The organism is Aeromicrobium sp. Root344 (genome assembly GCF_001425755.1).
GTDB lineage: Bacteria > Actinomycetota > Actinomycetes > Propionibacteriales > Nocardioidaceae > Aeromicrobium.
The window spans coordinates 968,677-1,026,347 of sequence record NZ_LMDH01000001.1; the positions used below are offsets into that span (position 1 = coordinate 968,677).

General features: G+C 67.0%; 49 protein-coding genes and 1 tRNA gene (2 of these 50 only partly in view). 18 read left to right on the forward strand and 32 right to left on the reverse strand.

Annotation, left to right across the window (positions count from 1 at the left end; translation table 11 throughout):
• Positions 1–951 carry the 5' portion of an APC family permease gene (locus tag ASC61_RS04760; RefSeq protein WP_056210003.1) on the reverse strand. 441 nt of this gene lie to the left of the window's left edge, so 951 of the gene's 1,392 nt are visible here — the first part of the coding sequence; the start codon lies at positions 949–951; its stop codon lies beyond the left edge, outside the window.
• A 223-nt stretch (positions 952–1,174) separates the two neighbouring features.
• On the opposite strand from ASC61_RS04760, the gene ASC61_RS04765 reads away from it, so the two are divergent.
• The 3 genes from ASC61_RS04765 to ASC61_RS04775 all read left to right on the forward strand — a co-directional run bounded on the left by ASC61_RS04765 (position 1,175) and on the right by ASC61_RS04775 (position 4,886).
• Positions 1,175–1,531 carry a hypothetical protein gene (locus ASC61_RS04765; protein ID WP_157439378.1) on the forward strand — a complete coding sequence of 119 codons (357 nt, stop codon included), beginning with the start codon at positions 1,175–1,177 and terminating at the stop codon, positions 1,529–1,531.
• Complete coding sequence (locus ASC61_RS04770) at positions 1,521–3,821, forward strand: N,N-dimethylformamidase beta subunit family domain-containing protein (RefSeq protein ID WP_056210007.1); 2,301 nt, start codon at positions 1,521–1,523, stop codon at positions 3,819–3,821. The genes ASC61_RS04765 and ASC61_RS04770 overlap by 11 nt, the downstream gene beginning before the upstream one ends.
• Before the next feature lie 75 nt (positions 3,822–3,896).
• Positions 3,897–4,886: a helix-turn-helix transcriptional regulator gene (locus ASC61_RS04775; protein WP_056210009.1), complete on the forward strand. Its 990-nt coding sequence runs from the start codon at positions 3,897–3,899 to the stop codon at positions 4,884–4,886.
• Between the two features lie 272 nt (positions 4,887–5,158).
• Here the strand turns inward: ASC61_RS04775 and ASC61_RS19630 are convergent, their stop codons facing one another.
• From ASC61_RS19630 to ASC61_RS19640, 4 genes are all read right to left on the reverse strand, one after another.
• A complete protein-coding gene (locus ASC61_RS19630) occupies positions 5,159–8,392 on the reverse strand; it encodes an NACHT domain-containing protein (RefSeq protein WP_162243643.1) in 3,234 nt (1,077 codons plus the stop codon).
• A 403-nt stretch (positions 8,393–8,795) separates the two neighbouring features.
• Entirely contained in the window at positions 8,796–12,707 is a 3,912-nt protein-coding gene (locus ASC61_RS19635) for a hypothetical protein (protein ID WP_157439380.1), read from the reverse strand.
• 1,076 nt (positions 12,708–13,783) lie between these two features.
• Positions 13,784–14,263, reverse strand: coding sequence for a hypothetical protein (locus ASC61_RS04795; RefSeq protein ID WP_056210017.1), 480 nt, complete (start codon positions 14,261–14,263; stop codon positions 13,784–13,786).
• Positions 14,260–14,631: a hypothetical protein gene (locus ASC61_RS19640; RefSeq protein WP_157439381.1), complete on the reverse strand. Its 372-nt coding sequence runs from the start codon at positions 14,629–14,631 to the stop codon at positions 14,260–14,262. Before ASC61_RS19640 ends, ASC61_RS04795 begins: the two co-directional genes overlap by 4 nt.
• Positions 14,632–15,066: 435 nt before the next feature.
• Between ASC61_RS19640 and ASC61_RS19920 the strand changes: the two genes are divergently transcribed.
• A complete protein-coding gene (locus ASC61_RS19920; protein WP_056210020.1) occupies positions 15,067–15,246 on the forward strand; it encodes a helix-turn-helix transcriptional regulator in 180 nt (59 codons plus the stop codon).
• 194 nt (positions 15,247–15,440) lie between these two features.
• Positions 15,441–16,322 (forward strand): tyrosine-type recombinase/integrase, encoded by an 882-nt coding sequence (locus tag ASC61_RS04805; protein WP_235503488.1) that lies wholly within the window; start codon positions 15,441–15,443, stop codon positions 16,320–16,322.
• 7 nt (positions 16,323–16,329) lie between these two features.
• Here the strand turns inward: ASC61_RS04805 and ASC61_RS04810 are convergent.
• Positions 16,330–16,402 (reverse strand) — tRNA-Thr (locus ASC61_RS04810).
• Positions 16,403–16,498: 96 nt separating this feature from the next.
• Between ASC61_RS04810 and ASC61_RS04815 the strand changes: the two genes are divergently transcribed.
• Together ASC61_RS04815 and ASC61_RS04820 are read left to right on the forward strand one after the other, a co-directional pair.
• Positions 16,499–16,789 carry a chorismate mutase gene (locus ASC61_RS04815; protein ID WP_082530460.1) on the forward strand — a complete coding sequence of 97 codons (291 nt, stop codon included), beginning with the start codon at positions 16,499–16,501 and terminating at the stop codon, positions 16,787–16,789.
• A gap of 33 nt (positions 16,790–16,822) precedes the next feature.
• Positions 16,823–17,341: a DUF937 domain-containing protein gene (locus ASC61_RS04820; protein WP_056210023.1), complete on the forward strand. Its 519-nt coding sequence runs from the start codon at positions 16,823–16,825 to the stop codon at positions 17,339–17,341.
• A 3-nt stretch (positions 17,342–17,344) separates the two neighbouring features.
• Here the strand turns inward: ASC61_RS04820 and ASC61_RS04825 are convergent, their stop codons facing one another.
• The 7 genes from ASC61_RS04825 to topA are packed head-to-tail and all read right to left on the reverse strand — an operon-like array spanning position 17,345 to position 25,847.
• Positions 17,345–18,850, reverse strand: a complete 1,506-nt coding sequence (locus tag ASC61_RS04825; RefSeq protein ID WP_200935394.1) for an alpha/beta hydrolase — start codon at positions 18,848–18,850, stop codon at positions 17,345–17,347.
• A 32-nt stretch (positions 18,851–18,882) separates the two neighbouring features.
• Positions 18,883–20,025, reverse strand: coding sequence for a DNA polymerase III subunit delta' (locus ASC61_RS04830; protein WP_056210025.1), 1,143 nt, complete (start codon positions 20,023–20,025; stop codon positions 18,883–18,885).
• Positions 20,022–20,663: a dTMP kinase gene (gene tmk, locus ASC61_RS04835; protein ID WP_056210027.1), complete on the reverse strand. Its 642-nt coding sequence runs from the start codon at positions 20,661–20,663 to the stop codon at positions 20,022–20,024. Before tmk ends, ASC61_RS04830 begins: the two co-directional genes overlap by 4 nt.
• A gap of 9 nt (positions 20,664–20,672) precedes the next feature.
• The gene (locus tag ASC61_RS04840) at positions 20,673–21,530 is read right to left on the reverse strand and encodes a methyltransferase domain-containing protein (protein WP_056210028.1); all 858 of its coding nucleotides are present in this window, start codon (positions 21,528–21,530) and stop codon (positions 20,673–20,675) included.
• Between the two features lie 36 nt (positions 21,531–21,566).
• Positions 21,567–21,968 (reverse strand): MmcQ/YjbR family DNA-binding protein, encoded by a 402-nt coding sequence (locus ASC61_RS04845; protein ID WP_056210031.1) that lies wholly within the window; start codon positions 21,966–21,968, stop codon positions 21,567–21,569.
• 9 nt (positions 21,969–21,977) lie between these two features.
• The gene (locus tag ASC61_RS04850) at positions 21,978–23,150 is read right to left on the reverse strand and encodes a low temperature requirement protein A (protein WP_056210032.1); all 1,173 of its coding nucleotides are present in this window, start codon (positions 23,148–23,150) and stop codon (positions 21,978–21,980) included.
• A gap of 21 nt (positions 23,151–23,171) precedes the next feature.
• Positions 23,172–25,847, reverse strand: a complete 2,676-nt coding sequence (gene topA / locus ASC61_RS04855) for a type I DNA topoisomerase (protein ID WP_056210034.1) — start codon at positions 25,845–25,847, stop codon at positions 23,172–23,174.
• A 142-nt stretch (positions 25,848–25,989) separates the two neighbouring features.
• On the opposite strand from topA, the gene ASC61_RS04860 reads away from it, so the two are divergent.
• Positions 25,990–27,207, forward strand: a complete 1,218-nt coding sequence (locus ASC61_RS04860; RefSeq protein WP_056210036.1) for an MFS transporter — start codon at positions 25,990–25,992, stop codon at positions 27,205–27,207.
• Here ASC61_RS04860 and ASC61_RS04865 read toward each other — a convergent pair.
• Positions 27,168–27,740 carry a helix-turn-helix domain-containing protein gene (locus ASC61_RS04865; RefSeq protein WP_082530461.1) on the reverse strand — a complete coding sequence of 191 codons (573 nt, stop codon included), beginning with the start codon at positions 27,738–27,740 and terminating at the stop codon, positions 27,168–27,170. The genes ASC61_RS04860 and ASC61_RS04865 overlap by 40 nt on opposite strands.
• A 23-nt stretch (positions 27,741–27,763) precedes the next feature.
• On the opposite strand from ASC61_RS04865, the gene ASC61_RS04870 reads away from it, so the two are divergent.
• Positions 27,764–28,252: a GNAT family N-acetyltransferase gene (locus ASC61_RS04870; RefSeq protein WP_056210038.1), complete on the forward strand. Its 489-nt coding sequence runs from the start codon at positions 27,764–27,766 to the stop codon at positions 28,250–28,252.
• Here the strand turns inward: ASC61_RS04870 and ASC61_RS04875 are convergent.
• From ASC61_RS04875 to ASC61_RS04890, 4 genes are all read right to left on the reverse strand, one after another.
• Complete coding sequence (locus ASC61_RS04875) at positions 28,249–29,136, reverse strand: maleylpyruvate isomerase N-terminal domain-containing protein (RefSeq protein WP_056210040.1); 888 nt, start codon at positions 29,134–29,136, stop codon at positions 28,249–28,251. The two genes, ASC61_RS04870 and ASC61_RS04875, sit on opposite strands and share 4 nt — an antisense overlap.
• 43 nt (positions 29,137–29,179) lie before the next feature.
• Positions 29,180–30,646: a N5-glutamine methyltransferase family protein gene (locus ASC61_RS04880; RefSeq protein WP_056210042.1), complete on the reverse strand. Its 1,467-nt coding sequence runs from the start codon at positions 30,644–30,646 to the stop codon at positions 29,180–29,182.
• Between the two features lie 79 nt (positions 30,647–30,725).
• A complete protein-coding gene (locus ASC61_RS04885) occupies positions 30,726–33,131 on the reverse strand; it encodes a sodium-translocating pyrophosphatase (protein ID WP_056210044.1) in 2,406 nt (801 codons plus the stop codon).
• Between the two features lie 101 nt (positions 33,132–33,232).
• Entirely contained in the window at positions 33,233–33,577 is a 345-nt protein-coding gene (locus ASC61_RS04890) for an STAS domain-containing protein (protein WP_056210046.1), read from the reverse strand.
• 88 nt (positions 33,578–33,665) lie between these two features.
• Here ASC61_RS04890 and ASC61_RS04895 point away from each other — a divergent pair, with 88 nt between their 5' ends.
• Together ASC61_RS04895 and ASC61_RS19645 are read left to right on the forward strand one after the other, a co-directional pair.
• On the forward strand, positions 33,666–35,978 hold the full coding sequence (locus ASC61_RS04895) for a DEAD/DEAH box helicase (protein ID WP_056210048.1): 2,313 nt from the start codon (positions 33,666–33,668) through the stop codon (positions 35,976–35,978).
• A gap of 13 nt (positions 35,979–35,991) precedes the next feature.
• A complete protein-coding gene (locus tag ASC61_RS19645; RefSeq protein WP_157439382.1) occupies positions 35,992–36,168 on the forward strand; it encodes a hypothetical protein in 177 nt (58 codons plus the stop codon).
• Here the strand turns inward: ASC61_RS19645 and ASC61_RS04900 are convergent.
• From ASC61_RS04900 to ssd, 8 genes are all read right to left on the reverse strand, one after another.
• Positions 36,141–36,512, reverse strand: coding sequence for an Rv3654c family TadE-like protein (locus ASC61_RS04900; protein WP_056210049.1), 372 nt, complete (start codon positions 36,510–36,512; stop codon positions 36,141–36,143). The genes ASC61_RS19645 and ASC61_RS04900 overlap by 28 nt on opposite strands.
• Positions 36,509–36,859, reverse strand: coding sequence for a TadE family type IV pilus minor pilin (locus ASC61_RS04905; protein ID WP_157439383.1), 351 nt, complete (start codon positions 36,857–36,859; stop codon positions 36,509–36,511). The genes ASC61_RS04900 and ASC61_RS04905 overlap by 4 nt, the downstream gene beginning before the upstream one ends.
• Positions 36,859–37,071: a DUF4244 domain-containing protein gene (locus ASC61_RS04910; RefSeq protein ID WP_082530464.1), complete on the reverse strand. Its 213-nt coding sequence runs from the start codon at positions 37,069–37,071 to the stop codon at positions 36,859–36,861. The genes ASC61_RS04905 and ASC61_RS04910 overlap by 1 nt, the downstream gene beginning before the upstream one ends.
• Positions 37,072–37,130: 59 nt before the next feature.
• The gene (locus ASC61_RS19310; protein ID WP_082530465.1) at positions 37,131–37,304 is read right to left on the reverse strand and encodes a DUF4244 domain-containing protein; all 174 of its coding nucleotides are present in this window, start codon (positions 37,302–37,304) and stop codon (positions 37,131–37,133) included.
• A gap of 115 nt (positions 37,305–37,419) precedes the next feature.
• Positions 37,420–38,106 carry a type II secretion system F family protein gene (locus tag ASC61_RS04915; protein WP_162243644.1) on the reverse strand — a complete coding sequence of 229 codons (687 nt, stop codon included), beginning with the start codon at positions 38,104–38,106 and terminating at the stop codon, positions 37,420–37,422.
• 8 nt (positions 38,107–38,114) lie between these two features.
• Complete coding sequence (locus ASC61_RS04920; RefSeq protein WP_082530467.1) at positions 38,115–38,915, reverse strand: type II secretion system F family protein; 801 nt, start codon at positions 38,913–38,915, stop codon at positions 38,115–38,117.
• Positions 38,912–40,054, reverse strand: a complete 1,143-nt coding sequence (locus ASC61_RS04925; RefSeq protein WP_056210060.1) for a TadA family conjugal transfer-associated ATPase — start codon at positions 40,052–40,054, stop codon at positions 38,912–38,914. The genes ASC61_RS04920 and ASC61_RS04925 overlap by 4 nt, the downstream gene beginning before the upstream one ends.
• Before the next feature lie 21 nt (positions 40,055–40,075).
• Positions 40,076–41,116 carry a septum site-determining protein Ssd gene (gene ssd / locus ASC61_RS04930; protein WP_056210063.1) on the reverse strand — a complete coding sequence of 347 codons (1,041 nt, stop codon included), beginning with the start codon at positions 41,114–41,116 and terminating at the stop codon, positions 40,076–40,078.
• A gap of 105 nt (positions 41,117–41,221) precedes the next feature.
• On the opposite strand from ssd, the gene ASC61_RS04935 reads away from it, so the two are divergent.
• The gene (locus tag ASC61_RS04935; protein ID WP_056210065.1) at positions 41,222–42,031 is read left to right on the forward strand and encodes an HAD family hydrolase; all 810 of its coding nucleotides are present in this window, start codon (positions 41,222–41,224) and stop codon (positions 42,029–42,031) included.
• Positions 42,032–42,353: 322 nt separating this feature from the next.
• Entirely contained in the window at positions 42,354–43,370 is a 1,017-nt protein-coding gene (locus ASC61_RS04940) for an acyltransferase family protein (RefSeq protein ID WP_056210067.1), read from the forward strand.
• Between the two features lie 15 nt (positions 43,371–43,385).
• Here the strand turns inward: ASC61_RS04940 and ASC61_RS04945 are convergent, their stop codons facing one another.
• Positions 43,386–44,528 (reverse strand): acyltransferase family protein, encoded by a 1,143-nt coding sequence (locus ASC61_RS04945; protein ID WP_056210069.1) that lies wholly within the window; start codon positions 44,526–44,528, stop codon positions 43,386–43,388.
• 115 nt (positions 44,529–44,643) lie between these two features.
• Here ASC61_RS04945 and ASC61_RS04950 point away from each other — a divergent pair, with 115 nt between their 5' ends.
• Entirely contained in the window at positions 44,644–46,605 is a 1,962-nt protein-coding gene (locus ASC61_RS04950; RefSeq protein ID WP_056210071.1) for an LTA synthase family protein, read from the forward strand.
• Between the two features lie 9 nt (positions 46,606–46,614).
• On the opposite strand, the gene ASC61_RS04955 is transcribed toward ASC61_RS04950, so the two are convergent.
• Genes ASC61_RS04955 through ASC61_RS04965 form a run of 3 tightly spaced genes read right to left on the reverse strand, consistent with a single transcriptional unit; the run spans position 46,615 to position 50,617 of the window.
• A complete protein-coding gene (locus ASC61_RS04955) occupies positions 46,615–47,823 on the reverse strand; it encodes a glycosyltransferase family 61 protein (protein WP_056210075.1) in 1,209 nt (402 codons plus the stop codon).
• Complete coding sequence (locus ASC61_RS04960) at positions 47,820–49,187, reverse strand: O-antigen ligase family protein (RefSeq protein ID WP_056210078.1); 1,368 nt, start codon at positions 49,185–49,187, stop codon at positions 47,820–47,822. The genes ASC61_RS04955 and ASC61_RS04960 overlap by 4 nt, the downstream gene beginning before the upstream one ends.
• Positions 49,184–50,617, reverse strand: a complete 1,434-nt coding sequence (locus ASC61_RS04965; protein WP_056210080.1) for a polysaccharide biosynthesis tyrosine autokinase — start codon at positions 50,615–50,617, stop codon at positions 49,184–49,186. The genes ASC61_RS04960 and ASC61_RS04965 overlap by 4 nt, the downstream gene beginning before the upstream one ends.
• Before the next feature lie 223 nt (positions 50,618–50,840).
• On the opposite strand from ASC61_RS04965, the gene ASC61_RS04970 reads away from it, so the two are divergent.
• Both ASC61_RS04970 and ASC61_RS04975 read left to right on the forward strand, forming a co-directional pair.
• Complete coding sequence (locus ASC61_RS04970) at positions 50,841–51,806, forward strand: NAD-dependent epimerase/dehydratase family protein (protein WP_056210081.1); 966 nt, start codon at positions 50,841–50,843, stop codon at positions 51,804–51,806.
• A gap of 8 nt (positions 51,807–51,814) precedes the next feature.
• Complete coding sequence (locus ASC61_RS04975) at positions 51,815–53,056, forward strand: glycosyltransferase family 4 protein (RefSeq protein WP_056210083.1); 1,242 nt, start codon at positions 51,815–51,817, stop codon at positions 53,054–53,056.
• Here the strand turns inward: ASC61_RS04975 and ASC61_RS04980 are convergent.
• Entirely contained in the window at positions 53,044–54,045 is a 1,002-nt protein-coding gene (locus tag ASC61_RS04980; protein ID WP_056210085.1) for a GDP-mannose 4,6-dehydratase, read from the reverse strand. The genes ASC61_RS04975 and ASC61_RS04980 overlap by 13 nt on opposite strands.
• Positions 54,042–55,022: a GDP-mannose 4,6-dehydratase gene (gmd, locus tag ASC61_RS04985; protein ID WP_056210087.1), complete on the reverse strand. Its 981-nt coding sequence runs from the start codon at positions 55,020–55,022 to the stop codon at positions 54,042–54,044. The genes ASC61_RS04980 and gmd overlap by 4 nt, the downstream gene beginning before the upstream one ends.
• Positions 55,023–55,202: 180 nt before the next feature.
• Between gmd and ASC61_RS04990 the strand changes: the two genes are divergently transcribed.
• A complete protein-coding gene (locus tag ASC61_RS04990) occupies positions 55,203–56,123 on the forward strand; it encodes a class I SAM-dependent methyltransferase (protein ID WP_162243645.1) in 921 nt (306 codons plus the stop codon).
• A gap of 104 nt (positions 56,124–56,227) precedes the next feature.
• On the forward strand, positions 56,228–57,671 hold the 5' portion of the coding sequence (locus tag ASC61_RS04995; RefSeq protein ID WP_056210091.1) for an acyltransferase family protein. 653 nt of this gene lie beyond the right edge of the window; only the first 1,444 of its 2,097 coding nucleotides appear in the window; its start codon is at positions 56,228–56,230; its stop codon lies off the right edge, out of view.

Sequence of the window (57,671 nt, forward strand, 5' to 3'; positions counted from 1 at the left end):
GTTGGCGAACAGCGCGATCATGGCCGCGACCAACGTCACGACGACCTTGAACCAATGGGTCATGACATCACCGGTGATGTTGTAGAAGGCGTTGTTGACGGCATCGCCATCAGCGAACTCCGTGCCCTTGGGCACGAACGCGGCTGCGAAGTAGACCTGCACGATGAACATGGCTGTCACGGCCCAGAGCACGATCATCGTGGCGCGGGACGTCGTCCTGCCACCGTCGACCGCCTCCTCGTTGAGCGTGGAGATCGCGTCGAACCCGATGTAGCTGAGCGCGGCGATCGGGATCGCGCCGAACACCACGTTCCAGGAGAACTCGTCCGGGTTGAAGATCGGCGTGAACGAGAACGAGCCTTGTCCCTGTGCGATCGCGACGATCGACCAAGCGATGAATGCCGCAAGCGTCACCATCTGGATGTAGAGGAAGATCCGGTTCATCTTGGCGGTGACGTCGATGCCGCGGACGTTGATGATCACGGTCGCCACGACGAAGAACACGACCCACGCCTCACCGGGAATGCCGTCCACGAGGGAGGTCATCGCGCTCGCCGCGAACACACAGAGCAGGGCCGGCAGCAGCAGGTAGTCCAGCAGAATCGCCCAGCCGCTGATGAAACCGACGAAGTCGCCGATGCCGTTGCGGACATAGGAGTAGACGGAGCCGGCGATGGGGAACTCTGTCGCCATCTCCTTGTAGCTCACCGCGCTGAAGAACATCGCGATGGCTGCCACGACGTACACCAGCACGACGGCGCCCGACGAGAAGTTGTAGACGATGCCGAAGACTGCGACAGGTGCGAGCGGAACCATGTAGATGAGGCCGTAGATGACGACGTCGGCCAACGACATCGACCGCTTGAGCTCTTGCTCGTATCCAAGCGCGTGAAGGGTGTCCTCGGCCTCGTGGCCCGGCCCATCAGCTGCGCGTCCTAGCTCGGTGGACATAGTGTGCTCGATTCTGAGAAGCGGCCCACGAAGGAGCCGAAGTTCAGATCAACGTAGGTATCGACGCACTCGAATCCCATACGCAGATGTGCGTAATCGGGTCTTCGCCGCTCAGGAACTACGTATGTCGACCGATGGTGCACACCCCGTCGCATTCCTACTGTGACAGGAATCGGTCAAGACGAGGAGTCAGGCGATGGTGCAGCGCACAACGACGGAGCGGGTGGCCGAGCTGGACGCGGTGTTCGACCGCCGGTTCAACGCCCGGGTCAGGTCTGATCTGACAAGCGACGTCCTCGACGAGCTACTCCGCAATCCCCTTGGCCCGCACACCGACACGGCGTCGCGGGTCAGACGCGCTTTGGGCAGCATGACGATCACCGGCAAGCAGCTCATCTTGTCCCTGGGCCCCGACGGCCCGTGGGCGATCGGCGTCGTCACCGTGGGAGCCCCCGGAAACCTGGTCGTCGACACCGACGCCCATCACAGCTACGAGGACGCCATGCGCGTCATCTTCGCGAATCGCGCTGCACAGTTCGCCGGCCCGGTCGGCACGGAAGGAACGTCTCATGGGAACTGACACCGCTGGCCTGTTCGGGTACAGCAACACACTGTCCGGCCGCCCGGGCGAGACCCTCTCGTTCCACGTCAGCGCAGAGAACGTCGGAAGCTACCGCGCCGAGCTCGTACGACTGCGCCACGGCTTCACCGGCTCCGCGGGCCCGGGATTCCTCGAGGACTCGGTCCCGAGCTCGTTCGACGGAGAGTACGCAGGACAGGCTCAGACCTGCCAGCCCGGTTCGTACGTCGAGGTCAAGCATGACGGCAAGCTCGCCGACTGCGCGGAGACCTCGATCCGGGCGTACATCTATCCCACCCTGCCCCGCAGCGAACGATCCGGGGAGTTCGGCGCCTATCACGTCTCTCAGAACTCGATGGTCAGGGACAGTCAGCTCCAGACCGTGCTGAGCACCACGATCGCTGGTGAGATCGGTGGCTATTCGTTGGCTCTCGACGACGGGATCCCGACATTCTCCTGGTTCGCGGATGGGGCCATCCGGACCCTCACGCTGAATCAGCATCTGCAGGATCATCAGTGGTACCTGCTCGAGGTGACGGCCTCCGCAGCAGAAGGCGCCGTCACGCTGTCCGCCTCCCCGGTCGCGAACATCATGAACCGCAACGCAGAAGCGACGGCCGGACTCGACAGCGACTTCGCGAGATGCAGCGCGACGCAATTCGAACCGCGAGTCGGCGACCTCAGGATCGGCTCCTCTGCGCGCCGTGTTGGGAGCCGCCTCCTGGCGTACGAGACGTTCAACGGCAAGATCGGCGGAGTACGGATCGATCAGTTGGGCGACGAGCCGTCCGGTCAGAGGACACTGGGCGACTGGCACTTCGGTCTCAGTCCGCGATCCGACGGCCTCCTGCTCGACGTCGTGCTGGACAAGTCACCGCACGCCTTCCACGGGACATGCGTGAACACGCCCACACGAGGTGTGACGGGACCCCTGTTCCAAGGGTTCGTGACCGACTTCCGGCGAGTGCCGGACGAGTACGACGCGATCCATTTCCACGACGACGACATCACCGACGCAGACTGGCCGGCCTCGTTCTCCTTCGAGATCCCCGATGGCCTGCCCAGCGGTGTGTACGCAGCCAAGGTCAGCGCTCCGGGAGCGGAGCAGTACATGCCGTTCTTCGTCCTGCCGTCCGAGCGCAAGAACCGCGTGGCCGTGCTCTTCAGCACCGCCACCTACCTGGCGTACTCGAACGATCGCATTGCCTTCGAGGCCGACCAGGCCGAGATCATCGTGAGCCACACCCCGATCGTCGATGGTCTCGATCTGGCGCTCCAGGACCACCCCGAGTTCGGTCGGTCCTGCTACGAGATCCACAACGACGGCTCCGGTGTCGTGTTCGGAAGCTCGCGCCGGCCGATCCTCACGATGCAGCCGACCCACCGTGCGTGGTTCCAGCACGGCGGCGCGTGGGGCCTGCCTGCCGATCTCTGCATCTCGCACTGGCTGGAACACGAATCGATCCCCTTCGATGCCATCACGGATCACGACCTGGACCGCGAGGGCCACGAGCTGCTAGACGGCTATGACGTCGTCATCACCGGCGCGCACCCCGAGTACGTCACCAGAGCCGAGATCGAGTCGATCGACACGTACCTGTCGACTGGCGGGCGACTGATGTATCTCGGAGGCAATGGCTTCTTCGCCACCGCCTCCTTCGACCCCGAGCAGCCGCACGTCATGGAGCTGAGGCGCGCAGACGGCGGAACCCGTCCCCACCAGTCCCCCTTCGGCGACGCTCGGCACACGACGTCCGGCGAGCAGGCCGGCCTGTGGCGCAACAAGGGCCTGCCCCCGCAGAAGCTCGTCGGAGTCGGGTTTGCCGCGCAGGGATTCGACCGCTCCACCCACTATGAGCGCCTCGAGGACAGTCACGACCCGATGGCGGCCTTCGTGTTCGACGGGATCGCGTCCGACGAGCTCATCGGCGGCTTCGGGATCATGGGCGGCGGAGCCGCCGGCGCGGAGATCGACTGCTACGACCCGTCCTTGGGCACAGCACCCGGAGCGCTGCTCCTGGCGACCTCCGGACCGTTCTCCGACGGGTATCTGCTCGCTGCGGAAGAGGTGTACGAGACGTTGCCCGGACTCGGAGGGACCGAGAATCCGCGTGTTCGCGCCGACATCGTGCTGTGCCCGATCGAGGGCGGAGGCGCGTACTTCTCGGTCGGATCCATCGCCTTCTCCGGGTCGCTCTCGTACAACGCCTATGACAACAACGTGGCTCGCATGACCGGGAACGTCCTCCAGCGCTTCCTCCGCAAGGAACCGATCGACAGCGTGATGTGACCTTGATTTTACCTGGCAGCAGCGGGGCCGGGAGTAGAGTTGGCACTCTCCCTTCGCGACCCAGAGGTGGCTGTCATGGACACTCCGAACAGTCGCGTGTTGGTGGAGGCGGCGTTTGCCGCGGGCTCTGCTGACCCGGTCGACGCGGCGGAGTCCGTGCTCTCGATCCTTCGTCCGGTCACCGGCGATGAGGCCAGCAGCTTGATGATGTGGGACGAGTCGACCCACACCCACATCGCGATCGCCGCCAGCGGCTACGACGACGAGACCCTCAAGACGCTCGGCGACGCCTATGCCGGTTCCCTGGCCCACGCCTCCTTGCGCCGGAGTGGACGAGCCACCCGCATCAGCGACATGCCCAAGGACTACCTGGACTCCGAGATCTACTTCCGGGTCGCGGGGTCTGCCGGATTCGGAGATGGCATGTCCGTCTTCCTGTTCTCGGCTCACCACGAGTACGTGGGCATGTTGCACATGTCGGCCGCCGCACCCAACACGTTCGGCGACGAGTCGGCCGAGCTCATCAACAACCTCCGGCCGATCGTGTCCCACCTGTGCAACGCGGTGGCACCACGCCACGTGATCCTCGCGGCACCCTCCTCCATGCGCGCGAGTCTCATGGACGACGCCGGGCGCGTGTGGCAGATCGAGGACTGTGAACCGTCACGCGTCGCCGAGTCCGACGGCTTTGCCACCGTCCTTGAACGCTTCCTTCGCTCCCGGCTCTCAAGCACGCAGGGCGTCTGGCCGATCGGCAATGACTGGGTGAGTGTCGACCTGACCCGCGCACACCACCCGTTCGACCGGAGCAGATCTGCTGCGATGGTCCGTGAACGGCCCACGGATCAGCTTCTGGGGTTGTCGCCTCGGGAGCTGGACATCCTCCATGGGATGGCCATGGGCCACAGCAACCAGCAGATCGCCGAGGACCGTTGGATCTCGCCACGCACCGTGACCACGCACGTTGAGCACATCCTCGAAAAGATGGACCAGCGATCGCGCGCGGGGGCCGTTTCAGCAGCTTCGCGGCTGGGCCTGCTCCGGCTGGACGGCATCGAGGTGTGATTGACGATCGGGCGTCGATCGAGTGGGGCGCCGAGGGACGCGGGCCGAACCCTGAGGTCAAATTTTCGTTGAGCCGCTTGTCAGAATCGAACTGACGACCTTTTCATTACGAGAGGTTGCTCGATGCCTTCCTACCTGGGATTGCAGGCCCATCCATGCCGTGGATTACATCGATTCTTACGGTGGGGGCGCGCCGGGGGCGCGCACACTTGATCTAGACGGCCGGCGCACACGTACAGCCCTAGGGCTTCACGACACGGGATGCGTCGACGCTAGTGCTCGCCAGGCTTGGTCCCAGTCGCGCAACTGTCACAATCGAGTGAAGCCGACGAATTGACATTCCCACAATGCTCGCACGCCCAGTATGCCGCTTGAGCGATGCTACCTTGCCCTAAATTGAGGATTGACAGGACAGTCGCGTCATCGCTATTTGCAGCGATCGCCCACTCTTCTGGGTACAAGCTGGACCCGTTCCCGGAAATCCTTAGGAACGTGGCTGCAGCATGACGGACATCAGAAGCCTCATTCGTGACTGAGTTCTGCAGCAGGGCGTGGGGATCTTCAACGCAGCACAGTCGTACCAGCATCACGGCCCGCCGGCCTTCGTAGCTCGAAGCCTGGATTTTCGCCAGCAGTGAAGCAACTTCGGACGACCCCGCATTGCCCAACATCCACGTAGCCGAGGTACGAAGGTTCTCACTGTCTGAGCACAAGAACTCAATCAAGGTTGCCGCTTCATCTGGAGTGGGACGGTTCACGGTGAGGTCGTCCGCAACCAGAGGCGGCAGGTCAATTACATCTTTCGCGCTGAGGAACAAGTCGGAATCGTGGAACAGGAGGCTAGCTTGAGAGGCCACGACTTCGACGTCCAGCCCCAGAACTCGCGCCGACAAGCGTAGCCACGTCGAGACCTGACTCAAGGGGAGTTCACGCACATCTCGAATGTCGTCCGCGTACATGGCGGTGAGACCGAGACCAACCAGCAACCGATTGAGTTCTGAAAAGCTCCAGCGGTGCCGCTGGGAGAGAGTTTCGTGGGGATCGTCAGCGAAGGCCCGGAGCATCCATCCCCATCCATCGAGGTCGTCAATAAACTCACGCAGCCAACCCAAGTTGGGGAACCATTCGTGCGGGTTTGGGTCCGTCCAGCCTGCCGCCGCGAGGAAGCCGTGCACCTTCCCGTGATCGCCCATTGAGAGCCGGGATGAAACCTCATACAGCCTCTCGACGAAATCAGAGTCCACCTCCGCGATCAGTTGTGCCACTCCTACGCAAAGCCGTCCAAACCCCGAGGGAAGCGGAGTACCGGTGCGAATTTCCAGGTACCTCCGCGAACGACGTACAACGCCACCCTTCTCGGATACAAGCGGGGTGTAGAGAATCTCCCGCATCGCATCGATTGCGTCGGACGAAATCTGACCAGATACACCGGCGATCCTCTCGGATATCGCCATCAGGGTCCGCGCCATCTTGAGACGGTCATCATCCATGGACATTCGCTCAATCGCGATACGGCGCTGCTCGCAGTTCACGGCGCTAACATCGAGCGAAGCGAGTTCCATCGTGTAGTACGAGCTACCAGCTTTATCCTCCAGTTTTTCGGCGAGGGTCGCGGTGTTCGCGGACGGCGGCATCTCCTGCTCGGCCGCGCCCGCGAGAATCTCAATCAGTTGACCTTCCCAATCCAGCGATTCCGATCTCTGTTCGACTCGTATTTCGAGCAATGCATCAATCACCCGTGACCGAGCCGCGAACTGCTCGTCGACAGCAAGCGTGAGCAAACGATCCACAAACTTCGGCACTTCTAGAACCGCGAGCAGAAGGGCGTCCTTGAGGGCCGGGTCTCCCGCCGCATTTGCGATCCAAGCGTCAACATCGCTAGCGGACTGTTTGGAAGCCCAAATCGCGTCCCCGAGTTCACTGAATTGCCTCGAGCGCGCCGACACTAGACCGCCTTCCACCGTGAATACGCTCGCCCGTTCGTCCCAGAATCGGAGCGCCTCACGCGCCAGTACTTCTGAATGACCGGGAGCCTTTCCCCATCGTGCATTGAAGAGCGAAGCCAGCGCTCCCATCGCCGTTGTTCCATCCAGATCGGAGGTCGTGTTGAGAAGGTGTCCGATCTCTGCGAACGCCTCTGACAGCATCTCCGGATGCAGGTCTGGATTCCAATTTGTCGGACCGGCCGCCTTGGCCGCCTCCCATAGACTGATGTGCTCACGAACGACTTCTCTGAGCAGGGACAACCGACCGATTGGCGCGCCCCCGGGCGCGTTCGTCGCGATTCGTAAAGTCGCTAGAGTCGCCAGCAACGGAATTTCCCAGAGATCGCTGTTGCCTTGTCGCATCTCGTCGATCGTCTCGACTCTCTGCGCCAGCCAAGTATCGCGGGGGTCGTCATTCGTGCCGCGACATTGGGCTACGTGGGCCAGCAACCCACGACAAAACTCTGGCAGGTACTCCGGCGACTTGAGAGTGACCCTTGGCAGGGCGAGGCTTGAGGCATCGTTGAGGGCACTAGGGCGACCGGACAGAATCAGTCCGAGGTTCAGCGACGCTTCGCGAAGTACCCTGCCAACGGCGTCGACAATTCTCGAACGATCGCTCAGCGCTTCGTCCAAGCCGTCCAGAATCAGCGTGACGCGATCCGCAGGGATTCGCTCAAGGAGGGCATCGACGAGCAAGGATTCGTCCTCTTGACCGCGAACATTCCGAGCTAGCCGGATGAGAGAAGCGATCGTAATGTCGTCGGTTCCCTGGGTCTCGGAAGCTACGCGACGCAGGTCTATGACTATTGGAAGAGGCGCCAAGGGGTCGATGGCCCATTCCGCCGCTAGTTGAACTAGAGCTGTCGACTTCCCCATGCCCGGCAACCCTTCAATCATGAGGCGAGAGTGCCGTCGAGCCACTGCGGCGAGCGGAGCGCTATGAGGCCTACGGCCTTCGCCCCACTCGACCGTGAGCTCGGAAGTGGTGTGGGCGCTTTCGATGGGTGGAAGACCCGGACACAACCCAGCCAAGGACATCTCCGCAGCAGCGGCGACGAGGCGTTTGCGATATGAATCGACCGCGTCTAGGCGTGCCTTTGCGCGAGCCCCGGCTGAACCGGTTCGATCTGGAAACACGTCCAACTTCGCTGCAAGCAGATACTCCACCCAATCCTCGAGGCTGCTCGTGCCGCGCCGGGCAGCTTGCACTTGCATGGCTGCCCGCAAGGCAGCGAACGCGGCCAGCCCACTGCCACTAGGCACAACCGAGTCTTCCAAGAGTTTGGCGGCGTATGCGGCGTGAAGATCGCCGTCATCCCTCACGCGAACCTCGGCCACCCGTGCGTGCTTCACGATCTTCTGCTGTAGGTCGACAGAGAGTCGTGCGAGCCTCTTCTCGAAATCTGACATGGCCTTGAGCTCACCTTTTGGCGAGCTCGAACTCTCGCGCGCTTGCGATCGCTGTAATGCTCGATCCAAGAAATTGAGCGTGCCTCTCACCGTGCCCGCAGCGAGCATCAATGAGTCGCCGTCTTCGACATCTTGGTGTGCCCACTGCGCGACGGTGTCATCTAGAGGGCCCGACATTCCGCATTCCAGCTTCGCTTGAACAAAGAGGGTCGATCCATCCGCACATTCACATCGGATGTCGTCTGTCGCATCGCCAGTCTCGAGTCCGATTCGGACCGGCTCGCTCGTTGTCAGCGAGAGGCCAATGCCCCTGACAGCTACGCCGGCAAGCCCGTGGCACACCAAGTACGCCGCAACGCCTGCGCGATATTGGCTGCCCGCCTCATTTGCCTGCCCCCCAGCAGAGCCTCGCGAGTTCACCACCTGAGCATTCTGTATCAAGATCGCTGGACTTAGAGCGTGTAACCGCAATGTCGAGGCTCCGGTCTACGCCGACCGCCAGCTTTGCACCTCAGGAGAGCGAAGAGAGCATCAGCACATTCACGGCGTCGACAAGCCTTGCCGCAGATAGGTCGTTCTCCAGGCCCTGCAGGAAAAGCGAAGCCAGCACGACGTCATGGGACCCCTCTATCTCCGCAGCAACCTGCCTAAGCAGGAGGTCGAATGCTGATGTGACCTGCGGCGGGAAGGCGCTCAGAGTCGCTCGACCCTCTGCCTCGATGTCGGCCAAAGTTGGGAGCGAGTCAGCGATCAGTGGCGGCCAGGTGGGTGGGCGGGACCGGCGTCGACTGGCGTCGTGTGAGAGTTCTACGAGACTCTGGACAATTCGGGAAATGCGGGTCGTGGTTGCCCCGGCAAGCCGCGTCGCGATGCCCGCTGCTGCAGCGACTTCTTCAATGTCTTCAGGGAGTAGATCATGACTCCCCGGTTCCGACTCTGCGGACATGACCGCGGCAATCGGCAAAATGTACGTCTCGCCAGCCTCCGTTGTGGTGGCAGCACCGACCACCCGGCAACCCAGATCCTCGCGCTCCCCTTTGGACGCCGCCTCCATCGCAGCCTTTAGGACAGGCCAGTGTTCTGCGTCTGTGATGACCAGCCAACCTGCATTGTCCAGTGCCCACGAATGCGATCTAGGGTCTTCGAATCGATGGACGTGCGCTCCCGGGACCTCCCCAGTGATGCTGGCGATGATCTGAGCTTGACGCCCCTGCTTGACCTGTGAGACAGCGCTCACGATCTGGTTGCTTGACCCGAGCAGATCGCCTGCCCGAATATGCGACGCAGCAGACGGGTCGAAATGGATGGTCGCCAGCAGGGCCGCAATGTGCGCCAAGTTCTCGATCAACTCATCCGATATCGGTGCGCCAAGCGCCCCAAAGTGCGGGCTACTCTCGGCTCTAGCGTCTCCGAGCTCGACGACCGCGTCCCGGATTGACATTGCGGCGACGAGCAGTCTGGGGCCCAGCACTCCCCGCAACGCGTCCGTGGCCTTCAACAGAGCACGCGTCGTGTCGTCTTCCTTCCGGTCAAACGCGTCAGCACCGGCGTGTGTAACCCCCAATCCCACCCCAGTCGCAGCCGGCCGAGCAAGTTGGTTCGCGCATTCAACAGCCAGAGCATCCAACTTCGACTGCCAATTGGCCCGTCGATTTGCGTTGTCTCTCGGACTCAATCGCGCCACTGCGGATCCTGCCAACTCGGTCAACATTTCAGCCGTGGTGATCTGCGCCCGCACAAGCGACGTCCAAGACTGCGCCGCCGTGGACCTGCGCAGCGCCGCCTGAAATCCCACATTCCTGCGTACACCGACTCGGTCCGGGAACGCGTCGCGGGCCATTCGTTTATATCCCGGCTCGTGGCCGGCGATTTCGACACGCCTTTGGGAAGCGTCGAGGGTGATGACCTCCACGATCTCAGCTTCCGGGCAGGCCGCAGCGAGATTTCTTGCCGCAGCCACGGCGCTATCGTTGATGATGTCAGCAGAGCTACCTTCCATGGACGCGTCCCATGCCAACTCCAATGGGCTCGTCGGATTCGGCGGCAGAAGGCGGCGCAAACTGACCGTCGATGTCGCGGTTTCGTAGGACACGTAGATGGCATTCGGATCCATTTTGGCGACCTGGGTGGCGCGACTTGCTGGCGTGCCGAGAATCGCCTCGACCTGTCCTGCGGCAAGCGATGCGCTGAGCTGCTCGATGAGACGCGACCAAGGTTCCACGTCCTCAGGGCCCGCCGGCTCGGGGAATCGCTGAAGTATCCAGGCAACGGTTTCAGGCGAAAGGGGGGCGAAACCGTGCGCAGCTTCCAAGAATCGCGTGGCTTCAGCCACGTTCTCGGCAGAACCGCCCAAAGCTCGGACCGAGGTGTCGTTCAGCTTCGCGGCGACCTTCTGCGCAGTGGCTGCAGATCGGTCCGGGAGTTTCGCAGCAACCTTCTTGACCTCACGAAGGCCTTGGTCGAAAGACGGGTCACCAATGGGCTCGAAGGTGAGGCCTTGATTCCTCATGCCGTACGTGAAGTTTGCCAGGTGGTGGATCGAGAGACCGGCTGGCCGATTGGCGTCCAAGATCGGTATGCATCGTCTGGTGTAAAGCACGTTGTCCGCTCGTTCGGCACCTTCCAGCAACTCGGCTGCTTGGACAGCTGTTGTGGAGGGCTCCGACATTTTGGCTGCTGCCGCTTCCGCAAGAACTTCCAAACCTTGGGAGTCGTGCTCTGCCGCGCGCCGGAGCAGCCAACCCGCTTCGTCCGGAGCAAGAGCATCGATCGCTCTAGCGAGTGTCGCTGCCAAAGTTGGCGGCGGAGACTCGTGAAGGAGGTTCGAAAGGACACGCGAGCGGAGTTCGTGAAGCCCTCTCCAGTTTGCGCCGTCGTTGATGACGATGTGCTCGTCACGAAGTCTGCTAAGTGCATCTCCCACGGCACCGGGAGCGAATGCTTGCAGGACCATACCGAGTCGATCGGAGTTCATCGCGAGCCCGAGGCTGTGGACCGACGATAGAAGACGCGCTGCGTCCCGCTCCAATTCCCTTCCTGGCTCGCCGAGCTCTGCCACCTGTTCTGCTAGGACTTCGTTAAGACGTTGACCGGTAATAAGCATGGCTAAGAACTCCATGAGCAAACCCTCTGATCGGCCGTGCGCTTCGTCAGGATTCATCTCATGCTCGATCCCCGCAAGGCGGACCCGCTCACCAATGGCTCGCGCAGTCTGAACATCGATGAGAAGGTCGATGATTTGAGTCGCGCCCTTCGCAAGTGACGGATGGAAGTCCTCAGCGCGGCAGGCCCCAATGAGATACGTCTCGTTGAGCTCCCGCAAGTAGGTTGCGGCTTGCGGCCATTTCGCCATGCTCGGACGGCCTAAGTTGTCAGCTGCGACCAGCAGCGGCGAGCAAGATGACGGGCGAAGAAGTTGAGCGTGCCGGACAAGGAGTCGCACGTCGGAGTCCGTCTCCAAACGAGTAACTCGGAGAACCCTCGCAGCTGGCATTGCATCTCGAGCCGCGCGCCACATCATGACGGACTTTCCCGACCCGGAGGGTCCGAGCAGCAATGCCGCGCCGCGGTCATGCAAGCCTTCGACTACTTCACCGAACTCACGCGGCCGAAACACGTCGTGACCGGCAGCAACCAAGGCAGGACTGCCATCCATGCCCAGATAGAACTGACGAGCGGGAACATCGGCGGGGTGAATATAGTCCGCCGCGCTACAAATGCCGCTAGCGACGGCGATACTCAGGCCTTCGAGATCAACCGCCGATTGAACGCTTTGGACTAGCGCGTCAACATCCCGGACAGAATGACGAACCGCGTCTGGCAGTGAAGTCCCGCGCTGGGTCGCCGCGCTTTGATCGATGAGGTCATATAGTGCCCCGACAACGAACTGCGCAACCGTCGGATGGACGTCAAACGCGGATCCGAGCACCTTCTCTGTCTCTGCTCGAATCTGCCACGGCAGATGGATAAGTCGCGACCGCTGCAAGAGATTGGCTGCGGCGTCGTCATCCAGTCCACGACTTTTAAGCGCCTTCATCAGATTGTTGACGACATCATCACCCTGGTCGCCGATCACAGCCTCCCAACCGGAAAAGGTCAGGCCCGAGCCGAGACCTGCGTCGGTCACAACGGCAATGTAAGCGCTTCCCGCAACAACGTGAGCATGCGTGAGGGCCTCAGCCAGACCGGCTGCCGCAAGTGTCCCCTGTCCCCCAGCGATCTCCTTCATCTGGACAAAAGTCTTGGACCCATCGACATGCTCGCAGTCAACGTCTTCCATTCCCTCCGGCGTGATCCTCGCGAACGGTAGATCGCCAGCTCGTGCGCTTATCAGCAGATGCGCGGTTGTCGCGGCCTGCCAAGTAACACCCGCGAAGTTTCGGGCCCCTTGACGAAGGTCCGCCCAAAGTTCGTCCGGTGTCATCTCAGATCGTGGCTTGCGCTCGACGGATGGGACAGCGGCCCCATCGAGGTCGGAATGGACCGCGATCGTCGGCCTTGTTCTAACGCGGCGACGGTCGGTCGCCTGATTGTTCTTCTTTCCACGTGCCATTTTGACTCTCGATCAGCGGTCCAACAGTGGGCTCTCGTCGACGCTACGGGGTCGACCGACCCCGCGCTGCGATCAAGAGTTGAATCTGACATAGCTCGGATTCTCTTCAAACTTGGCAAGCTGAAAGGCTCTCACCCGCCGCAACATCGACACACCTCTTGCATTCTCGATGTCCCCTTGCGTCCGTACGAAAGGCCTTAAGGGTCATGAGTGCAGACAAAGATCGCGAATGGCGCGAGGAGAACAGGCGAGAAGCCGCAGGAGGAACATGCCCTCGATGCGGTAAAGATGTGCAGCGGAAGGCGACCGGTAGACCGCCAATCTGGTGCTCGCAGGCATGCCGAAGAGCCGCGTACGAGGAACGCCGCGCGGCCGCTCAAGGTGCTATCGCCATCGAAGTGGTCGACCGCATGGAGACTCGCGAGCACCCCATCGGAACCTGCGTCGACCGAACGTTGGCCTCTCCAGCTGGGTGCCGACGCGTGGTCTATGAACTGGCCAGACTAGGCCGCGAGCGCACCTTGCAGTCAGACCCGCGTTGGGAGTCGACTTACAACGCGATACGCAACGGACTGATGGACGCCATATACAGGCCGTTTGATCGAGGTCGATAGGTCTCCTGATCGACGCGCCGGGCATGGAGCACTTCGCCCAGGATGGGCCGCGCCAAAGATTGGGTTGGTCGCTTCAATCAGCACGACAATTGGAATTGTCATGGCGTCTGTGCAGTCTGGCGACTCTCCGCAGTTCCAAAGTTCCGACGAAGCTTGTCCCGGAGGGTTGGTGTTCGCGGGGTCCATACAGAAAGGTCAGCCGCAGAGCTCAAGCAGTAGTCGGCCAAATTTACGAACTGAACTGTTCGGCTGATGACTACCTCGCCGGGAGTTGTTCCTCAGACGTTCAGCGAGGTAGCAGAGGCGATTCAGTACGGAACCTCTTGACTTCGTCTACTGAAAGGTGAGTTCGTCTTCGTCGGCGCGAGAGTGACGCGCCATCACGTCGAGATCATTCTGCATCCGCTGCAGGTCCGCTTTGAGCCGCAGGATGTAGCGTTTCATGAGCGACATATAGCCCTCGCTTCCGGCATCGAAGCGATCGAAGGTTTGCACTTTGAAGTCATCGGCGTACGCCAGAGTCACCCAGCGGTGCTTGAAGGCGGACTGGACCTCAGCCAGAAGAGCAGTACCTGTCGCGCTGGCGAGTCGCTCGGCTTCCTCCGAGTCGATGGTCGCGTAGATCCAAAGATTCTGTTTATCCTCTTCGCCGGCGATGCAGTCAAAAAGGACAAGTAGATCGTTTCCGAGATCCCGTTGGCGGAGAATGCCAGTCCGGGGAAAGTTATATCGGTCTAGTTCAAACACTAATTCAGAGGTCGCTGAGGGATCCCATGGCGAAGCGTCGCGGTCGATGAATACAAGATCACTCATGGTGCCTCCTCTCGGTGCCATTCACGTTCAGTGAAGCATGACACAAATAGTTCTTCTGCGATGTGGTCCCACTCGCCGAAGTAGGTGATCGTCACATGGTTTGGATTGAAGTTGTTGGGGGTGTGTTCCACGGTGAATCCGGATTCCCGAAGCTCGCCGGCGGTGGTCCGTCGCACGCCGTCCTCATGGGTCAGTGGGTGCTTTCCGCGGGTCACTATCAATTGTGCCTCACCTGGAGAAATCCTCCCTCGAAGCGCTGACAGTTTGTTCTGATCCTTGGGTCGAGGCGCATTGATGTCAGCTCGCCCCACTGAGATCCGTTGAGAGATGACTTCTTCGTCCGCAATTTCTTCGGGCTCAACCGCCATCTCGGTAGAGTATCGCCGGACGAGATCCGTCGCTGGAGCGTCGAGGACGAGGCCTACCGCTCCAAGACAGATGGCCTTCAGATGTTCTGATGAACGGGCCGCACCGTCATCGAACCCACGCGTTCGATCCGTCGGCCAGCTGTCGTCCTGCGAAATCGCGCGAGGAGCATAGGCCGTCCTGGACACCGGTCAAATCAATCACCGTCGAGCCAGGGGACGCTTCCTTCCAACGTTCCCCCGAAAGTTGGCCGATTCCTGGCCACTCAACCCTGGAACGTGGCCTTGGGGTTTAGCGCCATATCCGCAGGGCGCATGCATGCACCGGGTTCTCCACAGATCGCGATCGAGCAGGTTCGTTCCCACCGCGACCGCTCGAAACTGGAGGGTCGAGCAGGCTGTCGCGCTCACCAGCGGTGGGAGGAAGGAACGATCGCCATGACAGAACTCAAACTGCTGTCGCCCACCGAGGTTTCGAAGATCCTCGGCGTCGCGACGTCGACGTTGTGCCGGATGCGGCAGAACGGGACGGGACCACGATGCGTATGGGTCACCGACCACGCGCCTCGCTATCGCGAGGACGACTTGCTCGCCTACGTCGAATCACGAGCGTCCTGATGGGGATCCGACAGGACCGGTCTGGCCGGTGGCGTGCTGAGCTCAAGTCTGGGCGTGAGTACGTCGCCGGTCGGACGTTCGACACCAAGCGGGAGGCCGAAGCCTGGCTGTCGCGTGAGCGCGCGTCGCTGGCGGGTGGTGTCGATCCGCGGGCCGGCAAAATCTTGGTCAGGAAGGCGTTCGCGACGTGGCTGGTGGATCGCGAGGGCACCGTTGCGATCAAGACGACGAAGGCGGATCGATCAGTTCTCAAGGCGCTGCCGCCCGGCGTGGCCAATCTTCACGTCAACCGGGTGACCGACCGCGAGGTCCAGCGGTGCATCAACGACTGGTCGCGGCGTTATGCCGAATCCACGGTCAAGCGCTACCGAGCGACGCTGATGGCGTTCTTCGCGTCCTGCATCCACGACCGGCTGATCACGGTCAACCCGGTGTCGCGGACCCGGGTGCCGGCGCAGCTGACGCCGGCTGCCGAGATGATGCCCTTCTCGCGTCAGGAGCTGGAGTCAGTTCGCGACGAGATCGCCGTTCTTAATCCAGCCCTGGCCGATGCCGTCTGGCTCGCCGGGTGGACAGGCTTGCGGTGGTCAGAATTGCGCGAGGTGCGGGTGGCCGACTTTATCGAGGTCCCAGTCCCGCGGTTCGTGATCCGACGTGCCCAGCCAGAAGGCATCGGCACCAAGCGGCCCAAGTCCGGGCGCACCCGCCACGTACCCCTCGTCGACGCCGTCCTGCCACTCGTGAAGTCGATGACCGCAGGCAAAGGACCGAACGATCTGTTGGTCACGACCGAGAACGGTGCGCGGCTCTACGCCACCGCGTTCAAGAACTCGACCCACTGGGCCGAGACCGGACGAGGTCGGCGACTCCACGACCTGCGGCACACCGCCGCATGTCTGTGGCTCGAGGCCGGGGTCTCCCCCACCACCGTCCAGGCTTGGATGGGACACGCGGATCTGACGACGACCCAGCGATATCTTCACTACCTCGGGACAAGTGCCGACGAGACCGGATTGAGCCGGTTGAACCAGTGGGGGCGCGCCGGGGGCGCGCGGCCTGCGGGGGAACATCAATAATTCGTTGAGCCGCTTGTCAGAATCGAACTGACGACCTTTTCATTACGAGTGAAACGCTCTACCGACTGAGCTAAAGCGGCCGAGGTTCGCCGGGGATCGCCCGCCGAACCGATCACTGATACTACCGGGTGATCGCGACGACATCACATCGGCCTCTCCCCCGTAGAATCGCACTCGTGACCGACACCACGCAGGCCGAGCTCGAGGAGATCCGCGCGAGCATCGACAACATCGATGCCGCGCTGATCCATGTCCTGGCCGAGCGCTTCAAGTACACCAAGCGCGTCGGCAAGCTCAAGGCCGAGCACGACCTGCCGCCGGCCGATCCCGAGCGTGAGGCGCGCCAGATCACCCGCCTGCGCGCCCTGGCGGTCGAGGCCGACCTGGACCCGGCATTCGCGGAGAAGTTCCTCAACTTCATCATCGACGAGGTCATCCACCACCACGAAGCAGTCCGGCAGCCCTAGCCTCTGGCTGAACGGCGGGTCTAGGGTGCGGGCATGGCTCTCGCAGACGACATCCTCGCCGACATCGACTCCAGCACGCTGAACGACATCGCTCAGCAGGTCGGGGTCGAGCCCGACAAGGTCCAGAGCATCATCAGGGACAGTCTCCCGGCGCTGCTCGGCGGCATGGAGAAGAACGTCCAGAGCGGCGAAGGCGCGGCCTCGCTCGCCAACGCGCTGGGACAGCACGCCGATGCCAACCCGCTCGGCGACATGGGCGCCTTGATCACCGGGGCGCTCGGCAGCGGGATCATCGAGAAGGTGCTGGGTGGTGCCGCACCGGACGTCTCGGAGGCCATCGGCAGCAAGGCCGGCGCCTCGGGCGTGGACGTCGACAAGATCCTCAAGATCCTCGCTCCGATCGTCATGGCCTATCTCGCCAAGCGACTGACGAGCGGCGGCAAGGCCGATCCCGCCGTCGTCCAGAAGGAGGTCCAGGACGCAAGCACCGAGGCCAAGGCCCAGTCGCCGGACCTCGGCTCGATCCTGGGCTCGATCTTCGGCAGCCGCTAGGACCTACTTGCAGGTCAGGCCCGCCTTGGGCACGGTGCCCTTGGTGAAGAATCCGTCGACTGCGTCGGTGATGCACTCGTTGCCGGAGGTGTAGGCCGTATGGCCGTCGCCCTCGCGGGTCACCAGCACACCTGACGACAGCTGCGACGCCAGCGACTTGGCCCACTCGTATGGCGTTGCGGGGTCGCGGGTCGTGCCGAGCACGAGGATCGGCGGCGCCCCCTTGGCCTCGATCTTGGGCAACGGGTTGGTGACCTTGATCGGCCAGTCGGCGCAGCCGAGCGCGCCCCAGCCGAGGGCGCGGCCGAAGACCGGTGAGACCTTCTCGAACCGCGGCAGCGCCGCCTCGGTCTCCTGCACGGTCAGCCGGTCGGGTGCGTCGAGGCAGTTGACGGCATAGATGACCTGGCCGAGGTTGCCGGTGTAGGAACCGTCCTGGTTGCGGTTGAAGTAGACGTCGGAGAGCTGCACGAGGATGCTGCCGTTGCCCTTGAAAGCCGCGTCGAGTGCCTGGGTGAGGTAGGACCACGTGGTCTTGTCGTAGAGCGTGACGGCGATGCCGTAGAACGCCTGGCCCTCAGTCAGGTCGCGGCCGGGCAAAGCCGACATCGGCTTGCCGTCGAGCTGCTTCATGAGGTCGGCGATCTTGGCCAGACCGGTCTGGACATCGTCACCGAGCGGGCACTTCGACTGCTTGACGCAGTCCTTGGCGTACGCGTCGAGTGCACGCTGGAAGCCCGTCGTCTGGCCGAGGCTCGAGTCGATGGGACCCAGGGCGGGATCGACGGCGCCGTCGAGCACCATGCGGCCGACCTTGGTGGGGAACAGCTGGGCATAGACCGCGCCGAGCTCGGTGCCGTAGGAGGCGCCGAACCAGTCGAGCTTGGGCCTGCCGAGCAGAGCGCGTACGACGTCCATGTCCTTGGCGACCTCGACGGTCGACACGTGCGCCGCGAGCTCGCCGGAGTTCTTCTCGCACGCCTGCCCGAGATCGGTGATGCTCTGGCGCAGCGCGGTGATCTCGGCAGGGTCGTCAGGGTCGGGATCGGTCTCCGTGAACGCGTCGAACGCCTTGTCGGGCAGGCACTTCAGCGGTGAGCTCTCGGCCACGCCGCGGGGGTCGACGCCGACGATGTCGTACATCTTGCGGACGTCGTCGCCGAAGCTCGACGCCATGGTCTTGGCGAAGTCGATGGCTGACCCGCCGGGTCCCCCGGGGTTGACCAGGATGCTGCTCCTGGCCTTGCCGCCGGTGGCCGGGTGGACGGCCGCACGCAGCCGGGTCGTCGCACCGTCGGGCTTGGCGTAGTCGATCGGCACCTTGATCCACGCGCACCGCGTGGAGTCGCCGCAGTCGGACCACGAGACCTTCTGGCTGTAGAACTTCTGAAGGCCGTTCGGGGCCGCGGACGTCGAGGTCGGCTCGGGTGCGGTCCAATCGTCCCCGTCGTCACGCGTGAGGGCGACGGCGACGAGCACGGCACCGGCGATCAGAGCGATGGCAGCCACGACCGTGACCACGAAGGATGTCCTGGAGCGAGTCACCGGCGAAGTCCCATCATCATGCGTTCGAGTGCGAGCAGTGGTGCGGCGTTGGCCGTCAAGGCGGCGCGACACTCGACGATGGCATCGATCGTGTGGATCGTCGACTCGGGCGTCCACACCCGGGCCAGCTCGTTGACGTCGTCGGCCACATCGGCGTTGACGAGGTCGACACCGGTCGCGCACTGCACCGCGAGCACGTCCCGGCAGAACGACAGCAGGTCGAGCAGGACCCCGTCGATCGAGTCACGGGCCATGCGCTTGCGGCGCCGGTCCTGGTCTTTCTGCAACGTCGAGAGCGCGCCGGCGTAGCCCGGTGGGCGGCGGCCGCGCTCCTCGACGCCCCACGTCGTCCGGAGGTCGTCGAGCTCGCGCTCGTCGGCGGGATCGCAGTAGTCCTTGGCCCGTGCCGTCGCCTCCTCGTTGACCTGGTGCGCGGCGCGGAGGCAGTCGCCGAGGTCGTGCAGCGACACCGGGATCGCCAGGATCGCCCGACGTCGTTCACGCGCCCCGGCGTCTCGCGCCAGGCCGCGGGCGCGGCCGATGTGCCCCTGCGACGCGGAGGCCACGGCGTGGGCCAGCTCCGGCTCGACGCCGTCTCGCGTGACGAGGAGGCCTGTGATGGCTTCGGTCGACGGTGTCCTCAGCAGGACGCTGCGGGCGCGCGACCGGATCGTCACCGACACGTCGTCGACAGCGGGCGCGCACAGCATCCACACGGTCTGGCGCGACGGCTCCTCGATGGCCTTGAGCAGCGCGTTGGCTGCTTCGTCGGTGAGCCGGTCGGCGTCCTCGATGATGAGGATCTGCCAGCGGCCGAGGGCCGGCCGGAGCGCGGACGAGCGGACGTATTGGCGGATGTCCTTGACGCCGATCGAGAGACCGTCTGTGGAGATGAGGGTGATGTCGGGATGGCTGCCGGCTCGCGCGGTCGTGCACGAGTGGCACTCACCGCAGCCGCCGAGCTCACACTGCAACCCCGCCGCGAACGCGCGCGCCGCGTTGGAGCGGCCCGAGCCGGGCGGGCCGGTGAAGAGCCACGCATGCGTCATGGAGCGGCCGTCGCCGCCGGCCGAGGCGACGGCCGCCTGCAGGGTCTCGACGACCGGCTCCTGCCCGACCAGGTCCGACCACACGGTCATGCCGTGACCTGGCCCAGCCATGGCTCGACGGCCGCCCGGATCTCGGCGTGGATCTCGGCGGGCGTGCCACCACCACCGACCACGAGATAGTGCTGCGGGTCGGCAGCGGCCAGGTCGAGAAAGTGCTGGCGTACGCGCTGGTGGAACTCGAGCGGCTCTGACTCGATGCGGTCGGCGCCTTCGAACCGAAGATGGCCGACCGCTGGATCGATGTCGAGCACGATCGTGAGGTGCGGCCGCAGCGACGAGGTGGCCCAGCGCGCGAGGTGCTCGACCTCGGCGGAGTCGAGGTGGCGGCCGGCGCCCTGATAGGCCAGCAGCGAGTCGACGTAGCGGTCGGTCAGCACGATCGTGCCCTCGGCGAGCGCGGGCAGGACGACCTGGTCGACGTGCTCGGCCTTGTCGGCGGCATAGAGCAGGACCTCGGTGCGCGGCGACAGCTCGCCGGTGTCGTTGTCGAGCACGATGTGGCGCAGGATCTTGCCGACCTCGGTGGCGCCCGGCTCGCGGGTGAGCAGGACTCCGTGGCCGAGGCTCTCGAGCCACTCGACGAGCATGACGGCCTGCGTCGACTTGCCGGCGCCCTCCCCACCCTCCAAGGCGAGGAACACCCCGGTTTCGGTGAAGAGCGGATCCATGGGGCGAGCCTACTCAGTGGGGCCGACGTCCTCCGAGGGCGCGTAGGCGTGGTCGCCGAAGTAGTCGACGATGCGACGCAGGTTGCCCCGCGACTTGGTGAAGAGGACGTAGCGCTTGCGGGGACCCGCCGACCCCGTGGCGATCTTCGGCAGCCGGAAGTCGTAGCGCATCCGACTGCGTCGGGCGATCACGCCGATGGCCTTGGGGCTGTAGTAGGAGGTGTGGCCCCGGGAGTAGAGGTAGCGGTGGTTGGCCACGTTGCGGCCGTCGTAGATGTTGGTCGAGCAGACCAGCAGACCCTTGCGGGTGAGCAGGCGGAACAGCCTCGGGAACTCGGAGCGCGGATCCGTGAAGTGCTCGACGACCTCGCAGGCGATGATCAGGTCGAACCGCTCCGAGGTGCCCTCGGTGATGTTGATGAAGTCGGCGTCGACGCCGAGGTCGACGACATCGCTCATGACGACCCGGTCGACCGCGGGGAGCTTGGCGATGTGCTGGTAGTCGAGGCTGCGCCCGGCGCCGAAGACCATGACCGTGAGGCCGTCGCGCTGGAGGATGTCGGCGCCCATCGCCGCCATGTGGAACTCGCGACCCTGGTGCTCCGCGGTGCCCACGCGCGGCGAGAGCCGGAAGCTCTCGACGGACTCGAACGCCGTGTAGTCGACGGTGTTGGTGAAGTTGGAGACGTAGTGGCAGCGCTGGCAGATGCGGATCTCGTAGGACCGCTTCTTGCGGTCGACGACCTGGGTGCGTTGGCGCCGCGAGCCGCACACCAGGCACGGCGTGGCCTTGAGCCGTCGGGCGACGACGCGCGCTCCTTCCTTGGGATCGCGTACGAGCTGGGACACACGCTGGACGTCGACCATCGGTCCACCGTAACCGGACAGCCCCTCACAACCGAGCTAGGCGGGGGGAATGACGCGGTCGACGAGCTTTTGCGGCGCCATCACGCAGAAGCTGTCGGTGAGCATCTCGGCGAGCTCGTCCCAGTCGGTGTCGTCCCGCAGCTCGAGCCCGACGACGTCGCGGCCCCAACGGGCGACGAAGAACGGCGGACCGGCCTGGCGGAGCGCCTCGAGCTCGTCACCGGGCGCGCGGAAGGTCACCACCGTCACAGGCCCCTCGTCGGCGATGAAGCGCGCGTAGGCCTCGGGCCGGCCGTCGTCGATCACGAGCGCGTGGGCGAACGTCTTGCGCCGGACGCACCAGCGCAGTCCGGTCCAGGCGGTCTCCTCGTAGGCGTCGGGCAACGAGAGGCAGATCGCACGGAGGCGTTCGACGACCTCGAGCGACACGTCAGGCATACCGACAACCTAGGACTCGGCGCCGACACTCTCGTCGCGGTCCGTCGTCAGCCGGATCTCGGTGACCAGCACCGCGAGGGCGATGAGGCCGGCCCAGAGCTCGGAGTAGGGCACGAACGTCACGATGATCATGGCGATGGCGCCTGCGGCGAACGGCCCGGCGGTCCGCATCGACGCGTCGTGCAGCCGGATGCTGACGAGCCAGAGGGCCACGAGGAACGCCGCGCCGGGACCTGTGACGAACGCGCTGCTGACCAGGTCGGACACCTCGGAGTGGTGCGAGGAGTAGAAGTCGACGCGCGCCGCCAGGCCCGCGCCCAGCGCGGCCGCCGTGCCGAAGATGACGTAGTGACCGAAGCCCCAGACGTACCCGACGGAGTTGTCCGTGAGGATGTCGGCGTTGTCGCGCGCGAAGTAGAGCCACCAGCCGCTGAACGTGCTGAGCACCCCGCCGGCCACGACCAGCCAGAGCTCGGCCGGCGGGTGCGCCTTGTCGAACGCGATCTGCAGGGCGATCGTCACCGACAGGATCGTCTCGCCGAGCACGATGATGAAGAACAGTCCGTAGCGCTCGGCGATGTGGTGCGGGTGCCACGGGGTGGTGCCGGCCAGCTCGGCGTAGAACGGGACGGCGAAGTCGAGGCTGACCATGATGACGAACAGCCAGATCGGGATGTGGCTGTCGGTGACGAGCAACGCCACGACCCAGCCGATCTGCACGAGGATCAACCCGTACGCGTACCGGAGCGCGGTCGTGCGCCGCTCGGGATGGCCGGCGGCGGCGCGCAGCCACATCAGCACCAGGCCGACGCGCATGATGACATAGCCCACGACGCCCAGCGTGAAGTCCTCGTGGAACATCCGCGGCACGCCGGCGGCCAGCACCAGCGAACCGAACACCTGGAGGAGCGTCAAGATCCGGTTGACGGTGTCATCGGGGTCGTACGCGGAGTTGAACCAGACGAAGTTGAGCCAGGCCCAGAAGATCGCGAAGAACGAGACGGCGAACCACACGAGACCGTGCCCGGCGTGCCCCTCAGAGATCTCGTGGTGCAGCGACAGCGCCGCTTGCGCAATCGCGACGACGTAGCAGAGGTCCGTGAAGAGCTCCAGCGGCGACGCGACGCGGTGCGCCTCGTGCGGGTCCCGCGGTGACAACGGCCTGACGATGGGGCGCAGCATGGCCCCGATTGTGGCAGGTCGTCAGGCCTTCTTGGCGACCGACTTCTTGGCCGGCGACTTCTTGGTCGTCTTCTTGGCTGCCTTCTTGGCGGTCTTCTTGCCGCCCTTCTTGGCCGGCCCCTTGGCGCGACGCTCGGCGAGCAGCTCGAACGCCCGCTCCGGCGTCAAGGTCTCGAGCGAGTCGTCCTTGCGCAGTGTCGCGTTGTACTCCCCGTCGGTGACGTACATGCCGAAGCGACCGTCCTTGGCCACGACGGGCGAGCCGCTGACCGGGTCGTTGCCGAACTCCTTGAGCGGAGCCGCGGCGGCACGTCGCCCGTACGTCTTGGGCTGCGCGTAGATCGCCCGGACCTCGTCCTCGGTGATCGTGAGGAGCTGGTCCTCGCGCTCGAGCGACCGCGAGTCGGTGCCCTTCTTGAGATAGGGACCGTAGCGACCGTTCTGGGCGGTGACCTCGGTGCCGTCCTCCTCGACGTAGACGACTCGCGGGAGCTTGAGCAGCTCGACGGCCTGCTCCAGCGTGATCGTGTCGAGGTCCATGCTCGCGAACAGGCTCGCCGTGCGCGGCTTGTCGGCCTTCTTGGCGTCGTCGGGCAGCGCCTCGGTGACGTAGGGACCGAATCGGCCGCTCTTGGCGGTGATCATGAGGCCGGTCTCGGGGTGCGGGCCAAGCTCCTTCTCGACGCCGGACGGGCTCGCGAGGAGCTCCTTGGCGCGGTCGAGCGTGAGCTCATCGGGCGGCAGGTCGTCCGGCACGTTGGCGCGGGTCGGCACCCGCTTGCCCTCGGCGTCCTCGGTGAACGGCGGACCTTCGACGTACGGGCCGTAGCGGCCGACCCGCAGGTCGATGTCCTCGCCGAGCGGGAACGTCGCGAGACCGCGCGCATCGATGTCCGGGAGGTTCTCGACGAGGCGCTTGAGGCCGGTGTCGCCCTCGCCGGTGCCGGTCCAGAAGCCCGTGAGGACGTTGAGCCGGTCCTCGCGCCCGTTGGCCACCTCGTCGAGGACGTCCTCGAGCTCGGCGGTGAAGTTGTAGTCGATGAGCCGCGGGAAGTGCTGCTCCATGAGCCGGATGACCGAGAAGGCGATCCACGCCGGCACCAGCGCGGTGCCCTTCTTGTAGACGTAGCCGCGGTTCTGGATCGTGCCGACGATCGAGGCGTACGTCGAGGGCCGGCCGATCTCGCGGGTCTCGAGCTCGCTGATCAGGCTGGCCTCGGTGTAGCGCGACGGCGGCTTGGTCTCGTGCCCCGCCTTGCCGAGCTCGGCGGCCGTGACGGTCTGCCCCTCGGACAGGTTGGGCAGCTTGGTCTGCTGGTCGTCGCCCTCGGCGTCGGAGTCGTCGTGCGACTCGACGTACGCCTTGAGGAATCCGTAGAACGTGATCGTGCGGCCCGACGCGCCGAACACGACGTCCTCACCGCTCGTGGCCGTCGCACCGATGCGGATCGACACCGAGTCGCCCTTGGCGTCGTTCATCTGCGAGGCGATCGTGCGCTTCCAGATCAGCTCGTAGAGGCGGAGCTCGTCGCCGCCGAGGCCGGTCTGCTGCGGGGTCTTGAAGCGTTCGCCGGCGGGGCGGATCGCCTCGTGGGCCTCCTGCGCGTTCTTGACCTTGCTGGCGTAGACGCGCGGCGAGGCGGGCAGGTAGGCGGCGCCGTAGAGCTCGGTGACCTGGGCGCGGGCCGCGTTGAGCGCGGTCTGAGACAGGGTCGTCGAGTCGGTACGCATATAGGTGATGTGCCCGCCCTCGTAGAGCCGCTGGGCGACCTGCATCGTGCGGGCGGCGCCGAAGCCGAACTTGCGGGACGCCTCCTGCTGCATCGTCGTGGTGCGGAACGGTGCGTAGGGGCGGCGCGTGTAGGGCTTGGACTCGACCGAACGCACGGTGAACGGGCGATCGTCGAGCGCCGCGGCCAGGGCGCCGGCCTGCTGCTCGTCGAGGTGCGCGACCTTGTCGGAGGTCAGCTGCCCGGCGTTGTCGAAGTTGTTGCCCGACGCGATGCGCTTGCCGTCGACGCTGAAGAGCTTGGCCGGGAACTGGCGCGGGTCGAAGCCCTCGCCGGCGTCGAACGTCGCCTCGAGGTCCCAGTAGGACGCGACGTGGAACGCCATGCGCTCGCGCTCACGCTCGACCACGAGCCGCGTCGCGACGGACTGCACGCGTCCGGCCGACAGGCCGCTCATGACCTTCTTCCAGAGCACCGGGCTGACCTCGTAGCCGTACAGGCGGTCGAGGATGCGGCGAGTCTCCTGGGCGTCGACGAGGTCCATGTCGACGTCGCGCGGGTTGGCGATGGCGTACTGGATCGCGTCGCGCGTGATCTCGTTGAAGACGATGCGCTTGACCGGCACCTTGGGCTTGAGCTCGTCGAGCAGGTGCCACGCGATGGCCTCGCCCTCGCGGTCCTCATCCGTCGCCAGGACGAGCTCGTCGGCATCCTTGAGGAGCTTCTTGAGCTTGGTCATCTGCGACTTCTTGTCGGCCGAGACGACGTAGATCGGCTCGAACTCGCTGTCGATGTTGACGCCGAGGCGGGCCCAGGTCTCGCCCTTGAACGCGGCCGGCACCTCGTCGGCGCCGCGCGGCAGGTCGCGGATGTGGCCGACCGAGGAGTCCACGACATAGCCGTCCCCCAGGTAGCCCGCGATGCTGCGGACCTTGTTGGGCGACTCGACGATGACGAGACTGGTCACTGGTGAACTCCTGATTGGTCAGACGCAGCACACCGTAGCGTGTGTCGTCAAGACTTCATGCATCCGCATCTGTGAGCGGCTGTGGCGCGTCGATCGGTGACAGTCGGTCCTGACGTGTCTGAGGTGAGTGAAATACTTTCCTGTGGCCTTCTCCGGATATGCGCAGCTGTGGGCGGACAAGTCCGTCCGCACGCTGTTCATTGCGGCGTTCTTCGCCCGGATCCCGATGATGGCGGCACCGCTGGTCTTCACGCTCTACGTCGTCGACGACCTCGACGGCACCTATGCGCAAGCTGGTGTCGTCGCGGCCGCCACGACCCTCGGTGCGGCGATCGGGTCGCCGTGGCGCGGTCGCCTGATCGACCGGCTAGGCATGCGGCGCGCGATCCTGCCCTCGATCGTCGCGGTGGGCCTGCTCTATCCCTTGGCGACGATCGCGACGTACGTGTGGCTCATCCCGATCTCGCTGCTCATGGGGCTGTTCCTCATTCCCGTCTTCTCCATCGTGCGGCTCTCGTTGAGCGTCATGGTCGAGGAGCGCCAGCGCCGCACGGCGTTCTCCGCCGACTCGGTCATCTCCGAGGCGAGCTTCATCATCGGCCCGGCGGCCGGGGTGCTCCTGGTGACCCAGGCCGGCGGTGACGCGGCCCTCTGTGCGGTCGGCGCGTGCGAGGTCCTCGCCGGGCTGATCTTCCTGCGGCTCAACCCGCCGACCCGGTCGGCGGCGCCGGTCGATGACGCGACTCCCGACGAGGCGACCGGCAAGGCCTCGATCCTGTCGGTGCCCGTCGTGTTCCTCTTCCTCATCTCCGGCGGCACGATGGCCACCCTGGTCGGCACCGACCTCGGCATCATCGCGGAGCTCCGCGAGCTCGACAAGGTCGGCGCGATCGGCTTCACCTACGGACTGTGGGGCTTGTCCTCCTTGTTGGGCGGACTGATCTACGGGTCGCTCAACCGCTCGATCCGGCCGACCTACCTGCTGCTGGCCCTCGGTCTTACGACGATCCCGGTCGGTCTCGGCGGGCAGGTCTGGTCGCTGTCGCTGTGGGTCATCCCGACCGGCTTCCTGTGCGCGCCGACCATGACGGCCGCTGCCGAGTGGATCGCCAAGCTCGTGCCCGAGGAGCGGCGCGGCGAGGCGATGGGCTGGCAGGGCACGGCCTTCACGATCGGCGGCGCCGCGAGCTCGCCGGTCATCGGCGCGGCGATCGACGAGGTCGGCGCCTGGGGTGGCTTCGTGGTCGGCGGCGCGATCGCCACGGTCATCGCCCTCGTCTGCTGGGGCGGTCAGCTGATCCCGGCGTTCCGGCCGGCCAACTACGTGTCCGTGGACGACGCGAACACCGTCACGACATAGCGCACGTCGTCCGTCGACGCGTTCCGATAGACGACCGGTGCGGGGTCGCCCATCCGCAGCCGGTCCCCCGCCGCGAGCTCGTGGGTCGTCTCGCCCACGACGAACGTCAGGACTCCCTCGACGACCCACACGACGTGCATCCCGAAGTCGTACGACTCGGCGGGCACCGCGACCTCCTTGCCCGGCGGCATGACGATCTCGGTGATGTCGCCGGCCGGTGTCGTGATGACCTGCCGGCGGCGATAGCCGGTGTCCGGATCGACCCACAGCTCCTGGTCGTCGCGAGCCAGGACCCGGGTGCCTCGAGGCTCGCCCCGGGCGATCAGCGTCGACACCGTCAGGCCGAACGCGCCCGAGAGCTTCCCGAGCAGCGTCGCGGTCGGGCTGCTCTCGCCGCGTTCGACCTTGTGGATCATGGCCCGAGACACCCCGGAGCGCTCCGCCAGCTCGCTGAGCGACCAGCCGCGCTGCTCCCGCTCGAGGGCGACCCGCTTGCCGATCCGTGCGCTGATGTCGTCTACTATGATGGACACATCGCCACTATAGGGGAGGTCCGATGATCATCCGCGACGCCGGGCTCGACGACCTCCCGGCGATCCTCGAGATCCACAACGACGCGATCCGTACGACCACCGCGATCTGGGACGAGACCGAGGTCGGCCTCGACGACCGCCGCGCTTGGTTCGACGGACGACGTGCTGCGGGGCTGCCGGTGCTGGTCGCCGAGCGCGACGGCATCGTCGCCGGCTTCGCGACGTACGGCCCGTGGCGCCCCAAGACCGGCTACCGGTTCACCGTCGAGAACTCGGTCTACGTGCATCCCGATCACCGCCGTCGCGGGGTCGCGAACGCGCTGATGCCCGAGCTGATCGATCGTGCGCGATCGGGCGACGTGCACACGATCGTCGCCGGCATCGAGGCCACCAACACGAGCTCGATCGCCCTGCACGAGCGGTTCGGCTTCCGCCAGGTCGCGCTGCTTCCCGAGGTCGGGTTCAAGTTCGACCGATGGCTCGACCTGGCCTACCTGCAGCTGTCGCTCTAGCGACGGAACAGCGCGCCGATGCCGCCGAGCCCCTTGGCGGCGAGCGCCAGGCCCTTGCCGCCCGGCAGCCCCGGCACCTCGTCGAGGATCGGGGCGAGCGCCGTGAGCCCGGCCGCGTGCGAGATCTTGAGGCGCCGCGTCGCCAGCAGGCGTACGGGCTCGGCCCGCCCCGCCGCGGCCTCCAGCAGGTCCTTGGCGCGACCTGTGATGCGCGGTCCGTGCGGCTTGCCCTCGACCGGAGCCGTGGTCCAGCCGCCGTCCGCGCGCGCCGTGAAGCTCCACGCCGCCTCGTCCGCGATGATCCCGATCGTCGCGTCGGCACCCGCCCTCGCGGCGAGCGCTCCAGTGGAGTCGGTCAGCGCGGCGATGCCGTGGCGGAGGAGCACCGGCGGACAGTCCTGGTCAGCGTCGGCGGCGATGTCGAGGGCATGGATCGCCAGCTCGTAGCACTCGGCGTGCACCACGGTCAGCAACGGCAGCGGACCGGTGACGCTCGCCACTGGGTCACGGCCGCGGTCACGTGCGAGGTCCGATGCCAGCAGCGCCGCGACGTCGTCGCGCGACTGGCGGAGTGCAGCGCGTACGTCCTCATCGGTGGCTGCGGCGTGGGCCGCCACCAGCTCGGCGTTGAACCCGTCGGCGTCGAGCGGCTGCTGCGCGGCATCGGCGCCGAGAGTCTGCAGCACCTGGTTCAGCGCCGAGCGCCCGTCCCAGGTCCCGAGGTGCAGGGCGATCTCGCGGACGGTCCACCCGGGCAAGCGCGTGGGTGTCGACAGGTCCACCCGGCCGACGAGGTCGATGAAGGCGTCCCAGCTGTCCGGGACCGTCGAGGCGAGGTCGTGGCCGGACAGGTCGATGACCCCCTGCGGCGAGGCTGACGTCATGCCTCGAGCATCTCGTGAGTGGCGACTCGACGCATGCCGAGCCTCACTCCAAGAAGCCCTCGGCCACGAGCTCGCGCACCGAACCGGCATACGTACGCCTGAGGTCGGCGGCGTCCCGGTCGAGCAGCGACGCGAGGGCGTCGAGGATCTGCCCGGCCGACAGGTCACCCTCGCTCGCGCTGACCAGCCCGGCCTCGACCGTGTCGACCTGCCGCGCACGGCGTACGCCCTGTTGGAGGCGCAGCACGATCGACTCCGGGTGCTCGGCGCCGGCCGGCCCGCGGGTCTCCTCGACCAGGTCGGGGGCGTGGCGGAAGGCGCGGCCGAGCAGCGACTGGTCGTCGAGCCCGCGCAGCAGCTCGGTGCGGCGACCCCACGCCGCGACTGCCGGACCCACCGGTGGAGCAACCTCCCCGCTCCACTCCTCGAGCCGGTGCACCGGTGTCGCCGACGTCTTGCGCATGCTGAGCCAGCCGAAGCCGACCGCCTCGATGCCGACGTCAGCGAACCAGTCGAGCCACGCGTCGTAGCGACGTACGTAGTCGGGCGCCGAGGCGAGACCGGCATCGGCGAGCCACATCTCGACGTACTCCGAGGGGTCGACGAGCTCGCGCTGCACGACCCAGGCGTCGAGGGGCTGACCGGCGAACCACTCCTCGAGCCCGTCCTGCCACGCGGTGTCCGTGCGGTGCGCCCAGTTGGCGAGGATCTGGCACCAGCCACCGTCGTCGAGGTGGGCTGCGGCGTTCTCGACGAGGTGGCGCACGACGCTGTCGCCGGGCATGCCCGAGTCGCGGTAGACCAGGACCTCACTGCCCGGTGGGGAGATGACGAACGGCGGATTCGTCGCGATGAGGCCGAACGTCTCCCCGGCGACCGGGTCGAACAGGCTCCCGTCGCGGACGTCGATGTCGAGCTCGTTGAGCTCGGCCGTGAGGCGGGCCATCGCCAGCGCCCGCGGGTTGACGTCGGTCGCCACGACCTCGCTGGAGTGCTGGGCAAGGTGCAGGGCCTGCACGCCGCAGCCCGTCCCGAGGTCGAGCGCCCGGCCCACCGGCTCGCGGATCGTCAGCTGTGCCAACGACGACGACGCCTCGCTGATGCCGAGGACGTACTCAGGGCTCATCGGCGTCTGGCCGACGTCGAGACCCGGCGTCGGGTCGCACACGATCCACCAGTCGTGGTCCTCGTCGCCGTACGGTCGTACGTCGACCAGCGCGCGCACCTCACCGCCGGAAGCCCGGAGCATCCCCGCGGCGACGAGCGGCTCGACGAGTCCCGGCAGTGCGGCGTCCGCGCGCTCGCGGTCGACGGCGACCTGCAGGGCAAAGAGTCGCACCAGTGTGGCGAGGTCACCCGCGCCTGCCGTGGCTCGTCGGGCCGGCACCGTCTGGTTGCGGCCGAGGGCGCGATGGGCGTCCTCACCCAGCAAGGCGAACACCGCGTCGACCGTGAAGTCGGCCCGGGTCAGTGCCCGGCGGAGGTCCTGGACGTACGCGCCTTCGATCATCCGCCCAGCCTGTCAGACGCCCCGGGACGCACGAACGGCGCAGACCCGGAGGTCTGCGCCGTTCGTGGTGATCGTGCGACTAGGCGACCGGAGCGGTCTCCGGCTCGGGCTCGTCGATGATCCCGGCCTCGAGCGCGATCGGGCGACGCTTCGAGATGTAGACCGCGACCGCGATGATCACCGCAGCAACGCCGGCGATCGAGTAGCGGATCCACTCGCTCTCGTCGTTGCCGTACGTGAACTTGATGACCAGCGGCACGATCAGCAGCGCCACGAGGTTCATGACCTTGAGGAGCGGGTTGATCGCCGGTCCGGCGGTGTCCTTGAACGGGTCGCCGACGGTGTCACCGATGATCGTCGCCTCGTGGGCGGGCGATCCCTTGCCACCGTGGTTGCCGTCCTCGACCAGTTTCTTGGCGTTGTCCCACGCACCACCGGAGTTGGCGAGGAACACCGCCATCAGCGTGCCGGTCGCGATCGCACCGGCGAGGTAGGCGCCGAGCGGGCCGACACCGAGGCCGAAGCCGACGGCGATCGGCGCGAAGATCGCGAGGATGCCCGGCGTCGCCAGCTCACGCAGCGAGTCACGCGTGCAGATGTCGACGACCTTGCCGTACTCGGGACGACCGGTGCCCTCCATGATGCCCGGGATCTCCTTGAACTGGCGGCGCACTTCGTACACCACGGCGCCGGCCGCACGACCGACGGCGTTGATCGCCAGACCGGAGAACAGGAACACCACGGCGGAACCGATGAGCAGGCCCACGAGGTTCTGCGGGTTGGCGACGTTGAGCACGCCCTGCAGGACCTGCGAGTCACTGAGCGACAGGTTCTGGAGGAACTCCCCCTTGCTGGCGTTGCCCGAGATGTCGTTCAGGACCACGACGAGCTGATCCCTGATGTTGTCGGTGAAGGCACCGAACAGCGCGGTGGCAGCCAGGACGGCCGTGGCGATCGCGATGCCCTTGGTGATGGCCTTCGTGGTGTTGCCGACAGCGTCGAGCTCCGTGAGGATCTTGGCGCCTTCCTCGTCGACGTCGCCCGACATCTCGGCGATGCCCTGCGCGTTGTCGCTGACCGGACCGAACGTGTCCATCGCGACGATGACGCCGACGGTCGTGAGCAGGCCACAACCGGCGAGCGACACGGCGAACAGCGACACGATGATCGAGCCGCTGCCGAGCAGGAACGCGCCGAAGACAGCGGCACCGATGACCAGCGCGGTGTAGACCGCCGACTCGAACCCGACCGACAGGCCGGACAGGATCACCGTGGCGGCACCGGTCAGCGACGTCTTGCCGACGTCCTTGACCGGCCGCGTCTCGGTGCCGGTGAAGTAGCCCGTGAGGGCCAGGATCAAGGCGGCGAGCACGATGCCGATGAGGACCGCGACCCAGGCAATGGTGCGCGGGCCCCAGCCGTCGTAGCCGGCGAGCGGGTTGCCGAACAGCTGGCCGGCAAGACCGGTCGCCTTGGGGATGTGCAGCTCGCCGAACGTCTTCGGCAGGTAGATGTAGGACACCGCGACGGACGCGACCGCCGAGATGACCGCCGAGATGTAGAACGAGCGGTTGATCGCCGCGAGTCCGTTCTCGCCGACGCGGGCCCGGGTGATGTAGACACCGAGGATCGCGGTGACGGCGCCGATGGCGGGGATGATGAGCGGGAAGACGAGGCCTTCCTGACCGAACGCCACCGATCCGAGGATCAGGGCGGCGACCAGCGTCACGGCGTACGACTCGAAGAGGTCGGCTGCCATGCCGGCGCAGTCGCCGACGTTGTCGCCGACGTTGTCCGCGATCGTCGCAGCGTTGCGCGGGTCGTCCTCGGGGATGTTCTGCTCGACCTTGCCGACGAGGTCGGCGCCGACGTCAGCGGCCTTGGTGAAGATGCCGCCACCGACTCGCATGAACATGGCGAGAAGGGCAGCGCCGAAGCCGAAGCCCTCGAGCACGTCGGGGGCGTCACCCTGGTAGATCAGGACGACGCTCGACGCGCCGACGAGGCCGAGGCCCACCGTCAGCATGCCGACCGTGCCGCCGGTGCGGAACGCGATGCGCATGGCCTTCTCGCGACCCTCGTTCTGCGCGGCTGCGGCGACCCGGATGTTGGCGCGCGTCGCGAGCCACATGCCGAGGTAGCCGATCAGCGCGGAGAATCCGGCGCCGATCAGGAAGAACAGCGAGCGGCCGATCCTGATCTCGGCGTCACCGGGCAGCAGGAACAGGAGCCCGAAGGCCAGGACCGCGAAGACCGCGAGAGTCTTGAACATGCGGCCGAGGTATGCCGCGGCACCCTCCTGGACCGCGAGCCCGATCTCCTGCATCTTCTCGGTGCCTTCTGAGGCCTTGAGTACTTCGGCGCGGAATACCGCCGCCATGATCAGCGCAATGACGCCGATGGCTGCAACGATCGACACGATGATCGTGTTGTCGTTGGAGAGATCGAGGTCACTGGCTGCCGCAACGAGTGTCGCGTTCGCCATGAAATTCCTCCAGATGTAAGGCAGGACGTAAAACGGGTCTGGTGAGACCAGACCGCGTGACGCAGGTTACATGGAGGGCCTGTGAAGCGGTGCGACCGGGATCACAGTGGCTGGGTCGTGCGGGCCTCGTCGATCGAGGTGTGCAGACCGAAGACCTTGTCGAGGCCCGTGATCTCGAAGATCTTGAGGATGCGCTCCTGGGTGCACACGATGTCGAGCGAGCCACCGTCGGCGCGTACGCGCTTGAGCGCGCCCACGAGGACGCCGAGGCCCGTGGAGTCGAGGAAATCGACCTTCTGCACGTCGATGATGAGCTGCGTGTGACCGGCATCGACGGCAGCCACGATCGCCTCCCGGAGCTTGGGCGCGGTGTAGACGTCGATCTCTCCGCCGACCTCGATGATCTCGAAGTCGCCGTCAGTCCGCGACGTCAGTGACAGCTCCATGGGCACCCTCTCCGCCTGCATTCAATCACGATCCGGGGCGGCCCGCCGATGGGCGAGACGCTGCGGACCCGTCTGGGAGAATCACGAGGTGGACCCCGCCGACCTCGTGCTGCGCTACGGCGACCGGGTGACCCACGTCGAGCGGGTCGCCGCACGCGAAGCGGTCGTCGAGCCGTGGCCCGACTGGGTCGACCCGGCCGTACGCGCGATGTACGAGGCCGAGGGCATCACCGCGCTCTGGGGGCATCAGGCCGAAGCGCTGCACCACGTGCACGAGGGGCGGCACGTCGTGATCGCCACCGGCACGGCGTCGGGCAAGTCGCTTGCCTTCCAGGCGCCGGCGTTGACCGGTCTCGCCGAGGGCCGGAGCGGCAGCGCCCTGCGAGGCAACCGGCTGCCGACAGTGCTCTATCTCGCGCCGACCAAGGCGCTCGCCGCCGACCAGCTGCGCCGGCTGTCCGGCGCACGGGAGTTCGCCCGGCCCGCGACGGTCGACGGTGACAACTCGCGCGAGGAGCGGGTCTGGGCCCGCGACCACGCCAACTATCTGCTGACCAACCCCGACACGCTGCACCACTCGATCCTCCCGGCGCACGCTCGTTGGGCCAGGGTCCTCGGCGGGTTGAGCCATGTCGTGGTCGACGAGTGTCACCACTACCGAGGCGTGTTCGGCGCGCACGTCGCGCACGTCCTGCGGCGCCTGCGGCGGGTCTGTGCCTACTACGGCGCCGACCCCACGTTCGTCCTGTCGTCGGCGACCGTCGCCGAGCCCGAGGTGTTCGCAGGCCGGCTCACGGGGCTCGACGTCGTACCCGTCACCGATGACGCCTCGCCGCACGCCGCCCGCACGATCGCGCTCTGGGAGCCGCCGCTCCTGCCCGGCCGTGACCCGATCTCGGGCGATGCGACCGAAGGAGTCGTACGTCGTGCTGCCACCACCGAGGCCGGTGAGCTGCTCACGGACCTCGTGATCGGCAAGGTCCGCACGCTGGCGTTCGTACGCTCGCGGCGCGGCGCGGAGTCCGTCGCCGCGACCGCGCAGCGCCGGCTCGCAGAGGTGGACCCCGCGCTCGCCGCCCGGGTCGCGACGTACCGCGGCGGCTACCTGCCTGAGGAGCGCCGCGAGCTCGAGCAACGGCTGCGCAGCGGCGACCTGCTGGGTCTGGCCAGCACGAACGCCCTCGAGCTCGGCATCGACGTCGCCGGGCTCGACGCCGTCATCAGCGTCGGCTTTCCCGGCACACGTGCGGCCCTGCAGCAGCAGTTCGGGCGGGCCGGGAGGTCAGGCCGCGACTCGATCGGCATCCTCGTCGCTCGAGACGATCCGCTCGACACCTTTCTCGTCCATCATCCAGAGGCGCTGCTGGGCGCACCGGTGGAGGCATCGGTGTTCGACCCCGACAACCCGTACGTCCTGGGGCCGCACCTGGCCGCGGCGGCGCAGGAGCTCCCGCTGACCGAGGACGACTTCGCGCTGTTCGGCCCGCGTACGGCCGAGGGCGTGCAGGCGCTCGAGGCGGCCGGCTGGCTGCGCAAGCGCCCGGCCGGCTGGTTCTGGACCAAGCGCGAGCGCGCCAGCGACCTCGCCGACATCCGGTCGAGCGGCGGCGCCCCGGTGCAGATCGTCGATGCCGTGACGGGTCGCCTGATCGGCACGGTCGACGCCGGCTCGGCCGACTCCGCCGTCCACGAAGGTGCCGTGTACGTCCATCAGGGCGACGTGCACATCGTCGACGACTACGACGTCGAGCACGGTGTGGCCGTCGTGCATCGCGACGACCCGGACTACTCGACGATGGCGCGATCGGTCACCGAGATCACGGTGACCGAGACCGAGCGCACGACGCCGTGGGGCAAGGCGGCGATGTCGTTCGGCTCGGTCGACGTCGTCAACCAGGTCGTGTCCTACATGAAGCGCAGCACGACGGGCGGCGGCATCCTCGGCGAGGAGCTGCTCGACCTGCCCGCTCGGACGCTCCAGACCAAGGCCGTGTGGTGGACCCTCGAGCCGGACGCCGTGGCAGCAACGTTCGAGAGCGGTGACGTGCCCGGCGCGGCACATGCCGCCGAGCACGCGGCGATCGGCCTGCTGCCGCTGCTGGCGACCTGTGACCGCTGGGACATCGGCGGCGTGTCGACGGCACTGCACGCCGACACCGGGACCATGACGGTGTTCGTCTACGACGGCTATCCCGGCGGCGCGGGCTTCGCGGAGCGCGGCTACGAGCTCGCGGCGCGCTGGCTGCGGGTCACCCGGGACGCGATCGTGGCGTGCGAGTGCTCGGCCGGCTGCCCGTCCTGCGTCTACTCGCCCAAGTGCGGCAACGGCAACGAGCCGCTCGACAAGGCCGGCGCCGTACGCCTGCTCGAGGCACTGCTGACCGACGCGCCGGAGTCCTGACCACTTCGGCACGATGCCGGTCGCCGCTGCCAAGGCGGGCATCCTCGGCGAGCAGATCGGCCTGCGATCGACCATCGCCGTGATGGCCGCGATCCACCTGATCTCGACCCTCGCGGTGCTGCTCACTCCGCTGGCCCGCGTGCGTGACCTGCCCAGCCATGCTCACTCACCCACTGAGCCTCCCAAGTAGAAGTCGGGGGCGGCGCGCGCTTTCTGCTCGACCGCCCACCGGTGCCCCCACCACGTCCCACTGGTTGCTCTCGTCGTGATCGTCGCGACGTCGAAGTCCATGCGGCAGTGCAGCACCTCGGCGTCGTTGCGACCTGCGATGCGTCGAGCAGCCGCGCACCCGTCCTCGCCCGCGACACTGGCCTGTGTCGCGGCCAATGCCGCGAGGTCGGCCGCACCAGCGACCCGGTGACGAAGCCTGACCAGTCCGGCCATCTCCGTGATGATCAGCGCCGCCACCAGGAGCATGACGGCAACGACGGCGGCGTGGACGGTCACCGCTCCGCGCTCGGAGCCTCGGATCACGGTGACTCCACGGCGGCCACCGACGCGGAGTCCATCGTCTGCGAGCCGATCTTGGAGAAGTAGGGCAACGGCATCCGGGACCTGGCCGTGACGGTCACCGTGACGACGCCCGACTCGGTGTCGACCGACACCTTGGCGCCGTCCGGGGCATGGGCGCGAGCCACCTTGCTCGCGGCCCCGACTCCCTCGCCGCGGGCGATCATGCGGGCGGCCTCCCGGGAGGCATCGGCGATCCGGATCTGGGTCAGACCCAACGAGATGACCCACAGCAGCAGGAACGCGAACGCGACCCCGAACGGGACGATCGTCGCCAGCTCGGCGGTGACCATCCCGCGTTCACGCCTCATCAGAACCTGACGCCGAATCGCGGGACACCGTCGAACACGTCGCGCAACGTCCCCCAGCCCAGCGCCCGCTCGATGATGTCCCTGAAGGTCTGCATCCACGGGTTGTCGTCGAGGACGCCGAACTTGTAGAGCGTGAAGGCGAGGCAGACGGCACCCAAAGTGCCGACGGTGTATTCCGCGGTCGCCATGCCGCGGTCATCGTGGTGAGACATGTGAAGCCTTTCGGTGGACGGGGCCCGGGGCGGAGTCACACCGCCCCGGGCCGAACGGATCAGAACGGGAGCAGGTCGGGAATCTTCCCGATCAGGTCCTTGACGAGGTCGCCGAACCACGGGGACTGCCCGATCTTGACGAGCACGCCGCCGATCGTGCAGGCACCGAGAGTGCCGACGGTGTACTCAGCGGTCGTCATGCCTCGCTCGGCACGGCGCAGGAGCTGCTTCATGTGGAGTCCTTTCGATGAATGGATGAATCGAAAGGAAGATGTGGTCGGTGGACGCTGCGCTGCTGGGCCGGGTTGCTGGCTGGGGACAGGAGCCGTGGAGCCGGTCGGCTGTGGATCACAGGGTGAACGAGCGGAAGGTGGCGATGATCGTCGGCACGATCCCGATGAGGAAGAAGGCCGGCAGGAAGCAGGCACCCAGCGGAGCGGCCGTGCGGACGGCGACCTTGCGGCTCCGCTCTCGCCGGGCCGCACGGCGTTCACGACGCAGGTCGTCGGCCACACCCGAGATCACCTGTGCCACCGGCATGCCGGACGCCGCCGCCCGACGGAACGCCCGACCCACGGGCGCGAGCGTCGGGTCGAGGGCGAGCGAACGCCACACGGCTTCGGAGTCGCCCGCGACAGCCAACCTGCCCGCCACAAGGCTCAGGTCGGCGCCCAGCGGAGCAGCCGTCGCCGCGGCCGCCAACTCGAACGCCGTCACTGGCGGGCGCCCGACCTCGAGCGCGGCGACCATGAGGTCGAGAGCTGTGGGGAGCTGGGCGGTCAGCTGAGCGCTCCTGCGTCGGGCCGCCGCCGTCTCGAGCCGGCTCATGGACCGGTGGACGACCGGGACGAGGGCGACGCCGAGCAGCGGCCCCAGCGGGAGACCCAGCACCACGCACGCGGCCACGGGAGTCAGCGCGGCGGCGATGATTGCCGGATCGATCCGGCCGCCCCTGCGCGGCTGGCCGAACAGCTCCTGCGTCCGAGCCGTCGTCGAGGCCGGAACCAGGCACCAGACGGCGAGTACGGCAAGCATCGCCGAGATCATGCCTCCGCCTCGGCGCTCGACGCGATGCGCTCGACCCAGGCGACTCCGACGCAGGCGAGCGCGCATCCTGCGGCAAGACACAGCACGCCGGGATAGGTCCCCGTGAGGACGGCGACCGGATCGCCACCCATGCCTGAGCCCAGCGCGAGGCCGAAGACCGGCAGCACCGCCATCAGCCGACCCGTGGCGCGAGCCGGCGCGAGCCCGGACTCGACCTCGCGCTCGATCTCGAGTTCACCGCGCGCCGTCTCCTCGAGCCGGTCGAGCACCCGCGACAACGGAGCTCCAGCGCGTTCCGCCACGAGCCAGGCGCCAGAAAGCTCAGCCAGCAGCTCCGCGCCGGACTCGTCGGCAGCCGCTCGCAGCGCGGCCGGCACGTCACCGCCCAGGTCGGCTGCGCGGGCGGCGGCCGTCAGGAACGGGAACTCGGGAGCCAGCCCTTGGAGAGCACGTTGCGGCAGGATGCCGGCACGCAGCTCGGCCGACATCAGCCCGATTGCCTCCGCGACCTGGCGGCGTCGATCGCCGAGTCGCCTGCGCCGCACCGCACGGCGCCACTGCCGCAGCCCGAACGCCGCAACCCCCACAGCGACGGCGACGACGACGAGGTGGGGACCGGCGACGTCGGCGCGCCCAGCACCCCAGGGCACCGCCACCAGCGCACCGGCCACGAGAGCCCAAGGACGCACCCGTCGGGCCGGTCGGTCGAGGCGCAACCGATGACGTACGACCCAGGACCCGGGCGGGCGCCACAGCCAGACCGATGACGCTGCGAGCGCCGCCGCGAGCGCCGTCACTCCAGCACCTGCTCGAGCCGCGCCGCACCGGGTCCCTCCTCCACACCGTCCGGGGCGACGGAGACGGCAGGGACACACCGGACGAGGCCGTCATCGTGACGCTCCAGCACCGCGATCTGCTGCACCCGGCGGATGCCGTCAGGTCCGCGAGCGAGGTGGATGACGAGGTCGAGGCTCGCGGCGAGCTGGCTGTGCACGGCTTCTCGTGGCAGTCCCGCCGCCACTCCGAGTGCCTCGAAGCGTGCCGGCACGTCGAGCGTCGAGTTGGCGTGCAACGTGCCGCACCCGCCCTCGTGCCCGGTGTTGAGGGCGGCGAGCAGGTCGACGACCTCGGCGCCACGCACCTCACCGACCACGAGGCGGTCGGGCCGCATCCGGAGCGCCTGGCGTACGAGGTCACGAACCGTGACGAGACCCGCGCCCTCGACGTTGGCCGGACGCGCCTCGAGACCGACGACATGCGGGTGGTCCGGCCGCAGCTCGGTCGCGTCCTCGACGACCACCAGTCGCTCATCCGGGTCCACCTCGGCAAGCAGGGCCGACAGCAGCGTGGTCTTGCCCGACCCCGTGCCACCCGTCACCACGAAGGCGACGCGCGAGTCGACGACTCGCCTCAGGACGTCGGCGGTCTCATCGGTGAGGGAGCCCGCGGCCCTCAGCTCCGCCAGCGTGAAGCTGCGCCGGGCCGGCACCCGCATCGAGATCAACGTGCCGGGTCGCGCCAACGGCGCCAGCACCGCGTGCAGGCGGGTGCCGTCCGCGAGGCGGGCGTCGACCCACGGGCTCGCATCATCCAGGCGCCGTCCGGCCTGGGCCGCGAGCCGCTGGGCCAGCCGGCGCACGGACTCCTCGTCGGCGAACCGCACGGACGATCTCTCGAGACCGCGGCCGCGATCGAGGTAGACCCCGTCGGGGCCGTTGACCAGGACGTCGGTGACACCGGGAGTCGCCAGCAACGGGTCGAGCAGGCCCGCGCCCCTCGTCTCGCTGCGGAGCTGGTCGACGAGCGCCAGGACCGTGGCGCTGCCGGCCACGTGGTGCTCAGCACGCAAGGCTGCCGCGACGCTCGCCGGTGTCGCTTCCGCGGTGCCGGCAGCCAACCGCCGCCGCACCCGCTCCAGGATCGGCACGTCACTCATGGTTCTCTCGCTGGCGCTCGGTCATGCCTTCTCCAGCCCCAACGTGTCGAGCAGAGCCGTCGCAGTACGGCGGGCGGCGCGTGATCGACCCGGACCCATCCCGCGGTCGACCGCGGCACGTACGCGACGGTCGACGCGGTGACGGGCCAGGACCGGCAGGCCCAGGGCGTCGGAGACTGCGGCTGGTCCGATGCCTCCGGCTCGACTGACCGTGACCACGACGATCGACGACGCCATCTGCTGCAGGCGGTCGAGGACATGTCTCGCAGCACCGACTCCACAGACGTCCTCGGCGACGACCAGCACCGTGAGGACCGACCGCCCGACGATGTCGGCACCCGACTCGTCGAGGTGACGCGGCACATCGGCGACCACCAGGTCGAAACCACGCACCGCCGCGGTGAGGACAGAGGGCACCGCCGCCGGCAGGAGCGTGGTGCTCGACCGGTCCCACGACAACGTCGAGACACCGTGGTGCACCGGCAGCACGTCGGCGAGGGAGCCGGCGCTGAGCCGGCCGTGCGTCGCGTCGAAGTCGTGCCACCTCAGTCCCTCGGCGCGCTCGGCACCCATCAGGAGCTCGAGACCGCCCCCGAGGGGATCCGCGTCGAACAGCAGCGACCGCAGCCCGCGTCGTTGTGCCGCGAGACCGAGCACCACGGCCAAGGTCGAGGCGCCGACGCCGCCCGAGCCACCGACCATGCTGACCAGGCACGCCTCGCCGCGCCCGTCGAGGGCGGCCGCCAACGCCTCGAGGATGCGGTCCTCCTCGTCCGGGCCGCACACCGCGACGGCACCCAGGGCGACCGCATCGGGCCACCACTGGGACGGCTCCCTCGCCAGCAGGAGCACGTGCTCCCGCCGCGGCAGCGCGGCGCGGGCCAGGTCGCCCGCCAGGTCCTCGCCCACGATCACGGCCGAGGCGCGCCGCCACGACCGTCGGGTGCCCGTGAGGTCGGGCGCCACGTCGGGCACTGCGCCGACCGCGGCACACCACCGGAGCGCGTCGTCCAGCAGGAGCTCGTCAGCGGTGGCGATCAACGGGGCGGCGAGGTCAGGCATAGGTACGACTGTCGCCGTCCACCAGCCCACCCGGAACCGGCGCGCGGGAGCCTGTGGACGACCAATCGCGGACCTGCGGGATGTGGACCCGCCTATCCTGAACGGGTGAGCCCCACGAGGTCAGCCGCATTCTTCGACCTGGACAAGACGATCATCGCCAAGTCGAGCACGCTCGCCTTCAGCAAGCCCTTCTTCCAGGGCGGACTCCTCAGCCGCCGCGCGGTGCTCCGCAGCGCGTACGCCAACTTCATGTTCGCGCTCAACGGCGCCGACCACGACAAGCTCGAGAAGATGCGCGCCTACCTGACCCAGATGGTCACCGGCTGGGACGTCGAGGTGGTCCGCCAGTCGGTCGCCGAGACGCTGCACTCGATCATCGACCCGCTCGTCTACGAGGAGGCCGTCGACCTCATCGAGGAGCACCAGGCGGCCGGCCGCGACGTCGTGATCGTCTCGGCGTCGGGCACCGAGGTCGTCGAGCCGATCGGCGAGATGCTGGGCGTCGACCACGTCATCGCCACGACCCTCTACGTCGAGAACGGCCGCTACACCGGCGACGTCGACTTCTATGCGTACGGGCCGAACAAGGCCGTCGCGATGGAGCAGCTGGCCGCCCAGCGCGGCTACGACCTCGCCGAGTCGTACGCCTACTCAGACTCCGAGACCGACGCGCCGATGCTGCAGGCCGTCGGCCATCCGTACGCGGTCAATCCGGACAAGGCACTGCGCCGCATCGCCGAGGACAACGGCTGGCCGATCCTGGCCTTCCGCCGGCCCGTCGCCCTGCGCCGGCGCCTCGGCCTGCACACCAAGGTCGGCAAGGCGGCCGCGGTCACGGTCGTCGCCAGCGCCGTCGGCGCGATCACCGTCGCCCTGGTGTCACGCCGCAAGCACCGCGTCCCGTCGAGATTGTGAAGCAAAGCGCACAACGTTACGGCCCAGTAGGCCTCGCGTCGTCCAGCCCTTTGGCGTAGACAAGGAACCAAGAACTTCGACAACTCCACAGCGGCAAAGCAGCTCAGTACCCACGCGGCGATCACCCGTCTCAATGGGAACGTTGCTCGTGGACTCCGTCCCACTCAGGGATTCAGACGGGGCCCCGACGACTCCGATCCAGCACGCCTGGTAGCCGAGCCAGCTTGCCAGGCGGCGCCATTCCCCCGGGGATCGGCGCCGCCGCTCTGTGTGAGGGCCAAGTCGTCGGACAGCGGCAACACGAGCGTCTTATGATCGTCCAATGAATTCGGCCAAGACCCGCAGCGCGGCGATCGATCTGGTCCGCGTCGTGGCGATCATCGGCGTGGTCGCGCGCCACACCTGGTACGACCCCGACGGGATCGTCGCGCAGGTCGTGTGCCCGTGGGCGATCGCCGTGTTCTTCGTGCTGAGCGGTTACCTGTGGAAGGCGGACCGAGCGCTGGCGACCGAGGTCCGCAACCGCTGGCGGGGCCTGTTGATCCCGTACGCCGTGTGGGTTCCCCTGATCGCGATCCCCTACTTCATCTGGGCCTTCCACGAGTACGACCCGGCGTTCGCCGCCACCCTGGTCGTCGGCGTGGGCTACGGGGGCAAGTTCGCCGTGGCACCGTTCAGCGCCTGCTGGTTCTTCACCACGATGTTCTTCGCGGCCGTCTACATGCGCTACCTGGAGCGTTACTCACGGCGCGTCACCTGGCTGGTCATCGTGCTCACCCTCGTCGTCACATGCACGGCCCCGCTCGCCCTCAAGTACGGACCGCTAGGGATGACGCTGGCCCTGCCGTGCATGCTCTTCATCGTCCTGGGTCAGGAGCTGCGTCGCCGACGCGACCGCATCAACCGGCCCGGGCTCGTCGGGCTCGGACTGGTCGGCGTCGGCGCGGTCGCCGTGGCTCTCGGCGCGTCACACGACCTCAACGGCGACCTCATCGAGATCAAGAACTCGATGTACGGCTACCCGATCGCCGGTCTCGTCAGCGGCGCCCTGATCGGGCTCGGGCTGATCCTGCTCGCCGAGTCCTGCGACCCGTTCGTGCCAAAGGCCGTCCGGCCCGGCATCACCGAGGCCGCGTCGACCGCGACCTTCGTGATGTTCCTGCACCCCTGCATCCTGTTCCTCATGCGCGGCGCCGAGGCCGAGGGGAGCTGGCCCCAGTTCCTGCTGGCACTGTTCGTGCCGTACGCCCTGGGCACGGCCCTCATCCGGATGCGGGCGCTGCCGTGGCTCACCGGCGTGTGGGCGCCTCGCCAGCCTTCGCTCCCCGTCAGCACGTGACCTCGGGGGCGCGGGTCACGACGCGCCGATGATCGGTTTCTCGCGCCCCTTGGTCAGTCGCTTCAAGGTCATCGCCGGCTTCTCGAGGTAGTGCCAGCTGAGCCATGCCAGCGGCGCCGTCATCAGGAGACACAGGGGGAGGAACACCACGGCGGGCATGGGGTGGTCCAGCGCGATCGTGGCGGCGATCTGTGTCACGGGGAACGCGTAGATGTACATCCCGTAGGAGTAGTCGTCGGGGAAGTTCACCCCGGCGAGCCGCTTGGAGCAACCCAGGTACATCACGAGGTAGGCCCAGGGCAGCGCGCCGATGACGTGGAACCAGCCGATGCCGTCGAGGGCCAGCACGGTGCAGATCACCGCGCAGGCCGCCGCGACGACCGGCGACATCCTGATCTTGTCCTTGTGGATGTAGAGGATCGCGCCGGCCATGAAGAAGATGCCCAGGCGGGCCAGGGGTTCCACGATGGTCAGGAGCTTCTCGAACGACGACGCGTGCTCGTAGGCCCTCTCGCGCGCGGCCTTGTCGGTCGCGGCGAAGGTCTGGACCGACTGCGACAGCATCAGCTTGTCGGCGACCTTGATCGCGGTGAAGACCGCCAGTCCCAGGTACATGCCCCAATGGAGGTAGCGGCGGGCGACGACCGTCACCAGAAGGCCCATCCCGATCCACAGGGTGAACTCGTAGAACAGGGTCCACGCCGAGAAGTTCCACACCTCAGGCACGGGCACGTTGTCGAGGGTCCCGACCACGTCGAACTGCTTGAGCACGAAGAAGAAGTTGTCCGTCACGTACGACAGGCCGCTCGACCACTCGTAGCCCGGCTTGCCCTCGATGCGGCGGGACAGCGGCCCGAGCACGAACCCGACCAGCACGAGCGAGGCGATCCAGGCCGGATAGATGCGCAGGACCCGGCGCCACATGTAGTCGCCGAGGGACCTCGAGCTCAGCCGGCTCGCGGTGATCATGTAGCCGGAGATCGCGAAGAACCCGGCCAGCATGTAGGTGCCGATCGTGTCCGAGAAGATGAACGTCGGCATGTCCATGTAGCCGCCGAGGGGCAGCGCATGCAGAAAGAGGATGGATGTCGCGAAGAAGAGCCGTATCGCGTTGACGCTGTTGTGCCTGGAGTCGAGCGACTGGCCGAGAGTTGTCACGGGGACAGATCCTAGCCCGACACCTTCGGAGAGATCCCGCATTCAAAGGACTCGCGTGTGACGTTCACGTGACAACGCGTCGTACGCCCAGAATCGCTGGCTAGACTCTCACCCCGTGACCAGCATCGACGACCCTCAGACGCAGCCCTCAGGCCGCGGCAGAATCGCTTCGCTCCTCGCTCCGGGCCACTGGGCGTACATCCTGCTCCTGCTGGTTCCGCTCGGACTGGTCGACCTGGTGTGCGTCAGCACGCGGATCACCGGGAGCACCGAGGCCAACGGGACGACGTTCGGGTCGTGGTCGTGGCTGGCACAGATGTCGTCGAGCGTCTTCTTCTACCTCGCCCTGATCACGTTCTGGATCGGCGTCTTCGCGGTCATCCGTGGGCGGCGTGCACGACGCATCGCCGTGTTCTGCTTCCACCTGACGTTCACGTTCCTCGCCTTCCTCGTGATCCTGACCGAGCTCTACTACCTGCTGCTCGACGTCATGCTCAACGCGAACTCGTTCGCGCTCGTGAAGCTCATCTTCCAGATCGAGATGTTGAAGATCATCGAGGCGGAGGTGGCCTCGTTCGTCCCGGTGCTGGCACTCATCGGCATCATCGTCGCCAACCTGTTCCCCGTCATCGTCAACCGCAGGTTCAAGCCCAGGTGGCTCCACCAGGAACCCACCACCCCGCCGGCCTCGCGTCGGGGCACGGTCATCGCGGTCGCCCTGGGCCTGACCGCAGCCCTGCTCGCCACCTCGGCCCTCCCCAACGGGCAGGGCAACACCAACTTCACCCGCAACCGTGTCGTCAGCATCGGCATCGACGTGACCAAGAAGCAGCTGGACGGGCCACCCGAAGGCTTCGTGCAGCCGACCCGCGCCGACCTGCCGATCGACACCACGCTCGCGGCGACCCCGCGGACGAAGAAGTACAACGTCGTCCAGATCGTCCTGGAGTCCCAGAGCTGGAAGTCCACGACACTCGGCAGCCCTCAGCTCGACACGACCCCCAACCTGTCGAAGATCGCCAAGAACAGCCTGGTCGCCGAGCGCGCCTACACCGCCATGCCGCACACCACGAAGTCCCTCGTCGCCTCCAACTGCGGGGTCGAGCCACCTCTCGACACCGTCAACAGCGAGGCTGAGCCGGGCGGTCTCGCGGCGAAGTGCCTGCCGACACTGCTGGGCGAGCAGGGCTACGCGACCGCGTTCTTCCAGAGCGCCACCCGCAACTTCGAGAACCGTCCCAAGGTCGTCAAGGCGTTCGGCTACCAGAAGTTCTTCGCCCTCGAGTCGTACCGCAAGAAGGGGTTCTACAAGACCAACACCCTCGGCTACGAGGACGACATCATGCTCGAACCGAGCCTCGCATGGGCGGCCGCGCACAGGAACCGCCCCTTCTCGCTCGAGTACATGACGTTGACGGCCCACTCGGAGTACGTCCTGCCCAAGGACTGGAAGATGAAGCACTACGTCGACGACAAGACCGAGAACAACTACCTCAACGCGGTCCGCTACCAGGACCGCTTCGTCGGCAAGGTGATCGACGGCTTCAAACGACTGGGGCTGTACGACAACACGATCTTCGTGATCATGGGCGACCACGGCGAAGGGTTCCGCGAGCACGGTCGTCGCCTGCACAACGACACCATCTGGAACGAGGGCATCCAGATCCCGTACGTGATCCACGCACCCCACGACTGGACCGACGGGGCCCGTCAGGTTGCCCCCGTCACGAACATGTCCACGCTGCAGACCCTCGCCGACCTCCTGGGCTACAAGATCGAGGGCGGCACCTACCGCGGAGCGTCGATCCGTCATCCGGACCGGGCGCCACAGCCACTCGTCACCTCCTGCTGGGACACCGACCAGTGCGTGTCCTTGATCGACGGCAACCACAAGTACATCTACTTCTTCGGCTACAAGCGCCCCCAGTACTACGACGTGGTCGCCGATCCGCACGAGAAGCACAACCTGTTCGACAGCCTGAGCGACGCGAAGGCCCAGTCGCTGGAGGACACCGCGCTTCGGTGGCAGGCCGAGGTCAACGCCAAGCACAAGCTCGGCCGGCGACTCGCCCGCTGACGTCGTCGGTCAGGACGCCAGCAGGTCGTCGACCGCCGCGATGACGACCTCCGGCTCGACCTCGATGTCGGTCTGGATCCCGAGGAGATCCTTGCCTGGCGGCGGCGGCTCGCCGCTGATCAGGTAGCGATAGGTCGAGCCGTCGATGTCATCGGTGATCGCCCAGAAGCAGTGCTTGACGTACGTCGACTGGAACAGCTCGAGGACCTTGACGCCGGCCTTGGCGAACAGCAGGTTGGTCAGGGCCGCGCCGTGGATGCCGACGATGACGTCAGCCGCCGCGAAGTGGTCGATCTGGTCGCGTACGGACATCGCACCCGGATCGATCCGCACGAAGCCACGCTGCTCCAGCAGGGGCCATACCGCAGGCTCCTGCACCAGACGCCGCGTGTTGCGGCCGTTGCCCCGCGTGACGAAGATGCGCGAGGGCTTGTCGGCGGTGTTCTCGGGCGGGAGCTGGCGGCGCAACCAGTCGACCGCCCAGCGGGGAGCGACTTCCTCCGGATTGGGCTGGGACGGCACCAGCAGCCGGTCGGCCCGGACGGCCCGGCGCTTGCCCGACGGGATGATCGTGTGCTGGTCGAGGCCCGTCAGCGCCAGGAGCTCGCGGTGGTAACGCGCCTGCGTGGGCAGGTAGAGCGCGTCCGGCTGCGTCCCCGAGAGCACCCTCTCCACGATCCCCCAGCGCGGCAGGACGTCGAGCAGGAAGTGGTAGTAGCTGTTGCCGCCTCCCCGGGTCGCGAGCGACACCACCGTGCCGGCGACGTGCTCCGTGCGCGGCAGGGTCGGTCGCAGGAACACCGGGTGCTCCCGCCAGTCCGCGACCCCGAAGTAGGGGCTGGTCTCGAAGTCGAGCGACTGTGCCTGCGTGATGTGCGCACCGAAGTCACCGGCGACGATCCCGTCGGCGAGATCGAGCACGAAGGGCGCCGGGACGACGAACGAGGCCGCCGCTGCATAGACGGGGTGGTGCCGCGGGCTGCCGGTCGGCAACGCCCGGTCGATGGCTTCGGCCTCTCCCGCCCGGTGCAGGACGACGGACCCGGGTTCGGCCTCGGCCGTGAGGGCCGACCGGCTCGACGCCCTGCGGGGGACGCCCCGCCGTCCGCACAGGAAGGACACCCGCCGAAAGGCCATGCCCGACAGCAGCGAGGTGAAGCGATGGAGACGCTTGGCCAGTGGCCAGACGGGCTGCAGGGGCGCTGGAAGCCTCGTCACGCCGTGGATCTCTCGCGTGCCTCGTCCGACACCACGGCGGGATCGCCCGCCTCACGCATGCTCGCCACCACGAACGACATCGCCAGCGTCACCCCGACGTAGCGGCTGCCGACGTTGGGCGTGATGGGTCCAGCAACGACGTAGGCAAGCGCCGGGTAGCAGAGCAGGCGGTACGGCCGCGGCGTCGTGAACAGCGGCGCGACGAACGACCAGATGATGAACAGGAACGCCGTGAGGCCCAGCACTCCCATCGCGGCCACGACCTGGGCGTAGATGTTGTGCGCGAGGATGACGTCGAAGTCCCATCCGCCACCGATGAGCGGGTGGTGCCGGAAGACCTCGAGAGCGTTGGCCAGGCCCTCCTTGCGTTCGTTGTTGGAGTATCGCGAGCCACTGCCACCGAGCAGTCTGGAGAGGGCGTTGCTGCCGCCCTTGTCGTTGAGGATCCGATCGAGGTTGGCGACGACGAAGATGCCGCCGAACGCCAGCGCTCCGGCCACCTTGAGCGAGCGCTCGAGGGCGGGGTACATGAGGGCGAGAAAGGCGACGACCACCAAGGGACCACGGCTGCCGCTGAACCAGATGACGGCGAGGCACAGGACCCCCGACCCGAGCACCAGCCACCGGCGGGAGGGCCGTACGACCTGATAGAGGAACGGCAGGAAGCACACGGCCAGGAGGCCCGAGTAGCCGAACGCGGTCGGCTGCTCCGAGAGGCCCGTGTAGCGGTTGTTCTCCGGCAGCGGGCCGTTCAGCAGGCCGTACGCAAGGCTCAGCACCACGCCGAGCACGTAGGCGCCGGCGAGGGACACGAGCCGTCGTCCGCGAGGCGCCCACCACACGAACAGCAGCGGCAGGATGACCGTCGCCGCCAGCACGCGCAGGAGGATGTTGAGGCTGCCGAAGGCGAACACCGATGCGAGGGACGAGACGCAGCCGACCACGAAGAACGCCGCAGCGCCCAACGCAAACGTCCAGGGCACGTGCAGCGGCTGGGTCACCAGGACGGGGAAGAGCAGACCGAACCCGACCACCATCAGCAGGTCGGAGGCCGTGATGAAGCTGGCGCCGCCAGGCATCGTCAGGGCGGTCATGGGAGCGAAGAACATGCCGGCGATGACGAGGCCCGAGCCGACCTTCTCGATGCCGAAGGCGAACAGCGCCGTGAGGAAGAGCGTCACGCCCATCGCGAAGATCGCGCCGGGAATGGACTTCAACCCCAGCGGGAGAAGGCCGAGCATCAGCACTGCCGTGAGGGCGACGGGCCACACCCGCATCCCGAGGGGATGCGGGTGCGGCACGTCCCTGGGATCGACGTTCGGGTCGCGAGCCGGCGCCGCGAACGGAGCGCCGTCGAAGCTCATCGCTTCGCCCGTCGACCCGTCCGGGTCAGGGCGGTCTCGGATTCCTTGACCTTGACCTTCACCTTCCCCTTGTCGATCTCATAGGGAACGCCGTAGCCATATCCGTAGTAGCCGTAGCCGTCAGTGCTCGCCCGGCGCGGGGTGCGGTTGAGCACCGTGCCGAACAGGCGACCGCCGACGGCCTCGATGCGGGACACGGCCAGCCGGAGCTGCTCGCGACCGGTCGAGCCGTAGCGGGCCAGCAGCAGCGCCCCGTCGACCTCCGTCATGAGGATCGCGGTGTCGGCGACCGGCAGCAGCGGCGGCGCGTCGATGATGACGACGTCGTACTGCGAACGCGCATGAGCGAGCAGGTCGCGCATCGCCTGCGTGTCGAGGACCTCGGCAGGGTTGGGCGGACGCGGGCCGGTGCCCAGGAAGTGCACGCCGGTGGAATGCTCCTGGATCGCGTGCTCGAGCGTGGAGCGGCCGATCAGCACCGTGATGACGCCGACCGAGTTCTCGAGGCCGAGCAGGTCGGCGACGTTGGGGTTGCGCATGTCGGCGTCGATCAGCAGGACCGAGCGGCCGGACTTGGCCATCGAGACGGCGAGGTTGGTGGCGACGAGCGTCTTGCCCTCGTCGGGCAGAGCGCTGGAGACCACGATCATCTGCCGGCTCGCGTCGAGGTTGGCGAACTGCAGGTTGGTCCGCAGCACCTTGAACGCCTCGCTGAGGGACCCGGTGTCGTCCCTGGTGAGCGGATCCTTCTTGACCGTCGGGTCGAACGGTAGGGTCGCCATGACCGCATTGCCGGTCGCGAGCTCCACGTCCTGGCGCGTCTTGACCGTCGTGTCGAGCAGGTCACGCAGGACCGCTCCGGCCACGCCGATGAACAGGCTCAGCATGATGCCCACGATGATGTCGAGCACGACTGTCGGTGCGATCGGATTGGGGTTGAACGATGCCTTGCCCGTGACTCTGGCGACGATCGCCGCCGAGAGGTTGGTGTCGGCCGGCTTCTCGATCTCCTTGACGAGATCGACGATCTCCTCGCTCTCGGCCCCGGCGATGTCCTGGGCCAGCTGCGGTGACGCGGCCTTGGCGGTGATCTGCAGGATCAAGGTCTGCGGGACGACGGTCGCCGAGATGTCGCCGGCGAGCTCTTCGCGGGTCACCTTGAGGCCGAGCCGGTCGATGACCTTCTGCAGCACCGTGGGATCGGTGGCGAGGTCGGCGTAGGAGGCGATGCGCTGGGCCGCGAACACCGTGGCTGCGTAGGGATCGGCCTGACCGTTGGTCGGGGTCGAGACGAACACGCGCGCTGACGAGCTGTAGACCGGCGAGAGGTTGAGGACGAGCCCGACCGAGGCAATCGTCCCGATCACCAGCGTGCTGATGATGAACTTCCAACGACCACGCAGGATGCCCAGGAATTGACGCAGGTCCACGCGGTGGTCCCTTTCAGTGAGTTTCTCCACGACCGATTTCGATCAGGTGTAACAGGGAGTGTATGCGAGGCTGCGGCCGACTCGCGCATGAACTCCACCCTCGCGTCATGGGCGTAACCAACACCACCCTCCACCGTTGTGTAACCTGAGCGTTCACCGAGCGGTGGACTGCAGGCGTGCAACGGCCCGGGCACCGCGGCCACGAAAAGGGTAGGAAAATTCGATGACCGTACTTGTGACCGGCGCCGGAGGATTCATCGGCGGCCACCTCGTCGCTGATCTTCTCGGTCAGGGCAAAGCCGTCCGCGCCGTGGACGTCAAGCCCCAGGACGAGTGGTACCAGGTGCACGCGGACGCCGAGAACGTCGTGGCGGACTGTGCCGACATGCGCGAGGCGCACAAGATCGCTGTGGGCACCGAGGAGATCTACAACCTCGCGGCCGACATGGGCGGCATGGGCTTCATCGAGAACAACAAGGCCGAGTGCATGCTGTCGGTCCTCACGAGCACCAACGTGCTGGTGGCCGCCCGCGACGCCGGCACGCAGCGCTACTTCTACAGCAGCTCGGCGTGCGTCTACGCCGGTGACAAGCAGACCGACCCCAACGTCACGGCGCTCAAGGAGTCCGACGCCTACCCGGCCGATCCCGAGGACGGCTACGGCTGGGAGAAGCTGTTCAGCGAGCGCATGGCCCGCCACTTCCGCGAGGACTTCGGCATCGAGACCCGCGTCGCCCGCTACCACAACGTCTACGGCCCCGAAGGTACGTTCGAGGGTGGCCGCGAGAAGGCACCCGCCGCGTTGTCGCGCAAGATCGCGCAGGCCAAGCTCAGCGGTGACCACACGATCGAGGTCTGGGGCGACGGCGAGCAGAGCCGCAGCTTCATGTACATCGACGACTGCGTGCGCGGCTCGCAGGAGATCCTGGCCGGCGACAACGTCGAGCCGGTCAACCTCGGCTCGTCCGAGCTCGTGACGATCAACCAGATGATCGGCATCCTCGAGGACATCGCCGGCATCACGGTCACCAAGAACCACGACCTCTCGGCGCCCCAGGGCGTACGCGGCCGCAACTCCGACAACACGATGTTCCACGAGATCTACGGCTGGGAGCCGTCGATCTCGCTGCGTGACGGGCTGGAGAAGACCTACAGCTGGATCTACGACCAGCTCAAGTCCCGGGGCTAGACCCCGCGATGGAGGTCATCGTCCACGACTTCTCCGGCCACCCCTTCCAGGCCGAGCTGTCGCGCAAGCTCGCACGGCGCGGGCACACCGTGGAGCACGTCTCGGCCGAGCAGTACGTCAGCGGCAAGGGACACCTCGAGCACCAGGACGACGACCCCGACTCGCTGACGTTCAGCTCCATCGCGCTCGACCTGCCGTTCAAGAAGTACGCGCCCCTGGCCCGGCTCCGGTGGGAGCGCGCGTACGCCCGCGCGTGGATCGCGCGGCTGCGCACCTCGTCGGCCGATGTCGTCATCGCGTGCAACCTGCCGTTGATCACGCTCTACCTCTTCTCCCGGCACGCCAAGCGCCACACGTTGCCGTGGGTCCTGTGGCACCAGGACATCTACAGCTTCGCGCTCGCCGACGAGCTGCGCCGCAAGCTGCCACGTCCGTTGGCCTGGCTCGGCGGCAAGGTGCTCGTGGGCCTCGAGGCACGTTGCGCCCGCCGGGCGGCGCACGTCGTCGCGATCGGCGACGCGTTCGAGGGCGTCTACCGCGACTGGAACGTCCCGGCCGGCCACGTGTCGGTGATCCCCAACTGGGCGCCGCTCGACAAGATCTATCCCGTCGAGCGCGACAACCCGCGCACGGCCGACCTGTTCGGCGCCGACGCCGCGCTCCGACTGGTCTACGCCGGCACGCTCGGCCGCAAGCACAACCCCCGGCTCCTGATCGACCTGCTGACGACCGTGCGCTCCCAGGGCGTCGACGCCGAGCTTGCGGTGATCTCCGAGGGCGAGGCGGCGGACGACCTGGCGACGATCGCCCGCGACGACGACCTTCCGGTGCGCGTCCTCCCGTTCCAGCCCGCCGCGGACCTGCCGAACGTGCTGGGCAGCGCCGACGTCCTGGTCGCGCTGCTCGAGCCGGACGCCACCAAGTTCTCGATCCCCAGCAAGGTCCTGTCCTACATGGCGGCGGGCCGCCCGATCCTCGGTCTCATGCCCGGCGACAACCCGGCGGCGCTCGACATCCGTGACAGCGGCGGGTTCGTCGCCGAGCCGACCGACGTCGGCGCCAAGGCGGGCGCCGCGTGGCTCGCCGACCTGTCCGGCGATCGCCAGGCCCAGCTCGACATCGGGCAACGTACGCGCGCCACGGCCGAGCGGAAGTTCGACGTCGACAAGGTCGCCCACGAGTTCGAGCAGATCCTGGACGCGGCCGTCGCGCCCCGGACCACCGACGCAGCCTCAGGTCAGGGCAGGTAGTCGGCCGACTCCTCGACACCGCTGCGCAGCCGTCGCACGTCGGCAGACACCATCTGGGCGACCATCTCGTCGAACGACGTGGTCGCCCGCCAGCCGAGCGTGTCAGTCGCGTGGGTGGTGTCGCCCGCGAGGCCAGGGACGTCGGCCGAACGCATGCGGGCTGGATCCTGGCGTACGTGGACCCACGGATCCGGCAGCTCCGCAGCCGCGAACGCGGCCTCGACCAGGTCCTTGACGGTGTGGACCCGCCCGGTCGCCAGCACGTAGTCGTCAGGGGTGTCGTGGGTCATCGCCAGGTGCATCGCCCGGACATGGTCCTTGGCCGCGCCCCAGTCACGTGCCGCCGACAGATCGCCGAGCACGAGCTCGTCCGCGTGACCCTCGCTGATGGCGGCAACGGCCCGGCTCACGCGACGCGACACGAAGCCGTGCCCACGCAGCGGGCTCTCGTGGTTGAACAGGACACCGACAGAGACGAAGAGTCCGTCGCGGTCACGGGCCTCCGCGGCCGCACGATGCGCCCTGCTCTTGGCCTCCGCGTAGGGGCTCTCCGGATGGTGCGGCGTGCTCTCCGTGCACGGCCCCGTCACGACAGAGCCGTACACCGCCGAGCTGGACGCCTGGAAGAACCGCGGCGAGCTGTGGTGACGTGCCGCGTGCGTCGCCGTCGCCTGCACCATCGACTCGACGGCGTCGGCGTTGACCGCCGTGACGACGTCGCGATTCTCCCAGCTCCCCACCATCGAGCTGAACGCCGCGAGGTTGTAGATCTCGTCAGGTCGTACGTCCTCCAGCAACGTGGCGAACCCGTCGGAGTCCCGTACGTCGCACTCGCGCACGTCCACGCCGGTCAGGTAGACCGAGCGCGGCGACCCGCGACCGCCCGGTCGGACGGTCCCGGTGACGCGGTATCCCTGACCCAGCAGGTGTTGCGCAAGCAGGATCCCGTCCTGGCCACCGACTCCCGTGATGAGGGCCGATCGCCTCATCCGCGGGATGCGGCCGCGAGATCCGCATCGACCATGAGCTGGGCCAGGGCCTCAGCCGTGGTCTCGGCCTTCCACCCGAGCAGGTCCAACGCCTTGCCGGGGGCAGCGATCAGCGCATCGACGTCGGTGGGACGCTCGTAGCGCTCGTCATGCCGGACGTACTGCTCCCAGTCGAGGCCGACGTGCTCGAACGCCGTCTGGCAGAACTGCCGGACGGAGATCCCCACACCGGTGCCGATCACGAACGTCGTCGGCTCGTCGTGCTGGAGCGTGCGCCACATCGCCTCGACGTACTCCTTGGCGTAGCCCCAGTCCCTGATCGTGTCGATGTTGCCCAGGTGGAGCTCGTCGGCCAGGCCCAGCTTGATGCGCGCGACGGCCTGGGTGATCTTGCGCGTCACGAACGACTCGCCCCGTCGCGGGGACTCGTGGTTGAACGCGATGCCGGAGACCGCGAACAGGTCGTAGGCCTCGCGGTAGTTGATCGTCACCCAGTGTGCGTAGAGCTTCGCGGCGCCGTAGGGCGACCGGGGATAGAACGGCGAGCTCTCGGACTGCGGCGGCGGCGTTGCGCCGAACATCTCGGAGGTCGACGCCTGGTAGAACCGCGCTTCGGGCACGAACTGCCGGATCGCCTCGAGGAGCCGGATCGTGCCCAGGCTGTCGGCCGAGGCGGTGTACTCGGGCATCTCGAAGGAGACCTTGACGTGGCTCTGCGCTGCCAGGTTGTAGACCTCGTCGGGGCAGATCTCGCGCAGCAGGTTGACCAGGCTGCCGCCGTCGGTCATGTCGCCGTAGTGCAGGTGCAGGTTCTTCGCGGCTTCGGCGTGCGACTCCCAGATCGGGTCGATGCGTGCTCGGTTGAACGACGAGGAGCGGCGTACGAGCCCGTGGACCTCATAGCCCTTCTCGAGCAGGAGCTCGGCGAGATAGGAGCCGTCCTGACCGGTGATCCCCGTGATGAACGCGCTCTTCATGGTCACCCCTGCAGCATTGGGTCGGATGTCGTCGCCGCGATGACTGCCGACCAGGCGAGTCTGGAGCCGCGGTTCGCGCTGATAGCATACTCAACGCTCGGCGCCCCGCTGACGTCATGGTGGCTGGTCGGCCCGTGGTCGGCGAGTCGATCCACCACCCGAGATCAAGGCAGGACATGCATGGATTCCCGTGACACCAGGTTGCCTTCCCCGGTCGAGGCGAATCCTCGTTGTCCCTCGTGCCTGTCCACGGACATCCGGGTTCACGCCGCGTCCCGCAAGACCGGTCGGATCATCAACGAGTGCCGCGTGTGCGGCTCGCACAACCTGGCCAACCCGCCGACGTCGGAGGACCTCAACGAGTCGCTCGACATCGACCGCGACGAGTTCGCGGCCTGGACCGAACGCACTCGGACCCACGTCATCGAGCGGAGCCACACGGCCACGCTGCAGCGGCTCGCCGGGATGCTCGACAGCTCGTCCGACCTCAGCCTGTTCGACATCGGCGCGGGCGCCGGCAACTTCCTCTCGCTGGCACGTGACGCCGGGTTCCAGCCCGCGGGCAACGACGTCTCTCCTGGCGCCGTGGTGCTGGCCAAGGAGCGCTACGACATCGACATGCATCTGGGCGACCTGTCCGTGATCGACGATGCCGGGAAGCACGACGCCGTCACGATGTGGTGCGTCCTCGCGCACGTCACGGACGGCGACCAGCTGCTCAGCGGTGCCCTGGAGATCCTCAAGCCCGGTGGCGTCCTCTTCCTCCAGACCCCGCGCTGGTCAGCGATGGACACCATCGGCATGCGCCTGTCCGACCTGACCCGCGGGCGGGCGACCCGGATCACCGACCGCCGGATCGCCGAGCACCACATGACCCTCCACAGCACGGCGAGCATGCGGCGCAAGCTCGAACGTGCCGGGTTCGAGATCGTGGCGATCGAGCCCCGCGCCCGCTACTCGCTCACCACGAGCGACTACCTCGAGTCGCTCGGCGTCCCCGCAGCTCTGCGCAACCGGCTGTCGCGCATGATCGACACGTTCGTCGAGCGTGACTGGTTCTTCCGCAACGTGCTCGACGTGTACGCTCGCAAACCGTCCTGAACCACCACCTGCAGTCGGAGCATCGGCTAGTCTCCCGTCTTGTCGCCGACGGCAACACGTCCAGCCGATTCACCATCGGGATGTCACGCACAAAGGGTTGAAGCATGACGCTGTTTGCTCGTGACCGACCAGATCGCGCCGCAGCGTCCGGCCAGTCCGTCGGGACCGAACGAGGCGGGCGGCTCGACGAGATCCAGGGCCTCCGCGCCGTCGCCGTCCTGCTCGTCGTGATCTATCACGCGGGTCTCCCCCTTCCCGGCGGGTTCGTCGGGGTCGACACGTTCTTCGTCATCTCCGGCTTCGTGATCACCCGGATGTTGCTCAACGAGTTCGACACGACCGGACGCATCCGGTTCGGACAGTTCTACCGGCGCCGGGTCCGTCGCCTGCTGCCGGCTGCGGCGCTCGTCGTGACCACCACGCTGGTGGGTTCGGCGTTGCTGCAGTCCCCCGTCGGCGCGCAGCCGTCCACGGCTCTGACCGCGATCGGCGCGTCCACCTGGACGGGCAACGGCGTGCTGTTCGTCGTGACGCGCGGCTACTTCGCGCTCAACCTGCACACCGTCCCCCTGCTGCACACGTGGTCGCTCGCGGTCGAGGAGCAGTTCTACCTGGTGTTCCCCGCGCTCCTGGCTCTTGCCTTCGCGATCTCCCGGCGGCGGGCCGCTCGCACCGGGCGGCAGGCCGCGGCGCGCACCACGGCGGCGGTCGTGATCGCGGTCGCGTTCGTCCTCTCCTTGGTCGTGTCGGTCGTGCTCACGTTCGGGCACCTGATCGTGGCGTCTGCCGGACTGGCGTACTTCTCCCCGATGAGCCGGGCATGGGAGTTCGCCGCCGGATCACTCGTGTGCCTGCTGCCGGCCGGTTGGGCGCGGGGCAAGAAGTCCGTCCTCGAGCTGTGCGCAGCGGCCGGGCTGGTCACGCTCCTGGCTTCCGCGGTGCTGATCGACGGCACAGACCCGTTCCCGGGATACCTCGCCCTCGTGCCCGTCCTGGGCACGGCACTCGTCATCGCGTCGATCGGGACGACGCCGACCTCCGTGTCCCGGGTGCTGCGGGTCCCCCTCATGCAGCGGTTGGGCGACTGGTCCTACAGCTGGTACCTCTGGCACTGGCCCTTGATCGTGTTCATCCAGGTGTACTGGCCCGACCACGTCGTCCTGATGACGGCGGCCGCCCTCGTCTCGATCCCGCTGGCGCGCCTGACGTACAACCACGTCGAGCAGCCGTTCCGCCAACGCCGCCCCGTGGCCCGGTTCGCCACCGTGCGGCTCGCGGCGGTGTGCATCGGAGTCCCGATCGCACTCAGCGTCGCTCTGATGACCGCCAGCCAGCACCACTGGGGCAGCGACAAGGTCGCCGCCTTCGCAGCGCAGGTCGAGCCCAAGCCGGCCCTGAGCGACCAGTGCCTCACCGCGGTCCCGCTGCCGGACCGCAACATCCGCGAGTGCACGGTCGGCCGTACCTACCCGGGCAAGCCCATCATCCTGATCGGCGACAGCAACGCCGCCCAGTACGCCGACGGCCTCATCAAGGTCAGCAAGGCAC

Bases quoted from the DNA above. Each gene is read 5' to 3' on its own strand.
- ASC61_RS04770 (WP_056210007.1), top strand. From the start codon at position 1,521: ATGGGAACTGACACCGCTGGCCTGTTCGGGTACAGCAACACACTGTCC.
- ASC61_RS04910 (WP_082530464.1), bottom strand. From the start codon at position 37,071: ATGTCTCACCACGATGACCGCGGCATGGCGACCGCGGAATACACCGTC.
- ASC61_RS04830 (WP_056210025.1), bottom strand. From the start codon at position 20,025: ATGACCGTGTGGTCGGACCTGGTCGGGCAGGAGCCGGTCGTCGAGACC.
- ASC61_RS04870 (WP_056210038.1), top strand. From the start codon at position 27,764: ATGATCATCCGCGACGCCGGGCTCGACGACCTCCCGGCGATCCTCGAG.
- gmd (WP_056210087.1), bottom strand. From the start codon at position 55,022: ATGAAGAGCGCGTTCATCACGGGGATCACCGGTCAGGACGGCTCCTAT.
- ASC61_RS04905 (WP_157439383.1), bottom strand. From the start codon at position 36,859: ATGAGGCGTGAACGCGGGATGGTCACCGCCGAGCTGGCGACGATCGTC.
- ASC61_RS04850 (WP_056210032.1), bottom strand. From the start codon at position 23,150: ATGCTGCGCCCCATCGTCAGGCCGTTGTCACCGCGGGACCCGCACGAG.
- ASC61_RS04925 (WP_056210060.1), bottom strand. From the start codon at position 40,054: ATGAGTGACGTGCCGATCCTGGAGCGGGTGCGGCGGCGGTTGGCTGCC.
- ssd (WP_056210063.1), bottom strand. From the start codon at position 41,116: ATGCCTGACCTCGCCGCCCCGTTGATCGCCACCGCTGACGAGCTCCTG.
- ASC61_RS04970 (WP_056210081.1), top strand. From the start codon at position 50,841: ATGACCGTACTTGTGACCGGCGCCGGAGGATTCATCGGCGGCCACCTC.
- tmk (WP_056210027.1), bottom strand. From the start codon at position 20,663: ATGGATCCGCTCTTCACCGAAACCGGGGTGTTCCTCGCCTTGGAGGGT.
- ASC61_RS04840 (WP_056210028.1), bottom strand. From the start codon at position 21,530: ATGGTCGACGTCCAGCGTGTGTCCCAGCTCGTACGCGATCCCAAGGAA.
- ASC61_RS19630 (WP_162243643.1), bottom strand. From the start codon at position 8,392: ATGCTCGCTGCGGGCACGGTGAGAGGCACGCTCAATTTCTTGGATCGA.
- ASC61_RS04875 (WP_056210040.1), bottom strand. From the start codon at position 29,136: ATGACGTCAGCCTCGCCGCAGGGGGTCATCGACCTGTCCGGCCACGAC.
- ASC61_RS04845 (WP_056210031.1), bottom strand. From the start codon at position 21,968: ATGCCTGACGTGTCGCTCGAGGTCGTCGAACGCCTCCGTGCGATCTGC.
- ASC61_RS04775 (WP_056210009.1), top strand. From the start codon at position 3,897: ATGGACACTCCGAACAGTCGCGTGTTGGTGGAGGCGGCGTTTGCCGCG.
- ASC61_RS19920 (WP_056210020.1), top strand. From the start codon at position 15,067: ATGACAGAACTCAAACTGCTGTCGCCCACCGAGGTTTCGAAGATCCTC.
- ASC61_RS04820 (WP_056210023.1), top strand. From the start codon at position 16,823: ATGGCTCTCGCAGACGACATCCTCGCCGACATCGACTCCAGCACGCTG.
- ASC61_RS04960 (WP_056210078.1), bottom strand. From the start codon at position 49,187: ATGAGCTTCGACGGCGCTCCGTTCGCGGCGCCGGCTCGCGACCCGAAC.
- ASC61_RS04890 (WP_056210046.1), bottom strand. From the start codon at position 33,577: ATGGAGCTGTCACTGACGTCGCGGACTGACGGCGACTTCGAGATCATC.
- ASC61_RS04975 (WP_056210083.1), top strand. From the start codon at position 51,815: ATGGAGGTCATCGTCCACGACTTCTCCGGCCACCCCTTCCAGGCCGAG.
- ASC61_RS04915 (WP_162243644.1), bottom strand. From the start codon at position 38,106: ATGCTTGCCGTACTCGCCGTCTGGTGCCTGGTTCCGGCCTCGACGACG.
- ASC61_RS04990 (WP_162243645.1), top strand. From the start codon at position 55,203: ATGGATTCCCGTGACACCAGGTTGCCTTCCCCGGTCGAGGCGAATCCT.
- ASC61_RS04940 (WP_056210067.1), top strand. From the start codon at position 42,354: ATGAATTCGGCCAAGACCCGCAGCGCGGCGATCGATCTGGTCCGCGTC.
- ASC61_RS19635 (WP_157439380.1), bottom strand. From the start codon at position 12,707: ATGACACCGGACGAACTTTGGGCGGACCTTCGTCAAGGGGCCCGAAAC.
- ASC61_RS19645 (WP_157439382.1), top strand. From the start codon at position 35,992: ATGCCGGTCGCCGCTGCCAAGGCGGGCATCCTCGGCGAGCAGATCGGC.
- ASC61_RS19310 (WP_082530465.1), bottom strand. From the start codon at position 37,304: ATGAAGCAGCTCCTGCGCCGTGCCGAGCGAGGCATGACGACCGCTGAG.
- ASC61_RS19640 (WP_157439381.1), bottom strand. From the start codon at position 14,631: ATGGCGGTTGAGCCCGAAGAAATTGCGGACGAAGAAGTCATCTCTCAA.
- ASC61_RS04795 (WP_056210017.1), bottom strand. From the start codon at position 14,263: ATGAGTGATCTTGTATTCATCGACCGCGACGCTTCGCCATGGGATCCC.
- ASC61_RS04880 (WP_056210042.1), bottom strand. From the start codon at position 30,646: ATGATCGAAGGCGCGTACGTCCAGGACCTCCGCCGGGCACTGACCCGG.
- ASC61_RS04885 (WP_056210044.1), bottom strand. From the start codon at position 33,131: ATGGCGAACGCGACACTCGTTGCGGCAGCCAGTGACCTCGATCTCTCC.
- ASC61_RS04980 (WP_056210085.1), bottom strand. From the start codon at position 54,045: ATGAGGCGATCGGCCCTCATCACGGGAGTCGGTGGCCAGGACGGGATC.